This window comes from Planomonospora corallina (genome assembly GCF_042650625.1).
In the GTDB taxonomy this organism is placed as follows: domain Bacteria; phylum Actinomycetota; class Actinomycetes; order Streptosporangiales; family Streptosporangiaceae; genus Planomonospora_B; species Planomonospora_B corallina.
This window is the reverse complement of sequence record NZ_JBHSBM010000017.1, coordinates 424,265-464,719: the sequence shown is the minus strand read 5'-3', so window position 1 is coordinate 464,719 and position 40,455 is coordinate 424,265. Positions and strand designations below refer to the sequence as shown.

Here is a 40,455-nt window from a genome sequence, read left to right as displayed (position 1 = left end):
GACCGCGCCCAGGCCGGGGCGCGGGACGGGTGCCGCGCCAGGATTCGTTCAAGCCCCGTTTGGCACTGTGGCGGCCGGGCACGCCTCCCAACCGAACAGGAGGGGAGGAAACGCCATGAACGAGGGCGAATTCATCAAAGTCGTATGCAACGAGTCGGGGCTCTCCCGCGACCAGGCCGAGATCCTCACCCAGGCCACGCTGGAGACGCTGTCGGAGCGCCTGACCCCCGAGGAGGCCGACGACCTCGCCGCCCAGCTGCCCGAGTCCATGCAGGACCTGCTGCTCTCCGACCGGGAGACACCCGACGACTTCGGCCTCGACGAGTTCGTGCGCCGGGTCAGCGAGCGCTCCGGCGCGGACGTCTCCGAGGTCCGGGAGGACGTCTCCGCCGTCTTCTCCGCGCTCCGCCTCGCGGTCACCCCCGGAGAGCTGGACGACGTGATGGCCCAGCTGCCCCGGGAGTTCGCCGAGGTGCTCTGAACGGCACCCCGCCCGCCGCACCGCACCGCGCCGGACGGCCTGGCCGTCCGGCGCGGGTCCCCGCTCCGTCCGGCGGCATCCGCCACGGACCGCACCGCGCCCCTGGAGAACCGGAGGCCGCATGCCCGGTTCCCGAGACCGCACGCCGGATTCGCACCGAAAGCCCCCCACCCCGGGCCGAAGGTCTCTGGCATGGGACCGTGCCGGCACGAAGGGTGGAAGTACGGGACGGGGAAGCACTCCGTCCCACCCGCTACGGAGAAGGGACGAGCGATGAAGGCTCTCGTCTACGGCGGCCCGGGTGAGAGGTCTTGGACCGAGGTGCCCGATCCGGTGATCGTCGATCCCGGTGACGCGATCATCCAGGTCGACACGGTGACGATTTGCGGCACCGATCTGCACATCCTCGGCGGCGACGTGCCCGCCGTACAGCCCGGCCGCGTCCTGGGGCACGAGGCGGTCGGGACCGTGGTCGACGTGGGCAGCGGCGTCAGCGGCCTGCGGCAGGGCGACCGCGTGCTCGCCTCGTGCGTCTCCGCCTGCGGGACGTGCCGCTACTGCCGCGGCGGCGGCTACGGGCAGTGCCTCAACGGCGGCGGATGGATCCTCGGGCACCTCGTCGACGGCGTCCAGGCCCAGTACGCCCGGCTCCCGTTCGCCGACCTGTCCACCTACAAGCTCTCCCCCCAGACGAGCGACGAGGCGGCCGTCATGCTCGCCGACATCCTGCCCACCTCCTACGAGGTCGGGGTGCTCAACGGACGGGTCCGCCCGGGCGACACCGTGGTCATCGTCGGCGCGGGCCCGATCGGCCTGGCCGCGATCCTCACGGCCCGGCTGTTCTCCCCCTCCCGCATCATCGCGATCGACAAGGCGGAGAGCCGGCTGGAGGCCGCCAAGCAGTTCGGCGCCGACATCACCCTCACCCCGGACGGCGATCCGCTGGAGGTGGTGCGGTCGGTGACCGACGGGCTGGGCGCGGACGTGGTGATGGAGGCCGTCGGCGTGCCGGCCACCTTCGAGCTGTGCACCACCCTGGTGCGCCCCGGCGGCCACGTCGCCAACCTCGGCGTGCACGGCAAGCCGGTCACGCTGCACCTGGAAGACCTGTGGATCAAGAACGTCACGATCACCACCGGCCTGGTCGACACCTACTCCACCCCGGACCTGCTCACGATGCTGAACGCCGGGCAGCTCGACGTCAGCAGGATGATCACCCACCGGTTCGCGTTCGACGACTTCATGCGGGCCTACGACGTGTTCTCCGACCCGATGAGCACCGGCGCCCTCAAGGTCGTGCTGACCCGCGGCTGAGGCGGTGGGACGCCCTCCGGCTCGTACGCCTCCGCCGACCGGCCGGACCAGGCGGACAGGCGCACCACCGCGGACCGGAGGACGAACTCGGAGCCCGACCGGCCCTGCCGCAGCCGTTGCCCTCCCGGCCACCGGCGGTGGCAGGCACGGGCGGGCAGGCCGGCACGGGCGGGCAGGCCGGCCGGGGCGTCGGCGTCGGCGTCGGCGTCGGCGTCGGCGTCGGCGTCGGCGTCGGCGAAAGATCATCTGGCCCTTGGATGATCACGGGCCGGTAGGGTGACGGCCGTGACGAGCGACGATCCGGGGAGCGCTCCCGGCGGCCCGGGAGGCGTGCCCGGCCGGCCCAGGGCGCCCGAGTGGGAGGCCGAGCACGAGGTCCTGGAGGCCGAGGCGGCGGAGCTGGTGGGCACACGGTTCCCGGACCTGCGGGGCGCGCCGGTCCGGTCGCTGGCCACCGGGTGGGACAACACCGTCCACCTCGTCGGGGAGCGCTGGGTGTTCCGCTTCCCCCGCCGGGCCGTCGCGCTGCCCGGGGTGGAGCGGGAGATCGCGGTGCTGCCCGTGCTCGCGCCGAGGCTGCCGCTGGCACTGCCGGTGCCGGACCGGGTCGGCCGCCCGTCCGGCGCGTACCCGTGGCCGTTCTGGGGGGCGGAGCTGATCGCCGGCGAGGAGCTGGCCGAGGCGGAGCTGGACGGGGCCGCCCGGGTGCGGGCCGCCACCGGGATCGGCGCGTTCCTGCGCGCCCTGCACGACCCGGACCTGGCCCGCGAACTGGCCGGCAGGCCCGGCTGCGTCCTGCCCGTCGATCCGATGCGCCGGGCCGATCCCCGGGTGCGGGCGCCGATGGCCCGCGAGCGGCTGGCCCGGCTCGCGGAGCGGGGCGGGTGGACACCGGATCCGGCCGTCGAGCGGCTGCTCGCCGAGGGGGAGCAGGCGGGGCCGCCGCCGGGACCCGCAGTGGTCTGCCACGGCGACCTGCACCTGCGGCATCTGCTGGTCGGCCCGGACGGGGAGGCTACGGGCGTCATCGACTGGGGTGACCTCTGCCTGGCCGATCCGGCCGTCGATCTCTCGCTCGCCTACGCCGGTTTCGACGGACGGGCCCGTACGGCGCTGCTGGCGGCCTACGGGCGCCCGCTCGGCCCGGAGCGCGAGCTGGCGGCACGGGTGCTGGCGGTCTTCCTCTGCGCGGTGCTGGCCGACTACGCCGGGTCCACCGGGCGCGCCCGGCTGCTGGCCGCGTCGCTCACCGGCCTCCGCCGGGCCGTGGCCCGCTGAGGGCGCAAGGCATCCGGCCCGGACGTCCCGTCGAGGACTGAGGGCTTCGCCCGGGAGAGCCCCGCCTCCTGCCGGTGCCGGCGGAGCCCGTGACCGAACAGGGTGATCGGCGGTCGGACCGCGCGGTTTTGCTCTCTACCGACCGGTCGGTAGAGTGAGGGGGCAAGGCACCCTCCCACCCGAAAGGACCCGCCATGCACGCCACCCGCACCGACGGCGACACCCGCTCCCGCGTCCTGAGCGTCTTCGCCGCGCATTTCGCCGTCCACGGCTACCAGGGCACCTCGCTCCAGGCGGTGGCACAGGAGGCCGGGGTCAAGAAGCCGACGCTCTACCACCATTTCCCCGGGGGCAAGGAGACGCTCTACAACGCCGTCGCCCTGGACTCCATCACCGAGCGCGGCGAACTCCTGGCCCGGGCGCTGGCCGTACCCGGCGGGCTGGCCGACCAGCTCACGGCCGTCATCGAGGCCTGTGCCGACCCGACCGGCTCGGCGACCTCCTTCGACCAGCGCATCTTCGACGCGCTCCCGCACGTGGACACCGACATCCGGGACGAGCTCAGCTCCGTCTACGTCGAGAGGATCCTCAGCCCCGTCCAGGAGCGCTTCCGCCGCGCCGTCGACGACGGCGAGCTCTCCCCCGCCGATCCCGCCCTGCTCTGCAACGCCTTCCTGCACCTGGCCCGCGCCATCGACATGGCGGGCGACGACCGCCACGAGGCCGCCGCGGCCCTGACCGCCCTGTTCCTCGACGGCGCCCGCGGCCCGCGCCCCGCCGCGGCCTGACCACCACCCCGGCGCAGGCACCCCCTGCACGGACATCGGCCGGACCGGCCCTGACCCGGTACGGCCACTCCCCTCGCTCGTCACTCCCCATCACGGAGGCACACCATGCCATCCACCACGGCCGCACCGGCGGTCGAGACCTCCGGACTGACCAGGTCCTTCGGCGGCACCCGCGCCGTCGACGGCATCGACCTCACCGTCCCCGCGGGCACCGTGTACGGCCTGCTCGGCCCCAACGGGGCGGGCAAGACCACCATGGTGAGGATGCTCGCCACCCTGCTGCGCCCCGACGGCGGCCGGGCCCGCGTCCTGGGCCGGGACCTGCTGCGCGAGCCCGGCGAGATACGCCGCCGGATCAGCCTGACCGGCCAGTACGCCTCGGTCGACGAGACGCTGACCGGCGCGGAGAACCTGGTCCTGTGGGGCCGCCTGCTCGGCCACCGCGGGGCCGCCGCGCGGCGGCGGGCCGCCGAACTGCTGGAGGCGTTCGACCTCGCCGACGCCGCCGGCCGCCAGGTCAAGGGCTACTCCGGCGGCATGCGCCGCAGGCTCGACATCGCGGCGAGCCTGCTGACCACCCCCGACCTGCTCTTCCTCGACGAGCCGACCACCGGCCTGGACCCCCGCAGCCGCAACCAGGTGTGGGAGATCGTCCGCTCCGTCGCCGGCCGGGGCACCACCGTGCTGCTGACCACGCAGTATCTGGAGGAGGCCGACCGGCTCGCCGGCAGGGTCGCCGTCATCGACCACGGCAGGGTCATCGCGGAAGGCCCCCCGGGCGAGCTGAGGTCCTCGGTCGGCGCGAGCGCGGTCCGGGTACGGCTGCGCGACGGGACGCAGCGCCCCGCCGCCGAGCGCGTCCTCACCGAGGCCCCGGGCGCCGCCGCGCGGCCGGACCCCGACCCGCTCGTGCTGACCGCGACCGTGCCCTCCTCTCCGTCCGATCCCGCCGGCGGTCACCGGGGCGCGGAGGAGGCCGCACGGGCGCTGGCCCTGCTCGCCTCGTCCGGCATCGCCGTCGACGACTTCTCGCTCGGCCGCCCCACCCTGGACGAGGTCTTCCTCGCCCTCACCGAACACGCTCCGGCCCGCTGACAGGAGGCCCCGCCATGACCACCACCTCGTCCGACAGAACCCTCCCCGGGAGCGGCGTGCCCCCGGCCACCGGACCGGCCGCGCTGCTCCCGCCCGGCGAACGGCCCCTTCCCCCCGGCCCGGTGGCCGCCTCGCTCGCCCACGGGTGGCGGGCCGTGCTGAGGATCAGGCACATCCCCGAGCAGCTCATCGACGCCACCGCTTTCCCGATCATGATGACGCTGATGTACACCTACCTGTTCGGCGGCGCGATCTCCGGGTCCGCGGAGCGGTACATCCAGTACGTCCTGCCCGGCATGATGGCGATGAGCGTGCTGCTGACCAGCGCGGGGACCGGTACGGCGCTCAACGCGGACATCGAGCGCGGCGTCTTCGACCGCTTCCGCACCCTGCCGGTCTGGCGTCCCGCCGCACTGGTCGGCATGATCCTCGGCGACCTGGTCCGCTACGCCATGGCCTCGGCCGCCATCCTGGCCGTCGGCCTGGTCCTGGGCTTCCGCCCGGAAGGCGGCGTCCCCGGCGTCCTGGCGGGCGTCGCCCTGCTCGTGGCGTTCGCGTTCGCCTTCTCGTGGATCTGGACCATGTTCGGCCTGCTGCTCCGCAGCCCCGCCTCGGTCACCAGCGTCAGCATGCTGCTCTTCCCGCTCACCTTCCTCAGCAACGCCTTCGTGGACCCGGCGACCATGCCGGGCTGGCTGCGGGTCGTCGTGGAGATCAATCCCGTCACCCACCTGATCGCGGCGATCCGCGGCCTGATGGCCGGGGACTGGTCCTCCGGCGAGACGGTGTGGGTCCTGCTCAGCGGCGCCCTGATCACCGCGGTCTTCGGCACCCTCACGATGTGGCTGTACAACCGGGACTGAAGGGCCGCCGCCCGCCGGGAGCGGAAGGGCGTCCGCCAGGGACTCCGTTGTCCCTGGGGCTCTGGATGGGCACGCGCCGTGCCCTCGGGCAGGCGCCTGCGGGGTGCGCGCCACTTCGGGCGCGCTCAGGCGGGCATCCCCCGGCTCGGGGCCGGCGGATCCGGTCGGAGGACATCGTCGTCATCCGTGATGAGGACCGGACCGCGCGGGGAGACGTCCACCCGCGTCCTCGGCGTCAGATCAGGCCGAGGGCGAGCATCGCGTCGGCGACGCGCTTGAAGCCGTCGATGTTGGCGCCGGCCACGTAGTCGCCGGGCATGCCGTACTCGTCGGCGGCGGCCAGGCAGCGGGCGTGGATGTCCTGCATGATCTCCTGGAGGCGGCGCTCGGAGCGCTCGAAGGTCCACGAGTCGCGGCTGGCGTTCTGCTGCATCTCCAGCGCGCTGGTGGCCACGCCGCCCGCGTTGGCGGCCTTGCCCACGCCGAAGGCCACGCCCGCCTCGCGGAAGACCTTGATGCCCTCCGGCATGGTCGGCATGTTGGCGCCCTCGCCGACCGCGATGCAGCCGTTGCGGACCAGCGTCTCGGCGTCGCGGCCGGTGAGCTCGTTCTGGGTGGCGGACGGCATCGCCACCTCGCACGGCACCTCCCAGATGCTCCGCCCGGCCACGAAGGAGGACTCGCCGCCGCGGCGCTTGGCGTAGACGTCCACGCGCAGGCGCTCGACCTCCTTGATCTGCTTGAGCAGGTCGAGGTCGATGCCCTTGGGGTCGACGACGTAGCCGGAGGAGTCGGAGCAGGCGACGACCGTGCCGCCGAGCTGCTGGACCTTCTCGATCGTGTAGATGGCGACGTTGCCGGAGCCGGAGACCACCACGCGCTTGCCGTCGAAGGAGGTGCCGCGGGCCTTGAGCATCTCGTCGACGAAGAAGGTGCAGCCGTACCCGGTGGCCTCGGTGCGCACCTGGGCGCCGCCGTAGCCGATGCCCTTGCCGGTGATGACGCCGGACTCGTAGCGGTTGGTGATCCGCTTGTACTGGCCGAACAGGTAGCCGATCTCGCGCCCGCCGACACCGATGTCACCGGCCGGGACGTCGGTGTACTCGCCGATGTGGCGGTAGAGCTCGGTCATGAAGCTCTGGCAGAAGCGCATGATCTCGCGCTCGGAGCGGCCCTTGGGGTCGAAGTCCGATCCGCCCTTGCCGCCGCCGATCGGCAGGCCGGTCAGGCTGTTCTTGAAGATCTGCTCGAAGCCGAGGAACTTGACGATGCCGAGGTAGACCGAGGGGTGGAAGCGCAGACCGCCCTTGTAGGGCCCGAGCGCGCTGTTGAACTCGACCCGGAAGCCCCGGTTGATCTGCACCTCGCCGCGGTCGTCCTCCCACGGCACCCGGAAGATGATCTGCCGCTCGGGCTCGCAGATCCGCTCAATGATCTTGGACTCGGCGTACTCGGGGTGCTTGCCGAGGACCGGCCCGATGCTCTCCAGCACCTCACGGACGGCCTGGTGGAACTCCGTCTCGCCGGGGTTGCGGCGAAGGACGTTGTCGTAGATCGACGACAGCTTCTCGTGGAGCATTACGTATCTTCCCGATTGTCGGACTTCACAGCTTTGGTCTAGACCTTATTAGGTGATCGTCACGCGCTCGCCAGGACCCCCTGGAACGGCGACCGCAGGCCTGCTGCCAGCGGAAAACCCGCGAGCCCGCACTCGGGACACCTCCCGGCGACCATCGTGCGGCCCATGGACGGCATACCCCGAGACCCTGGTCAGGCACCTCGCGCCGGCAAGGCTCGGCCCTTCAGGCGGCCGTGCCGTCACGGCGCGGAGGTCATCTCCCGGATCGCCGCACCATGGCAGCGATCATCGGCTGTGCGGCGGAGGCGATGGAAGCGGTCGAAGCGAACCCGCTCCCCCGGCCGACGTACGGGCCCCACGCGGCGAAGAACGTGCCGTCGTCCCAGTGCGAAGCCCGCGGGAACAACCTCCGGAACGCGGCACCAGATTGGGCGCCTCCGTCCAGCAGCCTCCTGGAGAGGTACACCTCCGTCGGCAGAAGCTCATGGTCCACCACGAGCCGCCGCGGCGTCGGAAGAGAGAACTCCACCCCGATGGCCCCGTACAGCGGCTTGCATCTCTGCACGGCGGCCCGCAGGACTTCGGCGCTCCAGGCGGCCAGCGACCGGCCTTTCCTCCGGTCGGACTTCGACCACGTGAAATCCGGCATCCCCAGCGCACCGGCGCTCGTCGTCACCCCGACCGGATGCCGGTCCGGCCCGTACTTGAGGATGTACTCGACGACGACCAGACCGAAGGTCCTGTGCGAGAAGGCCGCCTTCACCACCCGCAGATCCGCGTCCTCCCCGGCCAGAAGAGCCCTGAGCCCGTCGCCGGACGCCTTGACCACCCGCCTCGACGCCCCGAGGTCGGCCAGCAGGTCGAACGGGAGACCGATCGGCGCCACCTCGAGGGCGCCGACCGGAGAGCAGCCGACTTCCGGCATGATCGAGCACAGCGCCGCGAAGGTGACGGCCTCGGGACCACGCCCGTACATCGCAACCGTCAGATGCGGCGGCTCACAGTAGAGCTCACCCATCGGTGTCCATCCGGAATCCACGTCCACCCTACAGAGGGCCATAAACCTTCAGCAGATGAGTGAGGCTTTTTCATCCCCGGTGGACCGCCGGCTGGTCACAGCATGATCGCGGGTACGGCGTTCGCCTAACGACGTAGAGAAGCTCCTGGTAGACGGGTTGATCACCACAACCATCACCGTCACAACCAGGAGCTTCAGATGCTGTTCTACCGCGCCGCGGTCGATTTGTCGCGTCCAACGCTGACCTACACAGCCGGCATCATCCGGCGGCACCGCAAGACGATCGGCACCCCCTGGCGGCGCCTCAACCCCGGCCAACAGGCCCTGCTCGTGCTGGTCTACCTGCGAAAAGGCGAGACGTTCGCCGAGATCGCCGCCGGCTTCGGCGTCTCGGCGGCCACCGCCTGGCGCTACGTCGAGGAGACCGTGCGCCTGCTGTCGGCCCGCTCCCCGAAACTCGACCACGCCCTGCGCAAGGCCAGGAAGGACGGACTGCACTACCTGGTCCTGGACGGCATGCTCGTCCGCACCGACCGCGTACGGGCCGACCGGCCGTACTACTCGGCCAAGCACCGCGTCCACGGGATGAACATCCAGGTCATCGCCTCCCCGGACGGGACGATCATCTGGACTTCCGGCGCCCTGCCGGGCAAGACGCATGATCTGACCGCCGCCCGCATCTGGGACATCCTGCGCGCGCTGGAGCGGGCCCGCATCGTCACCCTCGCCGACAAGGGCTACCAGGGCGCCGAAGGGCCGGTCGTCACGCCGTACAAGGGCCGGAACAAGCCCGTCGCGCAGAAGCAGGCCAACCGCTACCACGCCCGGCTACGCGGCCCCGGCGAGCGCGCCAACGCCCAGCTCAAGAGCTGGCGCATCCTCCGGCGGCTCCGCTGCAGCCCCGGCAAGGCCGGGCACCTGTGCAAGGCCATCGCCGTCCTGCAGAACTACGAGGTCGCCCGAGGATGAAAAAGGTTCATGAAAGCGCAGGCCAGGGACCGATCGTGCACCTGGCCACCACCGATGAGCGCGCCCGCCTCTGCCCGGAGTGCGGGATGCGGGCGCATCGGATGAAGGAGTGGGTGACCACCCGCCCCCGGGACCTGCCGGTCGCCGGACGCGTCTGCGAGCTGCGCTGGCGCAAACGCCGCTGGTACTGCGACGAGACCGCGTGCGCACGCGGCACCTTCACCGAGCAGGTGCCGCAGATCCCGGCCCGCTCCCGGCTGACGGCGCGGCTGCGCCGGGCCAGTGGGGCGGCGGTCGCCGACGGCGGGCGCACGATCGTGCAGTCCGCCCGCGATCATGCCCTGTCGTGGCCGGTGGTGGCGGCGGCGTTCACCGCGCACGCGCTGCGCGTGCTGCCGACCGAACCAGAGCCGGTGACGGTGCTGGGCATCGACGAGGTCCGCCGGGGCCGCCCCCGCTGGACCTGGAACGCGACCGCCCAAGCGTGGACGACCGCGGCCGACCGCTGGCACGTCGGGTTCGTCGACCTGTCGGCGGGCCAGGGCCTGCTGGGACAGGTGGAGGGCCGCACCGCCCGGACGGTGATCGACTGGCTGGAGGCGCGCGGCACGGCCTGGAAAGAGCAGGTGGCCTACGTCGCGATCGACATGTGCACGATCTTCAAAGCGGCGGTGCGGGCCGCGCTGCCACACGCGACGCTCGTCGTTGACCACTTCCATCTGGTGCAGCTGGCCAACGCCACCGTCACCGAAGTGCGCCGCCGGGTGACGGTGCAGGTCCGCGGTCGGCGGGGCCGCAAAGGCAACCGGGAGTGGGAGCTGCGTAACCGGCTGACGCGCTCGGCCGCCTGGATGCACGGCGAGCACCTGGACCCGATGGTCGATGACCTGCTGGGGCTTCCGGCGCGGATCGGGGCACCGATCCTGGCGGCGTGGAACGCCAAGGAGGACCTGCTGGACGTGCTGGCACTGGCGCGCACGCATCCGGATCGGCATGTCATCGCCGAGCGGCTGTTCCGCTTCTACGACCGGTGCGCCGCCTCGGGTCTGCCCGAGCTGGAACGGCTGGCTACAACGGTGCAGACCTGGTGGCCGGAGATCTGCGCGTTCATCCGCACCGGGATCACCAACGCGGGCTCCGAGGGCACCAACCGGGTGATCAAAACGGTCGGGCGGGACGCGTACGGCTTCCGCAATCCCGAGAACCAGCGGTTACGCACCCGCTGCGCCACCACTCGGAAGAGTCGCGGATGCCTCAACCCCGCTTAACTTCGAAGAGCCGCGATGACGGGCTTGGCCTCGGTCTTGCCGGTCTCGGGATCGGTGGCCAGGACCAGATCGCCGACCTCGACCTGCTCGATCGGTTTGCGGGAGCCGTCGGCCATCAGGACCAGAGTGCCTGGGACGAAGCTGTTATAGCCGTCCTTGCGATCGTGTCATCACGGCGAGAAGGAAGAAGGGCCGGGAAGGCTCACGGCCTCACTCGGCACCCTGCACTCACTCAATCCGCTGCAAAGCGGACATGATGTCCCCGAGCACCTCGACACCCGCCCCCGTCAGCCCTCGGCGTCGGGCCTCCGCCATCAACTGCAGCAACGCGGCCTCCACGGACCGGGCCAAGACCGAGATCGGCACGTCGACTACGGCCTCCGCCTCAGGAGGATCCGGCCTGTCACAGACCATCAGAAGCCGAACCTCCCTGTTTTTCGCCCCAGTGGGCCCCCGCCCCTCGGAGAAGGCCCCCAGAACGCGCATCTCCAGGCGATAAGGACCATCAAAGAAGAAGGCTTCCGCCTCCGGTTCTCCTGTCGAAATCTCCTTGAGCGCCGTAGTCATGGAACCCAGAACCGAACCAGGGAAGTCCCACCACCCCGCCTCAGGGAATTCCGCTCCAGAGAATTCCATCCAGATACGGCAGACGATCGGAGCATCGGCACCAGAAAGGACCTCCATATCCGTGCAATCTATTTTTATCCGAAAGTCATCAGAAGTCAATTCAGTCACCCTTTAGGATATGCGGATCTGACGGTATGGGTATTTGCATTAACAAGGAGTTCATATTTCCTTCCATTGACCCTGACATGAACCTTCACAACACCGGTGTTCGCATCGTATCCGACGACCGTTGGGTTACTGTTCAACCCTTGGCGAATCACCGAGGCGATCTCCTCGTTCGTAACATCATCAGGCCACAGGTCCTTGCCGGAATTAACCCTGGATCCACCCTTTACGTGACCCGACCTGATGTGGTCATAGTCAATTTCGTCAATCGTTTTCGGGAGCCTTCTCTGTCCTTCTTTGATCGCAGCCCGAGACTTACAGAAATCATTATGGACAAGGACATCGGCGGCCCCGACGCCTACATGGTAGGTGTGGACGTCGTCGATCGTCAGGTTGTGGACGCGCTGGCCGGTGGCGGTCCAGGCCGCGACGGCGGTGACCTGGACGTGGGTGCCGGCACCGGTCTGGAGCCATGCTCCGGGACGGAGGTCCCCGGCGTTCTTCCAGACGCGGAGGTCGGGGACCCAGAAGGGATGCTCGTCGGTGGCGATGACGACGCCGGTGGCGTCGCCGCGGTCGCCGTCGGTGTCGACGGTGAGCTGGACGAGGTCCTTCTCGCCCTGGCCGGTGATGAGCGCGATGACGGGCTTGGCCTCGGTCCTGCCGGTCTCGGGATCGGTGGCCAGGACCAGATCGCCGACCTCGACCTGCTCGATCGGTTTGCGGGAGCCGTCGGCCATCAGGACCAGAGTGCCTGGGACGAAGCTGTTGCAGCCGTCCTTCTTCCCGGACTTCTTCCGCTTCTCAGCGGCTTCCAGCTCTCTGTTGGCTTTGGCCAGGGCTTTCTTCGCGGTGGTCAGGCGGGCCTTCGCCTTGAACCAGCCTTCGAGGGCCGCCAGAGCCCTGGCTCCGATGTCCCATATCTCCTCGGCCTTCTTCGCCAGCGTGGCCCACTTCCACGGTGCGCCGTACTTGGCGACCAGTTTCCCGACGAGCCCGCCGATGGCGGAGGTCAGCAGGTTGAGGGCCGTCTCTCCGCAGGCGCCGGCGTTGCCCTTGGTGAAGCACTCCAGGCCGGCGGTGATGCCGAGCTCGTCAGCGATGATCTTGACGAGTTCCTTGCCCGCCGACAGGAGCGCCTCGAGGAACCGGTCAGCGTCGGCCTGCGAGCCCGCCACCAGGTTGGCCGCGGCCTTCTTCTTCCACTCCAGGCACTTCTTCGTGGTCTTGCTACCGCCGCAGGGGTGGCCGCCGCCGCCCTCCTTCATGGCGGGTGAGAGGCCGGTGGGGTCGGACAGGCCGACGGGGTTGTTGCCGGCGTAGCTGTAGGGGTTGGCCCACTGCGGCTCGTCGAGCACCAGCAGCGGGTCGGTGGAGATGAACCTGGCGATCGCGGGGTCGTAGTAGCGGGCCGACAGATACGTCAGGCCGGTGGAGTCGTCCTCGGTCTTGCCGAGGAAGCCCCGGTCGGTGAAGGGCAGGTCGTCGCCGCCCCGGCGGGCGCCGAAGGGCAGATAGCGCTCCCGGCTGACGTTCCCGGTGGCGTCGTCGATGCCCAGCTGCACCGAGCCGTGCAGGCCCGAGGCCATCCAGGTGACGCCCCGGTCACCGGTGCGCATGGCGACCGTGGAGCCGTCGGCGGTGGTGTAGTAGCGGGTGCCCTTGACCTGCCCGGCCGACAGCTCCAGCTCCATCGGGCCGAGGTAGAGGATGGTCCTGCCGCCGGGGGCGCGGCGGATCAGGCGCTCGCCGTCGGCGTCGTAGACCATCGAGGTGTCCTGGCCGTCGATGGTGGCCTTGTCGAGCTGGCCGAGTTCGTTCCAGGTGAAGGTGCCCGTCCTGCCGCCGACGGTGCGCCCGGTCATCTGCCCGGCGTCGTCGTAGGTGTAGGTGTCGGTGCCGCCGGGGCGTTCGATGGCGGTGACCGCGTTCGGCCGGACCACCGAGGCGCCCGCCTCCGGGTAGCGGTAGGTGGAGGTCTGGCCGCCGTCGGTCAGCGTGGCCAGGTTGCCGACCGCGTCGTAGGTGTAGGACTGGCTGTAGGGGTCGACGCCCTTGCCGTCGGCCGTGCCCTGCCCGCAGGCGGGGCCGGTGGTGGTCCAGGCGGCCGAGAGGCGGTGCAGTCCGTCGTAGGTGAAGCACTCGGACTGGCCGTCGGTGACGCCGGGGACGGCTGAGGCGGCGTCCAGGATGCGGGTGATCTCACCGGACAGGTCGTAGGTGTAGTGGTCGTCCTGGGCGAGTCGCGGAGCGGAGGTGTCCGCCTTGGCGGTGGTGGTGATCCGGGAGAGCCAGCCGGTCCGCTCGTCCCAGGACAGGGTCCTCCTGACCTGTCCGTTCTCGCCGTAGAGGCGCTCGGTCATCCGGCCGGTCGCCGAGTAGGCCGTGTCCTTGACGTAGGTGAAGCCGCCGCCGAGGTCGGAGGTCAGCCCCTTGGCGAAGCCGAGGTCGCTGAACGTGGAGGTGACCTTCTCCGCGGGCAGGCCGCCGGCGGCGGGCATGCCGATCTCCGAGGCGATGCCCAGGGCGTTGTAGCCCGCGGTGAAGGTGTACTCCCCGGCCAGCGCGCCCTCGGAGGCGGGGATGGAGAGCGTCGAACCGGTCGGCCGGCCGAGCCTGTCGTACCCGGTGACCGTGTCGGTGTAGGCGTCGCCGTTCACGTAGCGGGTGGCGGAGGTGAGCTGCCCCTTGGCGAGGGTGTCGTAGACCCGCTCGGTGAGCTTGGTGCCGCTCCCCGGCTCCCCCGCCCACTGGACGGTCGGGCGGCCTAGGTCGTCGTAGTCGTAGGAGACCTTCTGGCCCTTGCCGTCCTTGGTCCACGCCAGCCGGCCCGCCGCGTCGTAGCCGCTCTCGCTGTCACCGGAGTCGGGGTCGTGGGAGGTGACGCGGCGGCCGAGCAGGTCGTAGCCGAAGGTCCGGGTGTTGCCGTTGGCGTCGACGACCTTGGTCAGCCTGCCGCCGAGGTCGAAGGCGTAGGACGTGTCGTGGTGGGTCGACCCGTCGGCCCACTCCTCGACCTTGGTGACCCGGTCGGCGATGTCGGTGTGGGTGACCGTCCTGCCACCGGTCGGGGGCTGCACCTCGGTGCGGTCCCCGAAGTGCTTGATGACGGTACGGCGCAGCTCCGTGGCGCCGCTGTAGTCCACCGCGGCCACCGGGCGCCCGAGGGTGTCGTAGACCGGCATCGACCACTGGGGGGCGTCGGTGAGCGCCGGGTTGAGCAGCCCGGAGCCGGGGGCGCCGCCGTTGTGCAGCACCGCGGTGGCCGCCGATTCCAGGCCGCGGCCGTCGTAGCCGGTCACGGTGACCATCCGGCCACCCGCCGGGGACGCCGCCTGGCGCTCGCGGGGCCGGCCCCAGCCGTCGACGTAGGTGTGGTCGGTCAGCCACACCGCTGACTCCCCGGTGCCGGAGCGCAGGCGGCTGACGGAGGTCCTGGCCGCGGCGGTGGGCTGCTGCACGCCGCCGTCGTAGGGGATGGTGTAGGTGACCTTCGCCGCCGGGGTGCCCGTGGCGCTTCTCGGTTCCTCGGGCGTCCAGAGCTGGAGGGTGCGGCCGAGCTGGTCGTAGTCGATGTTGACGTCGTTCCCGTCGGCGTCGCGGATGCCGACGACCTGGCCGTGCAGGTGGGAGGTCCAGGCGGTGACCGCGTGCCCGAGCGGGTTGGTGACCTTCACTCCGCCGGTCGGCCAGCCCACGGCGGGGCTGTAGGCGGTGGTGGAGACCTTGCCCGCCGGGTCGGTGTTCGAGACCGGGCGGCCGTAGCCGTCGTAGGTCGTCTTGGTCGTCAGATACTCGTCGGCGCTGCTGTGGACGCGGCTCTCCGTCGGATTGCCGGCCGTCACGGTCCCCGCCGTCGGAGAGGTGGCGCCGTCGTACATCACGACGGTCTTCTCCAGCAGGGTGCCGCTGCCGCAGTCGTCACCGGCGCGGCGCTGGCCGCCGGTGGAGTAGCTGAGCATCCACTTGCCCGTGTTGCGGGCGTAGGAGGTGGAGGTGCAGGTGTTGTCGCCGGCGTCGCCCCGCTGCCCGTAGTCGTTGATCTTGATGGGCAGGCCGTCGGAGTTGTAGGTGGTCTTGGACTCCGCGTAGCGGAAGCCGTCGGAGACCTTCTCCCGGGAGACCTCCCGGACCTGCTGCACCCGGGCCGGGTCGTAGTCGTGCGGGCCGTCGCCGGTCACCACGCGCTCGTACTCGTAGCGGGTGCCGGCCAGCTCCTCGTAGCGCCAGTCCCCGGCGGGGGTGGGGAGCACGTCGACGAAGGTCACCGTGAGGCGGGGTTCGGCGCCCGAGCCCTCCGAGGAGGTGAACTCCATCCAGGAGTTCTGGCCGAAGTTCAGCCATTCCTGGCTGGAGATCTGCACGCCGTGGTTGGCGGTGCCGTCGGCCCACTCCTGGGCGGTGGAGGTCAGCGACCAGCTCATGGGGCCGCTGGGCCGGCATTCGCTGACCGAGTCGTCCCACAGGTGGGTGTCGGGCTGTCCGGCCTAGGTCATCCGGCCGGCGGTCCAGTCTTCGGTGACCCTGGACAGATACACGCCGGGATAGTTCGGGTGGCACCAGGTCTCGTTGTTGTGCAGTTCCAGCCGGGCGTCGAGCACCTGCTTGCCGGCGAGCGCGGAGACGTCGAACTTCAGGTATGACCGACTGTAGTTGACCTTGTATTCGCCGTTGACCGAGACGGACTCCCCGCCCACGATCAGCACATCCTCGTCCGGTGTGTCGTATGAGTTCCCCACCGACTCCACGGTGGTGTCGCTCACCGGTGCGAGCGTGAGGGTCGTCTCGTTGCTCGCGCCGGATCCGGTCCCGGGAATGGGCGTGACGGTCGGGGTGGCCGTCGGGGTCGTCGAAGGCGTGACCGTCGGGGTCGGGGTCGGGGTGTTCGAGGCCACCGTGACGGTCAGCGTGGGAGCCGCCCCGGAGTCCGTCGAGCGGGACGAGGCGAAGTAGCGCTCGTACATGATGCCGCTCTCGGGATGGCCGGCGAGCTGGACGCCGTGGTTGGCGGCGCCGTCGGCCCAGGCCTGGACGATCTGCTTGATCGACCAGGTGACCTCCCCTTCGGCGGTGCAGGTGCCGGGGGCGTCCTGCAGCGTCGCGCCCTGGTCCGTGGTGGCGGGTTCGCTGCCGAAGCCCAGTGAGCCGGAACTCCAGTCGCCGGTGACCTGGCGGGCGCGGATGCCCTGCGTCGCCGTACCGCAGCCGTAACCGGAGGCCGAGGTGAGCGTCAGTTTGGCGTCCATCACGGTCTTGCCCGCCAGCGCGGCGGTGTCGAACTTGAGGTAGGCGCGGGACAGGTCGGCCCGGTCCATCGTGGTGAAGTCGTAGGTGCCCACCGCGAGCAGGGCGTCGTCGTCTCCGTCGTAGCCCCAGTTGTTCACCCCGGCGTCGGCGCTCAGCGGGAGCCGCAGGGTCTGAGCCGCCCCACCGGTCGGGGTGGGGGTCGGGGTGGAGGTCCCCGCGGTGTAGGTGAGGGTCAGTTTCGGCGGCGTGCCGCCGGGCCGGGTGGAGGAGTGGAAGTCCGCGATGTAGTCCGGCAGCGTCTTGGGGAGCTCCTCGTCCAGCAGGAGCAGCAGCCCGTGGCCGGGCTCCCCCGCCGCCCAGGCCCGCGCGATCGTGGTGACGTCCCAGGTCCAGGCCGCACCTGATGCGCAGCCCTGGTTGAGGGCGTATCCGGACCAGGTGCTCTCGGGCTGGCTGTCCCAGTCGGTGACGTCGCCGTCGGGGTCGTCGGCGCCGAGCGGGCGCCAGGGACCGGTGACCCGCTTGACGGCGATCTGCGGTGTGCTCCTGCAGTCGGAGGCGTAGTCGTTCTGGAGCCTCAGCGAGGCGGAGGAGACCGTGGCGCCGTTCAGGAAGGAGGTGTCGAATCCCAGGTAGGACCGGTAGAGCTCCTTCTCTCCCGTGGCCGTGGACATGACCAGGCGGCCGGTCTGCAGGGTCCCCGCGGTCGAGTAGACGGCGCCGTCGTCGCCGATCGACGTCTCGGCGGTGACCCCGAGGGTGGTCGTGGGGTCGACCGTGACCGGGTAGACGGTCGCGGGATCGGCCAGGAACCCGGGGTCGGGCTTGATCACCAAAGCGTCACCGGTGACGTCGGCGGAGACCTCGCCCAGCCTGCCGGGCGTCTGCGACACGGCGCCGGCATCGGAGCCGCCGTCTTCCCGGGCCGCCGATCCCGGCCGGGCGGGCTTGCCGGAGCGCGGGCCGGAGCCGGGCCGCCGGGAGTCCCACATGGCCGGGGCGGGTGCGGCGGCCACGGCCTTGCCGTGCTCGTCGGTGAGCCGCAGCCCGCCGGAGGCGTCCTCGGACAGGCTGAGTCCCTCGGTCTCGACCTCGACGCGGTACTCCACCGGTCCCGCGGGCCGCTCCCGCAGGACCACGTCGTACCGGAAGCCGGTGGGAAGCGCGGTGACGACCAGGTCGGCCGGGCCCGCCGCGCCGGTGAAGGTCGCGACGTTCCCGGAGATCCGGGGTCTGGGCAGCGGCGTGGGCCAGCGCAACCCGAACGAGTCGCCCGTGCCGTGGCTCATGGTGGCGAACGCGCCCTCCCCGCCGGTCGAGATCCGCACGTCGGCCAGGGCGGCCTTGGGCCGCAGCACCCCGTCCTGCTCGACCAGGGTCGTGTCGACGGGAGCCCAGGCGCCGTCCTGCTTCACCCGGACCGGCCCGGGGGACAGCTCGGTGGTGAAGGTACGGCCGTCGGGCTGCGCATGGGTGATCGACCGTTCGGTGGTCTCGGCGCTCACCTCCACGGGGGAACCGGTCTTCCCGGCCTCGGCCAGCGCGGCGTCCTTGTCCCGGAGGGGCGCGGACACCTGCGGGGAGGCCGGTTCCGTGCCCTGCGGCGCGGCGGTCTCCGTCGCGGCCTCCGGAGAGGCCGCGGGTGCGGGGGCGGGGGCCGCGCCCGCCGCGATCGTCTTCTCCTTGACCGCCCGCTCGGACGGAGAGGCGGTGGCCGCCCGCACGACGCGGCCCGGTGCCGCGGGGGCGACCGGCCCGATCCCGGTCCCTCCCCCGTCGCCGCCCTGCGCGGCCGTACGGCGCCAGCTCCGCTCCTCCAGCACCTGCCCGGCCAGCCAGCGGAAGTCCCGGTGGGCGTTGCCCTCGAAGTCGGTGACCGACCTGGGCTCGTGGTCCCTGTGCAGGCCCCGGAAGAACGTGGTCGAGTTGACCGAGTATCCCTCCGGGTCGGTTCCGGAACCCTTGACCGTCCGCACGGTCTCGTAGCCCCGGTAGTCGTTCCAGGTGATCTCGTCGAGCTCGTGAGTCAGATAGTTGCGTTCGAGCTCCCAGGCCGGCGTGCCCTGGTACTCGTAGGAGGTGACCACCGCCGGTGATCCGGCGACCATGTCCCGCTCGACGACGCGCTTCACCAGGAACTTGGGGTGCACGGCCAGCACCGGGCGGCGGACCTGCGGGCTGTAGCTGTCGTCCTCGGTGCGGGCCCACCCCCAGTACTGGAACTGGGGGAAGCAGTCGAATCCGGCCTCGGACCACGACTGGTCGCGCAGGCCGCTGGTCGGGCAGGGGTTCTCCTGGCCGTAGCTCACCTCGATCCGGCCGCCCAGCCCGTTGTGCACCCGGGCGATGCGCGGCAGCGCGACCAGGTACGAGTGCTCGCCCGCGTCCGGGGAGCCTGCGGGAAGGCTCCCGTCGTAGAACTCGGTGCGGAACCCGAACGGCTTGACCGCGTCGAACTCGACCGCGGGCAGTCTGATCTCACCCGTGCCCGCGGTGCCGACCGGGCGAATGTAGTCCAGCCACATCGCCGGGTCGTCGGCGCCCGAGGACGTCCAGTCGCCCTTGGTCAGGTAGAGCTGCCTCAGTTGCAGCTTCGAGACGTCCTCCCAGGCCGCCTGGGCGTTGGGCCGGGAGTGGGTGACGATCGAATCCAGCCGCTTGGAGAGGAAGAAGACCGGGGAGCCGGGAAGGCACGCGTTGCTCCCGGTGGAGCAGTCGAGGTCGGCGGGAACGTCCCAGGAGGTGGTGCAGACCATGTCGTAGCACTCGTGCTTCCACGACCCGGTCGGGTTGGCCGTGGGCGTCGGCGCGGGCGGCGCCTCGGCGCACGGGTCGGCGACCGGGTCGGCCAGCGGGTCGTCGACCGCCATGCCCTCGGCGCAGCGCCGTACCGAGTTGAACACCGTCCTGGCCGTGGCCGCGCTGCCCGCGACGTTGGTGTTGGCGCCCCACTGCACCCGGCTCAGGTAGCCGCCCCGGTCGTACTCCACCGCGACGTTGCACGGGACGTAGGCGCTCCCGTTCCAGCAGGTCTTGTACTCCTTGACGTACTGGTTGGTCTCGCGGGTCCAGGAGTACTCGGTGACGTTCCCCTTGGCGTCGACCGCCCGGTCGAGGTTCCAGCGCCACACGCCCGTGCAGGACGGGACCGGCTCGGGCTCGTCGGGGGTGTAGTCCCCCGGAGGGTGGAGCGGCCAGCCGCCGGAGGGCGGTGCGGGGTAGGAGCCGTGGCAGGGTTCACCCGCGTCGTCGCCGATGAAGGGGATCTGCCAGCGCGACTCCGGCTGGAGCCGAACGTGTGCACGTCCCCCTCCTGGGTGGTGATCTCCCAGGAGGAGCCGCTGCCGCCGGAGCCGTCGTCGCCGATGAGCCGGATCCGCCAGCCGAAGTCGTTCTCGGTCTTCCACTGGCCGGTCTCGCGGTCCTTCAGGAGCCGGGAGGATCTCCCGTCCAGGGACAGCACCAGCTCCGAGTTGGTCGGGTCCGAGGTGGCGTCGTCGCCGTCGTTCTCGTCCGGCGACTCCCAGCACTGGTGCCCGCTGTCCTCCTGGTAGGGGTGCTTGGCCTGCTTGGGCAGCACGTCGGTGGAGCACGCCCGGTAACGGCGTTCGATGAAGCCGAGCCCCGCCACGTCCCAGCCGAGGCCGACCCAGCCGGACTGGGAGTTGGAGATCCGCGTCATCCCGTCGACCGTGGACGAGTCGTAGGCCAGCGAGAGTCCCGGACCGGATCCGGACGGCGACGGCGGTTCCGGCAGCGGATAGGAGTAGGTGAAGGAGCCGGACGACAGTCCGGTCTGCCACGTGCCCGACGGCTTCAGGTCGGTCGCCTCGAAGTTGCCCGCCGTACCGGAGGAGGCCGTCGCCGCGGCGGAGGACATCAGCAGGTAGACGGAGCCGTCCGACGGCGCGCCCGCGGGATCGGTGATGCCCGGTACGGCCTCGGCCCGCGTACGGCCCGGCGGCGCGGCGGCCGCGTCGACCTGGGCGATGATCCGCCCGCTGTCGGCGTCGTTGACGAACGGCACCTCCTGCGGCCGCAACGAGCACTGCCGGCCCTCCGGCAGCCGCCCGAGAACATGCGAAACGTGCGGCGTCATGAAAGGGCGCTCACGTCATAAAGCAGACATAAAAGAACCGGCCCACATGATCACCAGCGGGTCCGCACCCCGTCAACACCGATTTTGATCATCATTCATTACGCACAGTAAGTAAAAAGGGAAAGTCAAGTTTCCGGATGCATATCGACTGATCAACGGCATGGACCTCACCGGGCGTCCGGAGGGAGCCGCCGGAAAAAGTCATGGCCGCCGTCCGCATCCCGGACTCCTCGCCGTACCGGGCCCGCCTCCCGCCGGGGTGACGCCTCTTACCTCCGCAGAGGGAGGCCGGATCAGCCCGGGGGCGGACGACCGGGCGCGGCCGCGCCGACTACCTTCCTCGGCGTCGGGCCGGTCAGGCCCCGAGCACAGGTGAGGAAACCCCCATGATCAGAGATTCGGCCGACTTCCGGCGCGTCGCCTCCGGCGTGCTGCTGATCGTCGCCCCGCTCCTGCAGGCCGTCGCCGTCGTCATCGACCCGGGCACCTGGGGCGACGACCGCGAGGCGGTCAGCTACGGCGCCAACCCGGCACTCGCCCAGGCCGAGTCGGTGCTCTACCACTGGAGCTGGATGCTGATGGCCGTGGCGGCCTTCGGGCTGCTGCACGTGGTCCGGCGCCGCGCGGTCGTGCTCGGCCACATCAGCGGCGCCATGACCGTCACCGGCTACATCACCATGTCGGCGCTGCTGATGACCGACCCGGTCGAGTGGTGGCTGGGGCGGCGCCACTCCCCCGAGCAGGCGCAGGAGTACCTCGAGCAGATGATGGACCTGCCCGGCATGCTCATCGGCTACCAGCTGCCGTGGACGGTCTTCGCCATGCTGGGCCTGCCGCTGCTCACCGTCGCCGTCTGGCGGGCGGGGGCCGCGCACTGGTGGGTCCCGCTCACCGTGGCCGTCGGCTACCTCGCCTCCATGGCGTTCGAGTACGGCCCGCTGACCATCCCGTTCTGGGTCGCCCCGGTCGTCGCGCTCGGCTCGGTCGGCGTGCGCTTGCTGCGGATGAGCCGCGAGGAGTGGATCTCCTACTACCCGACGGCCGCGCCCGGCCGCACCACGCCCGACTCGTACGCGAAGACCACCGCCTGAGCGCGGTCGCGCAGGTGCAGCTTCATGAGCACGCGCGCCACGTGGGTCTTGACCGTGGCCTCCCCGACGAAGAGCTCGCGCGCGATCTCGGCGTTGGTCAGGCCGCGGGCCAGGTAGCGCAGCACCTCCAGCTCCCGCGGCGTCAGCTCGGAGAGCCTGGGCGGGGGCACGGGCTCGTGGTGGCCGGCGAAGGAGGCGATGACGCGGGTGGTCACCGCCGGGTCCAGCAGGGCGTCGCCGCCGACCACGACGCGGACGGCCTCCACGAGCTGCTCGGGCGGGGAGACCTTGAGCAGGAAGCCGCTGGTCCCCGCGCGCAGGGCGGCGTAGAGGTTCTCGTCGGTGTCGAAGGTGGTGAGCATCACGACCTTGGGCGGGTGGGGTCCGCCGAGCAGCTCCCGGGCCGCGGCCAGGCCGTCCATGCGGGGCATGGAGATGTCCATCAGGACGATGTCCGGCCGCGTGCGGCGGGCCGTGGAGACCGCCTCCAGCCCGTCCGCGGCCTCCCCGACGACCTCCATCCCGGGCTCGCTCTCCACGACGAGCCTGAGCCCGGCGCGGACCATCGCCTGGTCGTCGGCGATCACGATGCGGATGACGTCGTTCATGCTGCTGCCTCCTCGGAAAAAGCGGGAGCCGTGCGGAAGTCCGGAACCCGCCCTCGCGGCGCCGGCCCGTCCCGGGCGCACCGGTGAGGGCGCCGCGGCGCCGCTCGCGGAGGCCGTGCCCGGCGCCGTGCGGGGGAGCCGGAGAAGGGGGAGGGAAAGCGCCATGCCGGGAGACTAAACCGTCACCCTTCCATTGCATACCGGACAAACCGCCCAGACAAGTCGCTTACAAGTGGGCCACAAGTCCTCGGACGGCCCGCCCCGGGCGCGCGCCCTCAGGAGGCCGGGAAGGACACGCTCCGCACGAGCCTGCCCGCCAGCGTGTCGTCGCAGCGGCTCGGCGCGCAGAAGTAGATCATGAGCGCGGGCTCGTCCGGCCGCTCCACCGCGTACCCGACGAAGTCCAGCCGCCCGCCCTGCTGCGGGTCGGCGATCGTGCCCTCCAGCCGTACGGCGGGCCGCCCGCCGACCCGGACCTGCACCACCTCGGACAGCACGCTCACCGTGCCGGGCAGCGACGACTGCAGGGTCTCCTGGAGCTGCTGGGACCCGCCACGCGGGTCGAGCGTGTCCAGCGTCTGCGCGTAGACGCCGGTGGCCTCCTCCGGCTCCGTCCTGATGATCTCGTTGACGGCCGCCCAGTCCGCGGTCACCGGCGTGCTGAACAGGGTCCGGAACTCCTCGGCCCGCGGCGCGGAGACCGTGAACACGTCCGCGTGCTGGATCGTCGTCCAGTCGGCGGGGTGCTCGAAGGCGACCGGGACCGCGTCCGACCCCCGGTGGGCGGCCCAGGCGTCGTCTCCGCGCAGGACCACGGCGAGCGCCGCCACCAGCGCGACGATCACCGCGATCGCCGCCCCGGCCCCGACGAGGATGCGCCGCCCGCCCGGCCGGGACGCGCGCACCTTCCGCGTGCTCGGCCGGGTCTCCTGGATCCGGTAGGACTGGCCGCTGATCGCGTCCCGCAGCTCGGTGACGAACTCGGTGCAGCTGGCGTAGCGCTGCTCCGGCGCCTTGGCCAGCGCCCGCCCCATCACCGCGTCGACCTCCGGCGGCAGCTCGGACCGGAGCGTGGTGAGCGGCGTGGGCGGCTCGGCCAGGTGCGCCCAGAGCAGCGCGATCTCATTGTCGCGCTGGAACGGCAGCCGCCCGGCGAGCGCCTCGTAGACCACGCAGGCCAGGCCGTACTGGTCGCAGCGGCCGTCGATGGTCTCCTTGTTGATCTGCTCGGGCGACATGTAGCGGGGGGTGCCGATGAACTGGTCGGTCTGGGTCAGCCCGGAGATGGAGGTGCGGTGCTTGGTGATGCCGAAGTCGGTGAGGTAGACGTGCTCGCCCTCGGTGTGCCCGGCGATCAGGATGTTGGCGGGCTTGACGTCCCGGTGGATCAGGTCGTGCGCGTGCGAGGTGTCCAGCGCGGCGGCGACCTGGGCGAAGATCCGGTTGACCTGGCTGACCGGGAGCGGCCCCCGCTCCTGCAGCAGGCGGCGCAGGTCGGGGCCGTCGACGTAGCGCATCGCGATGTAGAGGGTGCCGTCGGCGGCGGCGTCCGCCTCGTAGATCGGGATGATGTTGGGGTGGTCGATGCCGGCGACCGTCCGCGACTCCAGGATGAAGCGCTGGCGGAACCGGTCGTCCTCGCCGAGCAGCGGGTTGAGGACCTTCAGCGCCACCCGGCGGTCGAGCCGGGAGTCCACGGCGAGGTAGACCACGGCCATGCCGCCCTTGCCGATGACGTCCTCGACGCGATAGCCCGCCACGTCCTGGCCGATGAGCGCTCTCTCGTTGTTCACCGGCGCCGTCACACCTCGGCCGGATGCCCGCAGAAACCGCAGAACCGGTGGGCCTGGCCCAGCCGCATCCCGCAGGCGGTGCAGTACTTCTGACCTGCGCCGCCCGCGACGGGCTGCGGCACGGTGCCCGTCCCGCCGGTCCCCGGACCGGCGTCCGCGCCGGAGCCCCGGGCGCCGCCCGTGCTCCCGCCCGCCGTGCCGTCCGCGCCCGGTCCCCGGGCGACGAGCACGGGACCGCCCGGCCCCGTGGACGGCCCGCCGGAGGGGAGTTTCGGCAGGGCGGGGAAGGACCGGCCGACCACGACCGTGGGGTTGGCGCCCTCGTCGGCCTGCGGCCGGCGCGGGAGGCCGACGGGCGGCTCGGGGACCGGCGGGCCCGTCTCCACGGTCCCGCCCTCCTCGCCCGGCCCGTCCTGGGCGGCGCGCCGCCACAGCAGCAGCGCCCCGGCGACCACGGCCGCCACCAGCACCCCGCCGCCGGCCAGGAACGGCCAGAGCGGCGGGCCTCCACCGTCGCCGGCGGGCGCGGCGGCGCTCCTCGTCCCCTCGTCCTCGGCGGTGCCCCGCTTGGCCTGCGAGGTCTTCAGGTGCGCGGCGGCCACGACGTGCCCCGGGTAGAGGTCCAGGACGCGCTGGAAGGCCGGGACGGCGTCGCCGTAGTACTTGGTGTGGAAGCGGGTCAGCGCCTGCTCGAACGCGGCGTCGATCGGGCCGCGCCGGGCGGTGACCTTCGCCTCGGCCAGCGCGGCGGTGATCTCCCGGACGCCGATCATCCGGCCGTCCTTGCCGCCGCCCACCAGCAGCCCGACGACCTCGCCCTTCTTGTCCTCGATCACCGGTCCGCCGAGCAGTCCCCTGTCGATGAGGGCGCCCAGCTTCACCGGCTCGTCGGCCTTGCCCTCGGGGTCCCTGAACCGCCGGCCGCCGTCGCCGGCGCCCCCGGCGCGCAGGTGGGCGATCTCCACGGTCTCCGGCCGGTCCGCCGCGGGCCGCCCCGTGAACCCGGCGACCGCGACCGGCGCGCCCTCGGTGTCGGGCACCTTGGCGCCCAGCGGCGCGGTGGGCATGCCCGTCCCGCCGTCGGCCCGGCCGACCGGGACCAGCACCGCCGGGCTGTCGGGCCTGTCCCCGGCCCGGGCGATCTCGGCCCGGAAGCCCTCGTCGTCGGCGGGCGCGATGTTGGGGAAGATCCGGATCTCGGTGGTGGCCTCGATGATGCAGGTCGCGGTGGACCTCTCGGGCGGATAGCACTGCTGCAGGTGGCGGTCGAGCCGGTCGTCATCGAGCTTGTGCCGCTCGAAGTCCGCCGGGACGTCGACCTTGTGGTGCTCGGCGAAGATCTTGTTCGCGGCGTACACCTTGACGTCCTTGCCGGTCTCCACGACCCGGGTCAGGGTGACGACCGCGCCCTCGGGGTTGACGACCGTCCCGGTGCCGCTGCCGATCGGCACCTCGTACTCCTTCTTGATGTGGACGATGTCGTCGAGGTGGTCGAGCAGGGTGATCTCCACGTGCGCCGTCGCCTCGACGCGGACCACCGCGGGGGTCACCAGGTCGGTGATCCCGCTGGGGTGCTCGTGCGCCAGGGCGGCGGGCATCGCGGCGACCGCGAGCGCGCAGCCGCCGAGGAGTGCCAGAACCGTTCCGAGCCGCCGCATCGCCACTCCCTAGGGGATAGGACCAGGGTCGCAACCTATCGCCGGAAGTCAATAGAGCGCCGGGTGAACAGCGCATCGATCCCATAACCGATCAGCGGCCGGGCCCCGGAACGCGCCCGGCGGGGGCGGGGCCGTTCTCCGTCCGCCGCGGCGGCCTCCGTCCGGCCCCTGCGGCGAAGGATCGGCCCCCACGGCGGATAGTCAGGCCCGGCGGCGGAGGATCGGCCCCCGCGGCGGGCGGTCAGCCCCGGCGGCGGAGGAGCGCGGCGGGGTCGAAGGCGACCTCGAACGGGGCGGTCAGGGCGGCGGTCTCCCCCGCCTCGTGCTTGTCGGCGGGCTTGTACTCGCCGTCGGCGAGCTCGTGGACGTACAGCGCCGGCCCCTCGTCGAGCTCGATCCGCCAGTAGAGCGGGATGCCCGCCTCGGCGTAGGCGGAGCGCTTCAGATGCCGGTCGCGCCCCTGCGTGCTGGGGCTGACCATCTCGACTGCCAGCAGGACGTCCTGTGGCCGGAACATCAGCTCGTTCGCCTCGACGGTCTCCGCCGGCACCACGACGAGGTCGGGGATGAAGAAGTCACGGGGCCCCACCCGGAGGTTGACCTCCGGCAGCGGCTGGAGTTCCAGCGGCGCGGCGTCCTCGAGGATCCGCAGGAGGCGCGCGATCGCGAGTTGGTGCAGGGGGACAGGCGAGGGACTCACCAGCAAGCTCCCGTTGAACAGCTCGTAGCGGTTCCCGTCGTCGGGGAACCGCAGCAGGTCGTCGACGGTGAACGGCGGCCTCCCCGCCAGAACCGTCCGCTCGTCCTTCGGCTCCGTCACCGGCTCCGTCGTTGCCATCATCGTCACCCGCCTGATTATGGAGAGCTCCGGCCTCGCCGACATGCTACTTCCCGGAATTTCCTCACTTCATGTGTTCAGGCCGTCACGGTGGGCCCAGTCGCGGGCGCCCTGCCGTACGGCCCGGTGGACGGCGCGGGCGACGCGGGCGCCCCAGACGGAACGGGGGCCGCCGAAGGGCTCCTCGGGGCCCTCGGCGGGGGCGACGACGCAGACGGCGTCGGAGGCGGTGCCGGTGCAGGCGAACCCCTCCTCGACGAGCGCCTGGGTCTTGGCCTCGGTCACCGTCATGACCGCGTTGACCAGCGCGGCGTCGCTGAGCGCGACCGGGACCGTCACGACGATGTTGATCGTGCCGGGGACGTACGGCGCCGCGGACGCGGGACCGGCCGGAGAAGCCGTGGGCGCGGGGCCGTGCCCTGCGGGAGGGGAAACGGACGGGGACGCGGGACCGGCGGGCGGGGAGGCGAGGCGCATGGGCGCGAGCTCGGGGTCGGGGACCCCCTCGGGGGAGGCGGCCCAGGTGGGCACGCGCAGGCCGACCGTGGCCACGGCCCGCGCCCCGCCGTCGGCGGCCCGGGTGAAGCGCTCCACCGCGGCGGCGGTGAGCATGCCGACGCCGGGGCCGGGCGGGGCCAGCTCGCGCAGGTGCTCGACCGGGTCCATGCGTGCGTAGCCCCCGGGCACCTGGGCGTTCAGCACCCACTCGACCGGGCCGATGCCGCCGCCGACCAGCGCGGAGGAGACCGCCCGCAGGCCGGGGCCGAACCGCCACAGCAGCGAGGCCAGCCGGACCCCGTCCTCCACGCGGTGGCCCAGCGTGAAGGGCCCGGTACGGCCCGGCGGGGGGATCACGGTCATCGGGGGCGCTCCAGGTGGACTCCGGGCCTGCCGCCGGGGCCGGTCTCGACCCGGACGCGGGCGCCGAAGTGCTCGTCGATCAGCTCCTCGGTGAGCACGTCCGCGGGCGCTCCCGAGGCCGCCACCCTACCGCGCGAGATGAGCGCCATCTCCTCGGCGTACTGCCCGGCCACGCTCAGGTCGTGCAGGGTCGTGACCACGGTCAGCCCGTCGGCCAGCCGGAGCCGGTCGACGAGTTCCAGGACCTGCTGCTGGTGGCCCAGGTCGAGGGCCGTGGTCGGCTCGTCCAGCAGCAGGACGGGCGCCTGCTGGACGAGCGCCCGGGCGAGCACGACCCGCTGCCGCTCGCCGCCGGACAGCCGGCCGAGCCGGCGGGAGGCGAACGGCTCCAGCCCCAGCCGCCGGAGCACCGACGCCGTCGCCTCCCGGTCGGCGCGGCTCTCCCGCCCCAGATACGGGATGTACGGCGTGCGGCCCAGCAGGGCGTAGTCGAAGACGGTCATGTCGGCCGGGAGCGCCGGGGACTGCGGGGCGTAGGCGATCAGCCGGGCCCGCCTGCGGGGCGGCAGGCGCCGGAGCGGCATGTCGCCGACCAGCACCTCGCCCGTGCAGGGCAGCACCCCGGCCAGCGCCTTGAGCAGCGTGGACTTGCCCGCGCCGTTGGCCCCGATCACGGCGAGCCAGCCGCCGTCGCGCACCCGCAGGTCGACCCCGGACAGCACCTCCCTGCCGTCGAGGGAGACTCCCAGGCCCTCGGCCCGGATCCGGCTCATGCCGTCCCCTGCCGGGTCATGCGCAGCACGGCGACGAAGAAGGGCGCGCCGACGAAGGCGGTGACCACGCCGATGGGCAGTTCGGCCGGGGCGAGCGCGGTCCGGGCGATCACGTCGGCGAGGACGAGGAAGGCGGCGCCGCCCAGCAGGGAGAGCGGGAGCACGACCCGGTAGGAGCCGCCGGCCAGGCGGCGCACGACGTGCGGGACGACGATGCCGACGAAGCCGATCAGCCCGCTGACGGCCACGGCCGCGGCGGTGGCCAGGGAGGCGGCGAGCAGGACGGCGAGCCGGGCCCGGGCGGCGTGCAGGCCGAGGCTGGCGGCCTCGTCGTCGCCGACGGAGAGCACGTCGAGCACCCGCCCGTGCAGGAGCAGCACGCCCGCCGAGACGGCCGCGTAGGGGGCGACGAGGGTGAGCTTCTCCCAGCCTCCGCCGACGTCGCCGAGCATCCAGGCGTAGATGCGTTCGAGCTCGTCGACGCCGAGCTGCTGCACGAACGTCTGGCCGGCGGTGAAGAAGGACGAGACGGCGACCCCGGCGAGGACCAGGGTGGCGGTCCCGCCGCCTCGGCCCGCGACGTTGCCCAGGGCGTAGGCGAGCAGCACGCCGCCCACGGCCCCGGTGAAGGCCGCGACCGGGATGACGAGGGAGACGTCGTTCCCCTCCAGGAAGACGATCGCCGCCGTGGTCGTGAGCCCGGCGCCCGCGGCGGCGCCCAGCAGGTAGGGGTCGGCGAGCGGGTTGCGGAACACGCCCTGGTAGGCGGCCCCGGCGAGGGCGAGCAGGCCGCCGACGACCGCGCCGAGCAGGACCCGGGGCAGGCGCAGCTCCAGCAGCAGGTTCTGCTCGACGGGGGTGAGCCCGGCGTCGGCGGAGACCAGCGGGAGCCAGTCGGCCAGCTGCAGCACGACCTGCCGGGGGGTGATGCCGGCCGCTCCGCCCAGCAGCCCGGCGACCACGGCGGCCAGCAGGGCGCCGAGCGCGAGCGCGAGCGGCCCGGGCCGCAGCCCGGCCGCCCGCCGCGGGGCGCCGGAGGAAGGTCCGCCGGCGGAAGACCCACCGGCGGAAGATCCGCCGGCTGGGGGCTCCGCGGCCGAAGGCCCACAGGCTGCCGGCTCTGCGAGCTCGGCGGGCGCTGCGGGATCCGCGGCCGGAGACCCGTCGGCGCGGGGGAGGACCGGGTCCTCCCCCGCGGCCGGGACCCGGTCCTCGGTGCGGCCGGCCGCGCCGGCGCGGCGGGGCGGCGGGGTCACCTACTTCGCCGCGGCCTTGCCCACGGCCTCGCCGACCTGCTGGACGAGGTCGGCGACGCGCGGTCCCCAGCGGGAGGCGATGTCGTCGTCGAGGGCGATCACCCGGTCGCCGGTGACGGCGGAGAGCTTGGACCAGCCGGGGCGCTTGGCGAGGGTCTCCCCGGACTGCCCGCAGCACTTGGTGTCGGCCAGGAAGATCAGGTCGGGGTCGGCCTGGGCGACGAACTCCGCCGAGAGCTTGGGGTAGCCGCCGGCCAGGTCCGGGGCCTTGTCGGCGATGTTGGTCAGGCCGAACAGGGAGTAGACCTGGCCGACGAAGGTGGTGGAGGTCACCGAGTAGGGCGTGGTGTCCAGCTCGTGGTAGTAGGTCAGCTTCGCGTCCTTGGGCGCGGCGGCCACGGCCTCCTCGATCTTCTTCTTCATGCCGGCCACGACCTGCTCGGCCCCGGCGGCGTTGCCGGTGGCCGCGCCCAGGTCGGCGATCTGGTCGTAGGCGTCGTCGAGCTTGGCGGCGGCGGGCTCCAGCAGCACCGGGACGCCGACCTTGGTCAGCTTGGCGACGATGCCGTCGGTGTCCGTGGCGAGCACGACCAGGTCGGGCTTGTGCGCGATGACCGCCTCCGCGTTCGGCTTGAAGCCGGACAGGTCGGTCCTGGGCGCCTCGGCGGGGTGGTTGGACTGGTCGTCCACCGCGACGACCTGGGACCCGGCGCCGACGGCGAAGAGGGCCTCGGTGGCGGTGGGCGAGAGGGAGACGATGCGCTCGGGCCGCGCGCCGATGGTGACGGAGCCGTTGCCCGCCTCGACCGTGACCGGGAAGCCCGGCGCGGCGGCGGAAGGAGCTCCGGAGGAGGAAGAGGAGGTGCTCGGAGAGGCGGTGGTGGCGCTCTGGCCGCAACCGGCCAGGGTCAGCACACCCAGGAGAGCGCCCGCGAAGGCGGTGCGTACGGGCCGCACGGGGAGGTCCTTTCACTTGCTGGAACCGAGGACCCGCGAGAACGCGACGGGCCACCCTTTTCCGCGAGGGTCGACGGCGTCGGCGCGGTGGCAGGCGACCTGGCTCGGCCCGGAGGCCATGACAGTTGCGGGACAGCGCCGGACTCGCACCGGACTTCGCTACACACTGCGCGTCGGACAAACGGTACCAACTCCCCCGGCATCCGGACGCGTCTGACCGGCCTGCCGGCCGGACCGCACCTCTGCCGCACCCCTCCCGCACCCCTGTCACCGCGGCGCTCCCGGGGCGCGCGGAGGCCCGGAGGCACCCTCGCCCGGGGTCCGCGGGAGCCGAGACGGCATGATGGACCCACCATGGACGAGATGATTCTGCTCCGGCACGGCGAGACCGAGTGGAGCCGGGACCGGCGGCACACCGGCCGCACCGACATGCCGCTGACACTCCGGGGCGAGGACGAGGCGCGGGCGCTCGCCCCGCTGATCTCCGGCAGGCGCTTCGGCCTGGTGCTGGTCAGCCCGGCCCTGCGGGCCCGCCGGACGGCCGAGCTCGCCGGGCTGGACCGCTACGAGACCGACCCGGACATGTGGGAGTGGGACTACGGAGGCTACGAGGGCATCACCACCGCGACGATCCGCGAGACCCGCCCCGACTGGTACCTGTGGCGCGACGGCGTCGTCCCCGGCGACGCCGCGCACCCCGGCGAGAGCATCGCGCAGGTCGGCGCCCGCGCCGACCGGGTCCTCGAGCGCGCCCGGGCGGCCACCGGCGCGGTCGCGCTGGTCGCCCACGGCCACTACCTGCGGATCCTGGCCGCCCGCTGGATCGGCCAGGATCCCGAGGAGGGCCGTTTCCTCCGGCTGGACACCGGCACCTACTCGCGTCTCGGCTTCGAGCACGGCCGGCCGGTGATCCTCACCTGGAACGCCCCGGTCTGACCGGCCGCCGGCCGGGCCGGCGGTGGGAGCCGGGAGCGGAGGTCGGTCAAGGGGGATCTCGCAAAGCACTACCGGCGGGACCGGAAGGGGCAGCGGCGGGCGGGTAGGAAACGGGGTTCGGGTCCGATCCACCACCGGAAGGACTGATCATGAGAATCCTGGCCCGTGCCCACCAGATCCCGGCCCGGTCCGCCGCCGGGGCGATCATCCTGAACTCGGGACTGGCCAAGGGCTCCGCCGACAGGGAGACGGCCACCGGGCTCCACGGGATGGCGGCGGGGACCTACCCGTTCCTCGCGGACATGGACCCCGAGGAGTTCACCCGGCTGCTGTCCAGGGCCGAGATCGCGCTCGGCGCGGCGCTGCTCGTCCCCGTCGTGCCGTCGCTGCTGGCCGGCCTCGCGCTCACGGCCTTCGCCGGAGGACTGCTCGGCCTGTACCTCAAGACACCGGGACTGCGGCAGGAGGGGAGCCTGCGTCCCACCCCGGAGGGCAACGCGATCGCCAAGGACGTCTGGCTGATGGGGATCGGCGCCGGGCTGGTGGCCGAGGAGCTCGTCTCCTGCCCCTGACTCCGGCCTGTGCCCCTGACCTGCCCCTGATCCCGGTCCGTGTCCCTGATCCGCGCCTCTGTCCCCGGCCCGGCCGCCGTACCGGGGACCGCCCGTGCGACCACCGCGGCGGGTGCGGGCCGTACGGGGAGCGCCCGGCCGGCGGCGCGGCGGGTGCGGGCCGTACAGGGGAGCGTCGGCCGCTCGGGGCGGGCGGCTCAGGCCGCGGCCACCGCGGCGGGCAGCGGGCCCCGGCCGGTCAGCCACTCGACGACCCTGCGGTGCCCGTGGCAGGCGTCCTCGAAGTGGCTCCAGCACCAGTAGCGCGGCTGGTCGCGCACTCCGGTGACCCAGGTGCGGTAGGCCACCGGAGCGTCCGCGCCGTCCGCGCCGTCCGCCCGGTGCGCCTGGGCGACGCCGTAGGTGCGGATGACGACACGGCCGCCCGGTGCGAACAGCACGTCGTCGGCCACGGGATACAGGGTCGTCCGGTCCATCATGTTCAAGCCCCCAGATGAGTGTGACCCGAACTCTGCCCGGACGGCCCTCCTCCTCTGTTACACGGCCGGTGCCCCCGGGTTAACCATGGGCCCGGTGTGTGAAAACGGCGTTACACCGTCAGGCTGTCGAACTCCCCGTCCTTGACCCCGAGCACCAGCGCGCGGATCTCGTCGCGGGTGTAGATCAGGGCGGGCCCTTCGGGGAAGCGGGAGTTGCGGACCGCGACGCTGCCGTCCGGCAACTCGGCGAGCTCCACGCAGTTGCCCGTCGAGTTGCTGTGGCGGCTCTTGCGCCAGCGGGCCCCGGTCAGCTCCGTGGCCGGCATGCCGTTGTAGGTGTGCTTCATTTAGATCTCTCTGAGAAGGTCGCCGAGGACCTCGGCGGTGCCCCCGGGCGTGGTGCTCTCCACGCACAGCTGCTCCATGGCCGTGAGGTAGGGATCGATGTCCTCACGCTTGTCCAGGTAGAGGGCACCCCAGAGCTGCTCGACGTAGACGACGTCCGACAGGTCGGACTGGGGGAATCGCAGGATGCTGAACGCGCCGCCCTCGGCCGCGTGCATGCCGAACCGGAAGGGCATCACCTGGAGGGTGATGTTGGGCAGCGTGGCCACCTCCAGCAGGTGCCGGAGCTGCTCACGCATGGTCTCCCTGCCTCCGATCGGCCGCCTCAGCGCCGCCTCGTCGATGACGGCCCACAGACGGGGGCCGTCCTTCTTCGTCAGGCGTTCCTGCCGCTGCATGCGCATGTGCACGCGGCGCTCGATCTCGGCGTCGGGCACGTCCGGGTAGCCCAGCCGGATCACGGTGCGCGCGTAGGACGACGTCTGCAGGAGACCGGGAACGAACTGCACCTCGTAGGTGCGGATCACGCTCGCCGCCTCCTCCAGCCCCACGTAGGTGGCGAACCAGTTCGGCAGCAGATCGCCGTACTTGTGCCACCAGCCGGGGGTGTTCGCCTCGCGGACCATCTCCAGCAGGCTGCGCCGCTCCGCGTTGTCGAGCACGCCGTACAGGGTGAGCAGGTCCTCCACGTCCCGCGTCTTGAAACCCACGCGGCCCAGCTCCATACGGCTGATCTTGGACTCGGAGGCGCGGATGTGGAATCCGGCCGCCTCGCGGGTGAGCCCTTTCTCCTCACGCAGGCGGCGCAGGCTCGCGCCGAGCATGATGCGCCGGACGGTGGAACCGGTACCCGGGGGGTCCATGGACACGTGGTGCTCCTCGCTCGCTTCCTGATCAACAGTGTGTCATTCCGCGACCCGGGATCTCCCCTGTCGCGAGCAAGATCCCCTTTCTTTACGGACTGCCGAAACAGGGGTAACCGTAGCGGTTGCACCCTGCTTGTGCACGTGCATCCGCTCTTGCACATGCACGGGAGTTCGGTCCATCATGATCTGCGTGCAGTCCGCCCGAACCGCGCCCTCCCGCCCCTCCTGGACGGCGCTCGACTGGTGGCCGCCCGTCGGCTGGTGGCCCGACCCGGCGCGCGACCTCCTGACCCCGCCCGCCGGCTCCCCCGCCGCCGGGACCGGCGCCGATGCCCACATCGAGGCCGGCACCGGGGCCGCCGAGGCCAGCGCCACCTTCGTGCTCCCCCCGCACGCCGGGTCGGTCCACTCCGCGCGCAGCTTCGCGGCCGGGGCGCTCGCCGGGTGGCGGCTCGACGAGCTCGCCGAGAACATGGGACTGGTCGTCTCCGAGCTGGCCACCAACGCCCTGCGGCACGGCCTGAGGCTCGCTCCCTCCTCCCGGAGCGGGGAGCCGGTCCGGCTCTCGCTCATCCGCCGGGGCCGCCTGGTGGCCTGCGCGCTCAACGACCCGGGCGCCGGCACCCCCGCCCTCCGCGACCCCTCCCCGCTCGAGATCGGCGGGCTGGGACTGCACATCGTCGAGTCGCTGAGCGTGCGCTGGGGCTGGGCACCGCTCGCTCCGTACGGCAAAATCGTCTGGGCCGTCCTCCGCCCCTGACCCCGTCCGGCCCGGCCCCGCGGGCCACGACCCCGCCCCCGACCCCGACCACCCCGACCCGGCAGCCGGGTCCGGGCCTCCCGGCGCGGGAGCCCGGCGCCCCGGCGCGAGGACACCGCGTCCCGCCCGCCCCACCCCGAGCCTTCCCCGGAAAAAGGCGCCGCCTCTTCCCCTCATCCGGCGCCCCACCGGTCCCGGGTCCGGCACCCCCGCCCGCCGGACCCGGGACCGGTGCAAACCCCCCTCCGAGCGCCACACCACGCCCGTTCGGCCAAGCTCGTCGCATTCTGCGTGGTGCAGCCCCTGATGAGATGCCTTCTGCACTACCGTTGAGGGCCATGGCTCACGGAGAGTCCCCACGCGAGATTCCGTAAGAGAGCTGCGAGATGGACGATCACCTGCTCGGCTGGCTGAGAACCCTCGACGAGGAACGGCTCGCCCGCATCCTGGCCAACCGGCCGGACGCCATCGACCCTCCGTGGCCGCGCCGCCTGAGCACCCTGGCGCAGCGGCTGGGCGGCGGCTTCGCCGTGATGGAGGCGCTGCGCGGCCTGCCGCTGCCGGCGCTGGAGGTCGTGGAGGCCGCGCTCACCCTGGGTGACGGCGCCGGCGAGTCCGACCGCCCCGCGGCGCTCGCCGAGCTCCTCGGCGCGCCGGAGGCGGAGGTGGCGCCCTGGCTCGGCCTGCTGGCCGACCACGCCCTGGCCTGGACGGACGGCGAGGGCCGGGTCCGGGTCGTCGGCGCGCTCGCCCGCTGGTGGACGGCTCCCTGCGGGCTCGGCACGCCGCTCGCCCGCTACCTCGACTCCTGGACGGTCAGCGCGGACGCCCTGCGCGCGCTCGCCCGCTCACTCGGCCTGCCGCCCGGTCCCAAACGGCGCATGGCCGCCGGCGTCGCCGAGGTGCTGACGGCGCCCTCGCGGGTCACCGCCCTGCTGGCCCGCGCTCCGGAGGGCACCGACCGGCTGCTGGAGGACTTCGTCTGGGACGGGCCGGTCCGCCAGGTGGACGGGGGCCGGTTCACCGTGCCGGGCTCGCCGGAGAAGTGGGCCGCCGACCACGGTCTGCTCTTCCGCACCAGCTGGAACGTGGCCGAGATGCCCCGGGAGGTGGCGCTGGCCCTGCGCGGCCCCGACTACCGCCCGCCCTTCACCCCCCGCCCGCCCGACCTCGCCACGCTCCCGGTGGATCCCGAGAGCGTGGACCACCTGATGACGCTGGCCGCCCCGCACGTGGTCGAGCGCTGCGCCGCGCTGCTGGACAACACCGCCAAGACCCCGCTGCCGCTGCTCAAGGCGGGCGGGATCGGCGTGCGCGAGGTCCGCCGGGTGGCCAGGGAGACCGGTTGCGACGAGGACGAGACCCGGCTGCTGCTGGAGATCTGCGCGGTGGCCCGCCTGCTGGCCTGGGACGAGTCCGCCGGCGGGCTGGTGCCCACCGAGCGGTTCGACCGCTGGCGGCTGGACGACGCGCCGGCCCGGCTCCGGGTGCTGCTGGCGGCCTGGTGGCGGATGGAGCGCTCGTCGCTGCGCCGGGTCGGCGGCAGGTACGGCACGCTCCTCGGCGACGACCCGGCGGGGCCCGCGGTGGCCCGGATCCGCCGGACGGTGCTCGGCGTGCTGGCCCGCCTCCCGGCGGACACCGCCTGCGCCGACACCGGCGGCCTGGTCCGCCTCGCCCACTGGCACGCCCCCCTCCTGGACCGGGAGCTGCTGGCCCAGTGCGCCCCTGGGGTGCTGGAGGAGGCCCGGCTGCTCGGCCTGGTCGCCCACGACGCGATCACCGACCTGGGGCGTGCGCTGGCGGCCCTGGACGGCGAGGCCGGGGACGAGGCCGACGACGCCCGCCCCCGCGTCGAGCACGACCCGGCCCTGGTCGAGTGCTCCGTCCGCGCCCTGGCCAGCGTGCGGCGGAGCGCGCTGTTCGGCGCCGACCTGACGGCGGTGGTGACCGGTCCGCCCTCGGCGGAGCTGGCCGAGCTGCTGGACCGGACCGCCGACCGGGAGTCGCGCGGCGCCGCCTCGGTCTGGCGCTTCTCGGCGGCGAGCGTCCGCCGTGCCCTGGACGCCGGGCACCGCCCCGACGAGCTGCTGGCCGAGCTGGCCGAGGTGGGCACGGTCCCCCAGCCCCTGGAGTACCTCGTGCGCGATGTGGCCAGACGGCACGGGGAGGTGACCGTGACCACGGTCGCCTGCATCGTGCAGGCCTCGGACCCGGTGCTGCTGGCCGAGATCGCCGCCCACCGGCGGCTGGCCCGGCTGGGCCTGCGGCTGCTCGCCCCGACCGTGCTGGCCAGCGCGGTGCCCGCCGACCGGACCCTGGCCGCACTCCGGGACAGCGGCTACGCCCCGGTGGCGGTCGAGGACGGAGGGGAGATCACCGTCCGCCGGACCCGGCCCGAGGAGCCGCAGGGCGGCCGGTTGATCCTGCTGCCGGGCGGGCAGGTGGCCGAGCTGGAGCAGTCCGTGCACTCCCTGGCCGAGCCGGTGCCCGACCCCCTCGAGCACGCGCGGCGGCTGCTCGCCTCCGGCGGCGAGGAGGGCCGGCCCGCCGGCCGCACCTGGGCGGTCATCGGGCGCATGGCCTCCCGGCTGCCGACCGCCCAGCAGTCCCTGCTCGGTTTCGTGGTGGACCGGGGCGTGCGGGCGGCGATCACGCTGGCCGACGGGCTGACCGCCACGATCAGCCACGGCGAGCTGCGCAGCGGCGTGCTGGACGCCTGGTGCGAGGAGGCCGGGGACTATCTGGAGTTCCCGCTCGCCGAGATCGTCGAGGTCCGCGGCGCCTACGCCTGAGCCGCCCCCGGTCCCCTGCTGAGCACTCCCTGTTTAGATTAGCCTTGCCTAAGCGCATCGCATATGGGGAGAAAGGAGGCCCGGTGGGCACGGCCGACGTGATCACGGTCGCCTCGGGCGAGGCACGGGCCCGGCAGCGGCGGCGCTCCGCCCTGCTGGCCGCCGGGCTGCTGGGCGGCCTGGGCGTGCTGGCGCTGCTGGTGCTGGCCGGCATCGCGGTCGGGTCCCGCTCCGTCCCGTTCGCCACGGTGCTGGACGCGCTGACCGCCTTCGACGGCTCCACCGACCACACCGTGGTCCGGGACGTGCGCGTGCCGCGCACGCTGCTCGGCGCCGGGGTGGGCGCGGCCCTCGGCCTGGCCGGGGCGCTCATGCAGAGTCTGACCCGCAACCCGCTCGCCGACCCCGGCCTGCTCGGCGTCAACAACGGCGCCGCGCTCGGCGTGGCCGTCGCCCTGGGCCTGCTCGGCGTCTCCGACCCGGCCGCCTACGTCTGGTTCGCCTTCGCCGGGGCGGCGCTCGCCGCGGTCGCCGTGTACGCGCTGGGCTCGGCGGGACGGTCCGGCGCGAGCCCGGTACGGCTGGCGCTGGCGGGCGTGGCCCTGGGCATGGTCTTCCAGGCGGCCTCCTCGGCGATCCTGCGGGCCGACAGCGCCACCTTCGACCGGATGCGGTTCTGGCTGACCGGATCGCTGGCCGGGGCCACCGCCGAGGTCGCCGTCCGGCTGGCGCCGTTCATGTTCGCCGGGCTGCTCCTCGGCCTGCTGCTGGCCTGGCCGCTCAACGCGCTGGCGCTGGGCGAGGAGGCGGGACGCTCCCTGGGCGTGGACATCGGCCGCACCCGGGGGCTGACCGCGCTGGCCATCACCCTGCTCTGCGGCTCCGCCACCGCCGCCGTCGGGCCGCTCTGGTTCGTCGGGCTGGTCGTGCCGCACGCGGTACGCCTGCTCACCGGTCCCGACCAGCGCTGGCTCCTGCCGTACACCGTCGTGCTCACCCCGGTGGTGCTGCTCGGCGCCGACATCCTCGGCCGGGTCGTCGCCCGGCCCGGGGAGATCCAGGTCGGCATCATGTGGGCCCTCGTCGGCGCGCCGGTGTTCATCCTTCTCGCCCGGCGCAGGAGGCTCGCCGCCCTATGACGACCACCCCGATCTCCCCCCGGCGGCGCGGCGCCGTGATCGCCCTGCGCGTCGCCTCCTGGTCCCTCCGGCTCTCCCCGCGCGGTCTCGTCTCCGGCGCCGCCCTCATCGCGGCGGGGATCGCCGTCAGCCTGGCCGCCCTGTCGACCGGCGAGTTCACCGTCCCGGTCCCCGACATCGTCGACGCGCTCCTCGGCCAGGGCACCCCGGCCGCCGAGCTCATCGTCGGCAGGCTCCGCGCGCCCCGGGTCGTCACCGGCCTGCTGGTGGGCGCGGCGTTCGGGCTGAGCGGGGCGATCTTCCAGAGCCTCACCCGCAATCCCCTGGGCAGCCCGGACTTCATCGGCTTCACCGCCGGCGCCGCGACCGGCGGCATCCTCACGGTCGTGCTGGGCGGCACCGCCTGGCAGGTCGCGGGCGGCTCGCTGCTCGGCTGCGTGGCCTGCGCGGCGGTGGTCTACGCGCTGGCCTTCCGCAGCGGGGTGCAGGCCCACCGGCTGATCCTGGTCGGCATCGGCGTCAGCGCGCTGCTCACCTCCGCCGACTGGTACCTGCTCACCCGGGCCAACATCAACGACGCCGCCACCGCGGGCGCCTGGCTCACCGGCAGCCTGAGCGGGCGCGGCTGGGAGCACGCGCTCCCGGTGGCCGCCGTGGTGGCGCTGCTCCTGCCGGTCTGCGCGCTGCTCTCGCGCCCGCTGCGGATGATGGAGATGGGCGACGACTCGGCCCGGGCCGTCGGCATCCGGGTCGAGCCGGTGCGCGCGGCGGCCGTCGCCGCGGGCGTGCTGCTCTGCGGCGTCGCGACCGCCGCCGCGGGCCCGGTGGTCTTCGTCGCGATGGCGGCCCCGCAGCTGGCCCGGAGGATCACCGGCTCCCCCGGCGTCACCATGGTCTCCTCCGCCCTGACGGGCGCGGTCCTGCTGGTGGCGGCCGACCTGGCCGCGCAGCGCCTGCTGGCCCCGGCCCAGCTGCCCGTGGGGATCATGACCGCCGCGATCGGCGGCACGTACCTGGTGTTCTTGCTCCGGAAGGAACGACGTTGAGACTGCAGGGCAGCGGCCTGACGCTCTCCTACGACAACCGCGTGGTCGCCACCGGCCTCGACGTGGCGATCCCGGACGGCTCCTTCACGGTGATCATCGGTCCGAACGCGTGCGGCAAGTCCACCACGCTGCGCGCGCTGGCCCGCATGCTCAAGCCCTGCGCCGGAGCGGTCCACCTCGACGGCTCCCTGATCACCTCGCTCCCCTCCAAGGAGGTCGCCCGCCGGCTCGGCCTGCTCCCGCAGACCTCGATCGTGCCGGACGGCATCACCGTGGCCGACCTGGTCGGCCGGGGCCGCTACCCGCACCAGCGGCTGATGCGGCAGTGGTCGAAGGAGGACGAGATCGCGGTGGCCTCGGCCATGGCGGCGACCGGCGTGGCCGACCTGTCCGACCGGTGCGTGGACGAGCTCTCCGGCGGTCAGCGCCAGCGCGTCTGGCTGGCCATGGCACTGGCGCAGGAGACCCCGATCCTGCTGCTGGACGAGCCGACGACCTTCCTCGACATCGCCCACCAGATCGAGGTCCTCGACCTCTGCGCCGACCTGCACGAGCAGGGCCGGACGCTGGTCGCGGTGCTGCACGACCTGAACCAGGCCTGCCGCTACGCCACCCATCTGATCGTGATGCGCGCGGGCCGGATCGTGGCCGAGGGCGACCCGGCGGAGATCGTCACCGCGGAGCTGGTCCAGGAGGTCTTCGACCTGCGCTGCGAGATCATCCCCGACCCGCAGAGCGGCACCCCGCTGATCGTCCCCGAGGCCCGCCGCCGCACCCGCGCCACGGCCTGACCGGCCCGCCCGCCTGCACCGGCCTGACCGGCCCGCCCGCCTGCACCGGCCTGACCGGCCCGCCCGCCTGCACCGGCCTGACCGGCCCGTCCGCCCGCACCGGCCTCCGGCCGGGAGCGGCCCGGGGCGCGCGGTCACCGGCCGGGCTGCACCGGTCCCG

The 40,455-nt window shown here is 72.7% G+C and carries 33 protein-coding genes and 1 riboswitch; of the genes, 16 read left to right on the top strand and 17 right to left on the bottom strand.

Annotated elements, in window-relative coordinates; genetic code table 11:
• The first annotated feature begins 115 nt into the window (after positions 1–115).
• The 6 genes from ACFOWE_RS15275 (at position 116) to ACFOWE_RS15250 (ending at position 5,819) form a co-directional block, all read left to right on the top strand.
• Positions 116–481, top strand: a complete 366-nt coding sequence (locus tag ACFOWE_RS15275) for a DUF2267 domain-containing protein (protein WP_377288145.1) — start codon at positions 116–118, stop codon at positions 479–481.
• Between the two features lie 273 nt (positions 482–754).
• Positions 755–1,795 (top strand): zinc-dependent alcohol dehydrogenase family protein, encoded by a 1,041-nt coding sequence (locus ACFOWE_RS15270; protein WP_377288143.1) that lies wholly within the window; start codon positions 755–757, stop codon positions 1,793–1,795.
• Between the two features lie 285 nt (positions 1,796–2,080).
• On the top strand, positions 2,081–3,073 hold the full coding sequence (locus ACFOWE_RS15265) for a phosphotransferase (RefSeq protein ID WP_377288141.1): 993 nt from the start codon (positions 2,081–2,083) through the stop codon (positions 3,071–3,073).
• Positions 3,074–3,267: 194 nt separating this feature from the next.
• The gene (locus tag ACFOWE_RS15260; protein WP_377288139.1) at positions 3,268–3,861 is read left to right on the top strand and encodes a TetR/AcrR family transcriptional regulator; all 594 of its coding nucleotides are present in this window, start codon (positions 3,268–3,270) and stop codon (positions 3,859–3,861) included.
• 105 nt (positions 3,862–3,966) lie between these two features.
• Positions 3,967–4,956, top strand: coding sequence for an ATP-binding cassette domain-containing protein (locus tag ACFOWE_RS15255; RefSeq protein WP_377288137.1), 990 nt, complete (start codon positions 3,967–3,969; stop codon positions 4,954–4,956).
• Between the two features lie 14 nt (positions 4,957–4,970).
• Positions 4,971–5,819 carry an ABC transporter permease gene (locus ACFOWE_RS15250; protein WP_377288135.1) on the top strand — a complete coding sequence of 283 codons (849 nt, stop codon included), beginning with the start codon at positions 4,971–4,973 and terminating at the stop codon, positions 5,817–5,819.
• Positions 5,820–6,054: 235 nt separating this feature from the next.
• Here the strand turns inward: ACFOWE_RS15250 and gdhA are convergent, their stop codons facing one another.
• Positions 6,055–7,398, bottom strand: a complete 1,344-nt coding sequence (gene gdhA, locus ACFOWE_RS15245) for an NADP-specific glutamate dehydrogenase (RefSeq protein ID WP_377288133.1) — start codon at positions 7,396–7,398, stop codon at positions 6,055–6,057.
• Positions 7,399–7,651: 253 nt separating this feature from the next.
• Complete coding sequence (locus tag ACFOWE_RS15240; protein WP_377288131.1) at positions 7,652–8,416, bottom strand: hypothetical protein; 765 nt, start codon at positions 8,414–8,416, stop codon at positions 7,652–7,654.
• Positions 8,417–8,614: 198 nt separating this feature from the next.
• Between ACFOWE_RS15240 and ACFOWE_RS15235 the strand changes: the two genes are divergently transcribed.
• Together ACFOWE_RS15235 and ACFOWE_RS15230 are read left to right on the top strand one after the other, a co-directional pair.
• Entirely contained in the window at positions 8,615–9,385 is a 771-nt protein-coding gene (locus ACFOWE_RS15235; protein WP_377288130.1) for a transposase family protein, read from the top strand.
• Positions 9,386–9,420: 35 nt separating this feature from the next.
• Entirely contained in the window at positions 9,421–10,653 is a 1,233-nt protein-coding gene (locus tag ACFOWE_RS15230; protein ID WP_377288128.1) for an ISL3 family transposase, read from the top strand.
• Between the two features lie 228 nt (positions 10,654–10,881).
• Here ACFOWE_RS15230 and ACFOWE_RS15225 read toward each other — a convergent pair whose 3' ends face one another.
• From ACFOWE_RS15225 to ACFOWE_RS15210, 4 genes are all read right to left on the bottom strand, one after another.
• Positions 10,882–11,388 (bottom strand): hypothetical protein, encoded by a 507-nt coding sequence (locus ACFOWE_RS15225; protein ID WP_377288126.1) that lies wholly within the window; start codon positions 11,386–11,388, stop codon positions 10,882–10,884.
• The gene (locus tag ACFOWE_RS15220; RefSeq protein WP_377288124.1) at positions 11,385–15,809 is read right to left on the bottom strand and encodes an RHS repeat-associated core domain-containing protein; all 4,425 of its coding nucleotides are present in this window, start codon (positions 15,807–15,809) and stop codon (positions 11,385–11,387) included. The genes ACFOWE_RS15225 and ACFOWE_RS15220 overlap by 4 nt, the downstream gene beginning before the upstream one ends.
• Before the next feature lie 63 nt (positions 15,810–15,872).
• A complete protein-coding gene (locus ACFOWE_RS15215) occupies positions 15,873–17,624 on the bottom strand; it encodes a DNRLRE domain-containing protein (RefSeq protein WP_377289134.1) in 1,752 nt (583 codons plus the stop codon).
• Positions 17,625–19,594: 1,970 nt separating this feature from the next.
• A complete protein-coding gene (locus ACFOWE_RS15210) occupies positions 19,595–20,731 on the bottom strand; it encodes a hypothetical protein (protein ID WP_377288122.1) in 1,137 nt (378 codons plus the stop codon).
• A gap of 386 nt (positions 20,732–21,117) precedes the next feature.
• On the opposite strand from ACFOWE_RS15210, the gene ACFOWE_RS15205 reads away from it, so the two are divergent.
• Positions 21,118–21,822: a hypothetical protein gene (locus tag ACFOWE_RS15205; protein ID WP_377288120.1), complete on the top strand. Its 705-nt coding sequence runs from the start codon at positions 21,118–21,120 to the stop codon at positions 21,820–21,822.
• Here the strand turns inward: ACFOWE_RS15205 and ACFOWE_RS15200 are convergent.
• From ACFOWE_RS15200 to ACFOWE_RS15165, 8 genes are all read right to left on the bottom strand, one after another.
• Complete coding sequence (locus tag ACFOWE_RS15200) at positions 21,762–22,430, bottom strand: response regulator (RefSeq protein ID WP_377288118.1); 669 nt, start codon at positions 22,428–22,430, stop codon at positions 21,762–21,764. The genes ACFOWE_RS15205 and ACFOWE_RS15200 overlap by 61 nt on opposite strands.
• Positions 22,431–22,705: 275 nt before the next feature.
• Entirely contained in the window at positions 22,706–24,223 is a 1,518-nt protein-coding gene (locus ACFOWE_RS15195) for a serine/threonine-protein kinase (RefSeq protein ID WP_377288116.1), read from the bottom strand.
• Positions 24,224–24,231: 8 nt separating this feature from the next.
• Positions 24,232–25,881, bottom strand: coding sequence for a hypothetical protein (locus ACFOWE_RS15190; protein ID WP_377288114.1), 1,650 nt, complete (start codon positions 25,879–25,881; stop codon positions 24,232–24,234).
• Between the two features lie 241 nt (positions 25,882–26,122).
• Positions 26,123–26,722 carry a Uma2 family endonuclease gene (locus ACFOWE_RS15185; protein WP_377289132.1) on the bottom strand — a complete coding sequence of 200 codons (600 nt, stop codon included), beginning with the start codon at positions 26,720–26,722 and terminating at the stop codon, positions 26,123–26,125.
• Positions 26,723–26,788: 66 nt separating this feature from the next.
• Complete coding sequence (locus tag ACFOWE_RS15180; RefSeq protein WP_377288112.1) at positions 26,789–27,580, bottom strand: adenosylcobinamide amidohydrolase; 792 nt, start codon at positions 27,578–27,580, stop codon at positions 26,789–26,791.
• Positions 27,577–28,353: an ABC transporter ATP-binding protein gene (locus tag ACFOWE_RS15175; RefSeq protein WP_377288110.1), complete on the bottom strand. Its 777-nt coding sequence runs from the start codon at positions 28,351–28,353 to the stop codon at positions 27,577–27,579. Before ACFOWE_RS15175 ends, ACFOWE_RS15180 begins: the two co-directional genes overlap by 4 nt.
• Positions 28,350–29,324 carry a FecCD family ABC transporter permease gene (locus ACFOWE_RS15170; RefSeq protein WP_377289130.1) on the bottom strand — a complete coding sequence of 325 codons (975 nt, stop codon included), beginning with the start codon at positions 29,322–29,324 and terminating at the stop codon, positions 28,350–28,352. Before ACFOWE_RS15170 ends, ACFOWE_RS15175 begins: the two co-directional genes overlap by 4 nt.
• A 285-nt stretch (positions 29,325–29,609) precedes the next feature.
• Entirely contained in the window at positions 29,610–30,566 is a 957-nt protein-coding gene (locus ACFOWE_RS15165) for an ABC transporter substrate-binding protein (protein WP_377288108.1), read from the bottom strand.
• Positions 30,567–30,638: 72 nt separating this feature from the next.
• Positions 30,639–30,773: riboswitch (cobalamin riboswitch) on the bottom strand.
• Positions 30,774–30,920: 147 nt separating this feature from the next.
• On the opposite strand from ACFOWE_RS15165, the gene ACFOWE_RS15160 reads away from it, so the two are divergent.
• Together ACFOWE_RS15160 and ACFOWE_RS15155 are read left to right on the top strand one after the other, a co-directional pair.
• Entirely contained in the window at positions 30,921–31,502 is a 582-nt protein-coding gene (locus ACFOWE_RS15160) for a histidine phosphatase family protein (protein ID WP_377288106.1), read from the top strand.
• Between the two features lie 149 nt (positions 31,503–31,651).
• Positions 31,652–32,074: a hypothetical protein gene (locus ACFOWE_RS15155; protein ID WP_377288104.1), complete on the top strand. Its 423-nt coding sequence runs from the start codon at positions 31,652–31,654 to the stop codon at positions 32,072–32,074.
• Positions 32,075–32,271: 197 nt separating this feature from the next.
• On the opposite strand, the gene ACFOWE_RS15150 is transcribed toward ACFOWE_RS15155, so the two are convergent.
• The 3 genes from ACFOWE_RS15150 to ACFOWE_RS15140 form a co-directional block, all read right to left on the bottom strand.
• The gene (locus ACFOWE_RS15150; RefSeq protein WP_377289128.1) at positions 32,272–32,553 is read right to left on the bottom strand and encodes a hypothetical protein; all 282 of its coding nucleotides are present in this window, start codon (positions 32,551–32,553) and stop codon (positions 32,272–32,274) included.
• A gap of 110 nt (positions 32,554–32,663) precedes the next feature.
• A complete protein-coding gene (locus ACFOWE_RS15145; RefSeq protein ID WP_377288102.1) occupies positions 32,664–32,900 on the bottom strand; it encodes a DUF397 domain-containing protein in 237 nt (78 codons plus the stop codon).
• The gene (locus ACFOWE_RS15140; RefSeq protein WP_377288100.1) at positions 32,901–33,761 is read right to left on the bottom strand and encodes a helix-turn-helix domain-containing protein; all 861 of its coding nucleotides are present in this window, start codon (positions 33,759–33,761) and stop codon (positions 32,901–32,903) included.
• A 184-nt stretch (positions 33,762–33,945) separates the two neighbouring features.
• Here ACFOWE_RS15140 and ACFOWE_RS15135 point away from each other — a divergent pair, with 184 nt between their 5' ends.
• From ACFOWE_RS15135 to ACFOWE_RS15115, 5 genes are all read left to right on the top strand, one after another.
• On the top strand, positions 33,946–34,524 hold the full coding sequence (locus ACFOWE_RS15135; protein ID WP_377288098.1) for an ATP-binding protein: 579 nt from the start codon (positions 33,946–33,948) through the stop codon (positions 34,522–34,524).
• Between the two features lie 386 nt (positions 34,525–34,910).
• Positions 34,911–37,319 carry a helicase-associated domain-containing protein gene (locus tag ACFOWE_RS15130; RefSeq protein ID WP_377288096.1) on the top strand — a complete coding sequence of 803 codons (2,409 nt, stop codon included), beginning with the start codon at positions 34,911–34,913 and terminating at the stop codon, positions 37,317–37,319.
• A gap of 83 nt (positions 37,320–37,402) precedes the next feature.
• Positions 37,403–38,458, top strand: coding sequence for a FecCD family ABC transporter permease (locus ACFOWE_RS15125; RefSeq protein ID WP_377288094.1), 1,056 nt, complete (start codon positions 37,403–37,405; stop codon positions 38,456–38,458).
• A complete protein-coding gene (locus ACFOWE_RS15120; RefSeq protein ID WP_377288092.1) occupies positions 38,455–39,504 on the top strand; it encodes a FecCD family ABC transporter permease in 1,050 nt (349 codons plus the stop codon). The genes ACFOWE_RS15125 and ACFOWE_RS15120 overlap by 4 nt, the downstream gene beginning before the upstream one ends.
• Positions 39,501–40,295, top strand: a complete 795-nt coding sequence (locus ACFOWE_RS15115; RefSeq protein ID WP_377288090.1) for an ABC transporter ATP-binding protein — start codon at positions 39,501–39,503, stop codon at positions 40,293–40,295. The genes ACFOWE_RS15120 and ACFOWE_RS15115 overlap by 4 nt, the downstream gene beginning before the upstream one ends.
• The last annotated feature ends 160 nt before the right edge of the window (positions 40,296–40,455 follow it).

Excerpts from the sequence above, each read along its gene's own strand:
- ACFOWE_RS15275 (WP_377288145.1), top strand. The coding sequence starts at position 116 with ATGAACGAGGGCGAATTCATCAAAGTCGTATGCAACGAGTCGGGGCTC.
- ACFOWE_RS15270 (WP_377288143.1), top strand. The coding sequence starts at position 755 with ATGAAGGCTCTCGTCTACGGCGGCCCGGGTGAGAGGTCTTGGACCGAG.
- ACFOWE_RS15260 (WP_377288139.1), top strand. The coding sequence starts at position 3,268 with ATGCACGCCACCCGCACCGACGGCGACACCCGCTCCCGCGTCCTGAGC.
- ACFOWE_RS15255 (WP_377288137.1), top strand. The coding sequence starts at position 3,967 with ATGCCATCCACCACGGCCGCACCGGCGGTCGAGACCTCCGGACTGACC.
- ACFOWE_RS15250 (WP_377288135.1), top strand. The coding sequence starts at position 4,971 with ATGACCACCACCTCGTCCGACAGAACCCTCCCCGGGAGCGGCGTGCCC.
- gdhA (WP_377288133.1), bottom strand. The coding sequence starts at position 7,398 with ATGCTCCACGAGAAGCTGTCGTCGATCTACGACAACGTCCTTCGCCGC.
- ACFOWE_RS15240 (WP_377288131.1), bottom strand. The coding sequence starts at position 8,416 with ATGGGTGAGCTCTACTGTGAGCCGCCGCATCTGACGGTTGCGATGTAC.
- ACFOWE_RS15235 (WP_377288130.1), top strand. The coding sequence starts at position 8,615 with ATGCTGTTCTACCGCGCCGCGGTCGATTTGTCGCGTCCAACGCTGACC.
- ACFOWE_RS15220 (WP_377288124.1), bottom strand. The coding sequence starts at position 15,809 with ATGAGCTGGTCGCTGACCTCCACCGCCCAGGAGTGGGCCGACGGCACC.
- ACFOWE_RS15215 (WP_377289134.1), bottom strand. The coding sequence starts at position 17,624 with ATGTGGGACTCCCGGCGGCCCGGCTCCGGCCCGCGCTCCGGCAAGCCC.
- ACFOWE_RS15210 (WP_377288122.1), bottom strand. The coding sequence starts at position 20,731 with ATGACGCCGCACGTTTCGCATGTTCTCGGGCGGCTGCCGGAGGGCCGG.
- ACFOWE_RS15205 (WP_377288120.1), top strand. The coding sequence starts at position 21,118 with ATGATCAGAGATTCGGCCGACTTCCGGCGCGTCGCCTCCGGCGTGCTG.
- ACFOWE_RS15200 (WP_377288118.1), bottom strand. The coding sequence starts at position 22,430 with ATGAACGACGTCATCCGCATCGTGATCGCCGACGACCAGGCGATGGTC.
- ACFOWE_RS15190 (WP_377288114.1), bottom strand. The coding sequence starts at position 25,881 with ATGCGGCGGCTCGGAACGGTTCTGGCACTCCTCGGCGGCTGCGCGCTC.
- ACFOWE_RS15185 (WP_377289132.1), bottom strand. The coding sequence starts at position 26,722 with ATGATGGCAACGACGGAGCCGGTGACGGAGCCGAAGGACGAGCGGACG.
- ACFOWE_RS15180 (WP_377288112.1), bottom strand. The coding sequence starts at position 27,580 with ATGACCGTGATCCCCCCGCCGGGCCGTACCGGGCCCTTCACGCTGGGC.
- ACFOWE_RS15175 (WP_377288110.1), bottom strand. The coding sequence starts at position 28,353 with ATGAGCCGGATCCGGGCCGAGGGCCTGGGAGTCTCCCTCGACGGCAGG.
- ACFOWE_RS15160 (WP_377288106.1), top strand. The coding sequence starts at position 30,921 with ATGGACGAGATGATTCTGCTCCGGCACGGCGAGACCGAGTGGAGCCGG.
- ACFOWE_RS15155 (WP_377288104.1), top strand. The coding sequence starts at position 31,652 with ATGAGAATCCTGGCCCGTGCCCACCAGATCCCGGCCCGGTCCGCCGCC.
- ACFOWE_RS15150 (WP_377289128.1), bottom strand. The coding sequence starts at position 32,553 with ATGATGGACCGGACGACCCTGTATCCCGTGGCCGACGACGTGCTGTTC.
- ACFOWE_RS15145 (WP_377288102.1), bottom strand. The coding sequence starts at position 32,900 with ATGAAGCACACCTACAACGGCATGCCGGCCACGGAGCTGACCGGGGCC.
- ACFOWE_RS15140 (WP_377288100.1), bottom strand. The coding sequence starts at position 33,761 with ATGGACCCCCCGGGTACCGGTTCCACCGTCCGGCGCATCATGCTCGGC.
- ACFOWE_RS15135 (WP_377288098.1), top strand. The coding sequence starts at position 33,946 with ATGATCTGCGTGCAGTCCGCCCGAACCGCGCCCTCCCGCCCCTCCTGG.
- ACFOWE_RS15130 (WP_377288096.1), top strand. The coding sequence starts at position 34,911 with ATGGACGATCACCTGCTCGGCTGGCTGAGAACCCTCGACGAGGAACGG.
- ACFOWE_RS15120 (WP_377288092.1), top strand. The coding sequence starts at position 38,455 with ATGACGACCACCCCGATCTCCCCCCGGCGGCGCGGCGCCGTGATCGCC.